The organism is Acidovorax radicis (genome assembly GCF_020510705.1).
GTDB lineage: Bacteria > Pseudomonadota > Gammaproteobacteria > Burkholderiales > Burkholderiaceae_C > Acidovorax > Acidovorax radicis_A.
Genome location: NZ_CP075184.1, coordinates 3,718,449 through 3,774,368, shown reverse-complemented (window position 1 = coordinate 3,774,368; position 55,920 = coordinate 3,718,449). Strand labels below are relative to the sequence as shown.

General features: G+C 64.0%; 53 protein-coding genes, 1 tRNA gene and 1 riboswitch (1 of these 55 cut by a window edge). Of the genes, 26 read left to right on the top strand and 28 right to left on the bottom strand.

The window, feature by feature from the left end; all coding sequences use genetic code 11:
• Together KI609_RS17305 and KI609_RS17300 are read right to left on the bottom strand one after the other, a co-directional pair.
• Positions 1-130: the 5' portion of a chemotaxis protein gene (locus tag KI609_RS17305; RefSeq protein ID WP_226444797.1), read on the bottom strand. 833 nt of this gene lie to the left of the window's left edge; only the first 130 of its 963 coding nucleotides appear in the window; the start codon lies at positions 128-130; its stop codon lies beyond the left edge, outside the window.
• A gap of 273 nt (positions 131-403) precedes the next feature.
• Positions 404-1,306 (bottom strand): LysR family transcriptional regulator, encoded by a 903-nt coding sequence (locus KI609_RS17300; protein WP_226444796.1) that lies wholly within the window; start codon positions 1,304-1,306, stop codon positions 404-406.
• A 142-nt stretch (positions 1,307-1,448) separates the two neighbouring features.
• On the opposite strand from KI609_RS17300, the gene KI609_RS17295 reads away from it, so the two are divergent.
• Positions 1,449-2,090, top strand: coding sequence for an NAD(P)-dependent oxidoreductase (locus KI609_RS17295; RefSeq protein WP_226444795.1), 642 nt, complete (start codon positions 1,449-1,451; stop codon positions 2,088-2,090).
• A gap of 127 nt (positions 2,091-2,217) precedes the next feature.
• On the opposite strand, the gene KI609_RS17290 is transcribed toward KI609_RS17295, so the two are convergent.
• The 7 genes from KI609_RS17290 to KI609_RS17260 form a co-directional block, all read right to left on the bottom strand.
• Positions 2,218-3,081, bottom strand: coding sequence for a fumarylacetoacetate hydrolase family protein (locus KI609_RS17290; RefSeq protein WP_226444794.1), 864 nt, complete (start codon positions 3,079-3,081; stop codon positions 2,218-2,220).
• A 19-nt stretch (positions 3,082-3,100) separates the two neighbouring features.
• Positions 3,101-3,859, bottom strand: a complete 759-nt coding sequence (locus KI609_RS17285) for an SDR family oxidoreductase (protein ID WP_226444793.1) — start codon at positions 3,857-3,859, stop codon at positions 3,101-3,103.
• A 55-nt stretch (positions 3,860-3,914) separates the two neighbouring features.
• Positions 3,915-5,195: a TRAP transporter large permease subunit gene (locus KI609_RS17280; RefSeq protein WP_226444792.1), complete on the bottom strand. Its 1,281-nt coding sequence runs from the start codon at positions 5,193-5,195 to the stop codon at positions 3,915-3,917.
• 22 nt (positions 5,196-5,217) lie between these two features.
• Positions 5,218-5,775, bottom strand: a complete 558-nt coding sequence (locus KI609_RS17275; protein WP_226444791.1) for a TRAP transporter small permease — start codon at positions 5,773-5,775, stop codon at positions 5,218-5,220.
• A gap of 88 nt (positions 5,776-5,863) precedes the next feature.
• Positions 5,864-7,078, bottom strand: coding sequence for a fumarylacetoacetate hydrolase family protein (locus KI609_RS17270; protein WP_226444790.1), 1,215 nt, complete (start codon positions 7,076-7,078; stop codon positions 5,864-5,866).
• Positions 7,079-7,145: 67 nt separating this feature from the next.
• A complete protein-coding gene (locus KI609_RS17265; protein ID WP_226444789.1) occupies positions 7,146-8,927 on the bottom strand; it encodes an IlvD/Edd family dehydratase in 1,782 nt (593 codons plus the stop codon).
• Between the two features lie 92 nt (positions 8,928-9,019).
• Positions 9,020-10,042, bottom strand: a complete 1,023-nt coding sequence (locus KI609_RS17260) for a TRAP transporter substrate-binding protein (protein WP_226444788.1) — start codon at positions 10,040-10,042, stop codon at positions 9,020-9,022.
• A 152-nt stretch (positions 10,043-10,194) separates the two neighbouring features.
• Between KI609_RS17260 and KI609_RS17255 the strand changes: the two genes are divergently transcribed.
• From KI609_RS17255 to KI609_RS17240, 4 genes are all read left to right on the top strand, one after another.
• Positions 10,195-11,163 (top strand): LysR substrate-binding domain-containing protein, encoded by a 969-nt coding sequence (locus KI609_RS17255; RefSeq protein WP_226444787.1) that lies wholly within the window; start codon positions 10,195-10,197, stop codon positions 11,161-11,163.
• A 153-nt stretch (positions 11,164-11,316) separates the two neighbouring features.
• Entirely contained in the window at positions 11,317-11,805 is a 489-nt protein-coding gene (locus KI609_RS17250) for a hypothetical protein (protein WP_226444786.1), read from the top strand.
• Between the two features lie 236 nt (positions 11,806-12,041).
• Positions 12,042-12,593 (top strand): acyloxyacyl hydrolase, encoded by a 552-nt coding sequence (locus KI609_RS17245; RefSeq protein WP_226444785.1) that lies wholly within the window; start codon positions 12,042-12,044, stop codon positions 12,591-12,593.
• 67 nt (positions 12,594-12,660) lie between these two features.
• A riboswitch (FMN riboswitch) is annotated at positions 12,661-12,826 on the top strand.
• Between the two features lie 215 nt (positions 12,827-13,041).
• The gene (locus tag KI609_RS17240; RefSeq protein WP_226444784.1) at positions 13,042-13,614 is read left to right on the top strand and encodes a 6,7-dimethyl-8-ribityllumazine synthase; all 573 of its coding nucleotides are present in this window, start codon (positions 13,042-13,044) and stop codon (positions 13,612-13,614) included.
• A 103-nt stretch (positions 13,615-13,717) separates the two neighbouring features.
• Here KI609_RS17240 and KI609_RS17235 read toward each other — a convergent pair whose 3' ends face one another.
• The 3 genes from KI609_RS17235 to KI609_RS17225 form a co-directional block, all read right to left on the bottom strand.
• On the bottom strand, positions 13,718-15,319 hold the full coding sequence (locus tag KI609_RS17235; protein WP_226444783.1) for a methyl-accepting chemotaxis protein: 1,602 nt from the start codon (positions 15,317-15,319) through the stop codon (positions 13,718-13,720).
• 389 nt (positions 15,320-15,708) lie between these two features.
• Positions 15,709-16,983, bottom strand: a complete 1,275-nt coding sequence (locus tag KI609_RS17230; protein ID WP_226444782.1) for a CaiB/BaiF CoA transferase family protein — start codon at positions 16,981-16,983, stop codon at positions 15,709-15,711.
• A gap of 280 nt (positions 16,984-17,263) precedes the next feature.
• On the bottom strand, positions 17,264-18,457 hold the full coding sequence (locus tag KI609_RS17225; RefSeq protein ID WP_226444781.1) for an acyl-CoA dehydrogenase: 1,194 nt from the start codon (positions 18,455-18,457) through the stop codon (positions 17,264-17,266).
• Between the two features lie 177 nt (positions 18,458-18,634).
• Between KI609_RS17225 and KI609_RS17220 the strand changes: the two genes are divergently transcribed.
• The 14 genes from KI609_RS17220 to KI609_RS17155 all read left to right on the top strand — a co-directional run bounded on the left by KI609_RS17220 (position 18,635) and on the right by KI609_RS17155 (position 29,712).
• Complete coding sequence (locus KI609_RS17220) at positions 18,635-19,579, top strand: LysR family transcriptional regulator (RefSeq protein ID WP_226444780.1); 945 nt, start codon at positions 18,635-18,637, stop codon at positions 19,577-19,579.
• 83 nt (positions 19,580-19,662) lie between these two features.
• A complete protein-coding gene (locus KI609_RS17215; protein ID WP_226444779.1) occupies positions 19,663-19,878 on the top strand; it encodes a hypothetical protein in 216 nt (71 codons plus the stop codon).
• A 222-nt stretch (positions 19,879-20,100) separates the two neighbouring features.
• Entirely contained in the window at positions 20,101-20,304 is a 204-nt protein-coding gene (locus tag KI609_RS17210; RefSeq protein WP_226444778.1) for a hypothetical protein, read from the top strand.
• 456 nt (positions 20,305-20,760) lie between these two features.
• Entirely contained in the window at positions 20,761-21,966 is a 1,206-nt protein-coding gene (locus KI609_RS17205) for a tyrosine-type recombinase/integrase (RefSeq protein ID WP_226444777.1), read from the top strand.
• 725 nt (positions 21,967-22,691) lie between these two features.
• On the top strand, positions 22,692-22,973 hold the full coding sequence (locus tag KI609_RS17200) for a hypothetical protein (RefSeq protein ID WP_226444776.1): 282 nt from the start codon (positions 22,692-22,694) through the stop codon (positions 22,971-22,973).
• Positions 22,974-23,011: 38 nt separating this feature from the next.
• Positions 23,012-23,293, top strand: a complete 282-nt coding sequence (locus KI609_RS17195; protein ID WP_226444775.1) for a hypothetical protein — start codon at positions 23,012-23,014, stop codon at positions 23,291-23,293.
• Complete coding sequence (locus KI609_RS23080) at positions 23,214-23,645, top strand: helix-turn-helix domain-containing protein (protein ID WP_413463336.1); 432 nt, start codon at positions 23,214-23,216, stop codon at positions 23,643-23,645. The genes KI609_RS17195 and KI609_RS23080 overlap by 80 nt, the downstream gene beginning before the upstream one ends.
• A gap of 236 nt (positions 23,646-23,881) precedes the next feature.
• Complete coding sequence (locus KI609_RS17185; protein ID WP_226444773.1) at positions 23,882-24,139, top strand: hypothetical protein; 258 nt, start codon at positions 23,882-23,884, stop codon at positions 24,137-24,139.
• Positions 24,136-24,378, top strand: coding sequence for a hypothetical protein (locus tag KI609_RS17180; protein WP_226444772.1), 243 nt, complete (start codon positions 24,136-24,138; stop codon positions 24,376-24,378). The genes KI609_RS17185 and KI609_RS17180 overlap by 4 nt, the downstream gene beginning before the upstream one ends.
• 353 nt (positions 24,379-24,731) lie before the next feature.
• Positions 24,732-25,283 (top strand): JAB domain-containing protein, encoded by a 552-nt coding sequence (locus tag KI609_RS17175; protein ID WP_226444771.1) that lies wholly within the window; start codon positions 24,732-24,734, stop codon positions 25,281-25,283.
• Between the two features lie 176 nt (positions 25,284-25,459).
• Positions 25,460-26,086, top strand: a complete 627-nt coding sequence (locus KI609_RS17170; RefSeq protein WP_226444770.1) for a hypothetical protein — start codon at positions 25,460-25,462, stop codon at positions 26,084-26,086.
• A 40-nt stretch (positions 26,087-26,126) separates the two neighbouring features.
• Complete coding sequence (locus tag KI609_RS23075) at positions 26,127-26,492, top strand: helix-turn-helix transcriptional regulator (protein ID WP_413463335.1); 366 nt, start codon at positions 26,127-26,129, stop codon at positions 26,490-26,492.
• A complete protein-coding gene (locus KI609_RS17160; RefSeq protein WP_226444769.1) occupies positions 26,489-26,791 on the top strand; it encodes a hypothetical protein in 303 nt (100 codons plus the stop codon). Before KI609_RS23075 ends, KI609_RS17160 begins: the two co-directional genes overlap by 4 nt.
• A complete protein-coding gene (locus tag KI609_RS17155; RefSeq protein WP_226444768.1) occupies positions 26,788-29,712 on the top strand; it encodes a DUF927 domain-containing protein in 2,925 nt (974 codons plus the stop codon). Before KI609_RS17160 ends, KI609_RS17155 begins: the two co-directional genes overlap by 4 nt.
• A gap of 900 nt (positions 29,713-30,612) precedes the next feature.
• On the opposite strand, the gene KI609_RS17150 is transcribed toward KI609_RS17155, so the two are convergent.
• Positions 30,613-30,697: transfer RNA gene (locus tag KI609_RS17150), tRNA-Leu, on the bottom strand.
• A 40-nt stretch (positions 30,698-30,737) separates the two neighbouring features.
• Here KI609_RS17150 and cysM point away from each other — a divergent pair.
• From cysM to KI609_RS17135, 3 genes are all read left to right on the top strand, one after another.
• On the top strand, positions 30,738-31,640 hold the full coding sequence (gene cysM, locus KI609_RS17145) for a cysteine synthase CysM (protein ID WP_226444767.1): 903 nt from the start codon (positions 30,738-30,740) through the stop codon (positions 31,638-31,640).
• A gap of 138 nt (positions 31,641-31,778) precedes the next feature.
• Complete coding sequence (locus KI609_RS17140) at positions 31,779-32,363, top strand: NUDIX domain-containing protein (protein ID WP_226444766.1); 585 nt, start codon at positions 31,779-31,781, stop codon at positions 32,361-32,363.
• A 5-nt stretch (positions 32,364-32,368) separates the two neighbouring features.
• Positions 32,369-32,596: a sulfurtransferase TusA family protein gene (locus tag KI609_RS17135; RefSeq protein WP_226444765.1), complete on the top strand. Its 228-nt coding sequence runs from the start codon at positions 32,369-32,371 to the stop codon at positions 32,594-32,596.
• A 76-nt stretch (positions 32,597-32,672) separates the two neighbouring features.
• Here the strand turns inward: KI609_RS17135 and galU are convergent, their stop codons facing one another.
• Together galU and KI609_RS17125 are read right to left on the bottom strand one after the other, a co-directional pair.
• Positions 32,673-33,560: a UTP--glucose-1-phosphate uridylyltransferase GalU gene (gene galU / locus KI609_RS17130; protein WP_226444764.1), complete on the bottom strand. Its 888-nt coding sequence runs from the start codon at positions 33,558-33,560 to the stop codon at positions 32,673-32,675.
• Positions 33,561-33,645: 85 nt separating this feature from the next.
• Entirely contained in the window at positions 33,646-36,543 is a 2,898-nt protein-coding gene (locus KI609_RS17125) for a valine--tRNA ligase (protein WP_226444763.1), read from the bottom strand.
• A gap of 357 nt (positions 36,544-36,900) precedes the next feature.
• Here KI609_RS17125 and KI609_RS17120 point away from each other — a divergent pair, with 357 nt between their 5' ends.
• Entirely contained in the window at positions 36,901-38,751 is a 1,851-nt protein-coding gene (locus KI609_RS17120; RefSeq protein ID WP_226444762.1) for a M48 family metallopeptidase, read from the top strand.
• 203 nt (positions 38,752-38,954) lie between these two features.
• Here KI609_RS17120 and KI609_RS17115 read toward each other — a convergent pair whose 3' ends face one another.
• From KI609_RS17115 to hemC, 8 genes are all read right to left on the bottom strand, one after another.
• Positions 38,955-39,575 (bottom strand): VOC family protein, encoded by a 621-nt coding sequence (locus KI609_RS17115; protein WP_226444761.1) that lies wholly within the window; start codon positions 39,573-39,575, stop codon positions 38,955-38,957.
• A gap of 195 nt (positions 39,576-39,770) precedes the next feature.
• The gene (locus KI609_RS17110) at positions 39,771-40,349 is read right to left on the bottom strand and encodes a YceI family protein (protein ID WP_226444760.1); all 579 of its coding nucleotides are present in this window, start codon (positions 40,347-40,349) and stop codon (positions 39,771-39,773) included.
• A gap of 86 nt (positions 40,350-40,435) precedes the next feature.
• Positions 40,436-41,011, bottom strand: a complete 576-nt coding sequence (locus KI609_RS17105) for a YceI family protein (RefSeq protein ID WP_226444759.1) — start codon at positions 41,009-41,011, stop codon at positions 40,436-40,438.
• 164 nt (positions 41,012-41,175) lie between these two features.
• Positions 41,176-41,748, bottom strand: coding sequence for a cytochrome b (locus KI609_RS17100; RefSeq protein ID WP_226444758.1), 573 nt, complete (start codon positions 41,746-41,748; stop codon positions 41,176-41,178).
• Positions 41,749-42,196: 448 nt separating this feature from the next.
• The gene (locus KI609_RS17095; RefSeq protein WP_226444757.1) at positions 42,197-43,474 is read right to left on the bottom strand and encodes a heme biosynthesis protein HemY; all 1,278 of its coding nucleotides are present in this window, start codon (positions 43,472-43,474) and stop codon (positions 42,197-42,199) included.
• Between the two features lie 51 nt (positions 43,475-43,525).
• On the bottom strand, positions 43,526-44,674 hold the full coding sequence (locus KI609_RS17090) for a uroporphyrinogen-III C-methyltransferase (protein WP_226444756.1): 1,149 nt from the start codon (positions 44,672-44,674) through the stop codon (positions 43,526-43,528).
• Positions 44,671-45,477: a uroporphyrinogen-III synthase gene (locus KI609_RS17085; protein WP_226444755.1), complete on the bottom strand. Its 807-nt coding sequence runs from the start codon at positions 45,475-45,477 to the stop codon at positions 44,671-44,673. The genes KI609_RS17090 and KI609_RS17085 overlap by 4 nt, the downstream gene beginning before the upstream one ends.
• Positions 45,478-45,491: 14 nt before the next feature.
• A complete protein-coding gene (gene hemC, locus KI609_RS17080; protein WP_226444754.1) occupies positions 45,492-46,430 on the bottom strand; it encodes a hydroxymethylbilane synthase in 939 nt (312 codons plus the stop codon).
• A 129-nt stretch (positions 46,431-46,559) separates the two neighbouring features.
• Between hemC and ppc the strand changes: the two genes are divergently transcribed.
• A complete protein-coding gene (ppc, locus tag KI609_RS17075) occupies positions 46,560-49,349 on the top strand; it encodes a phosphoenolpyruvate carboxylase (protein ID WP_226444753.1) in 2,790 nt (929 codons plus the stop codon).
• A gap of 53 nt (positions 49,350-49,402) precedes the next feature.
• Here the strand turns inward: ppc and KI609_RS17070 are convergent, their stop codons facing one another.
• Positions 49,403-50,677, bottom strand: coding sequence for an AI-2E family transporter (locus KI609_RS17070; protein WP_413463334.1), 1,275 nt, complete (start codon positions 50,675-50,677; stop codon positions 49,403-49,405).
• 178 nt (positions 50,678-50,855) lie between these two features.
• On the opposite strand from KI609_RS17070, the gene KI609_RS17065 reads away from it, so the two are divergent.
• Complete coding sequence (locus KI609_RS17065; RefSeq protein WP_226444752.1) at positions 50,856-51,584, top strand: hypothetical protein; 729 nt, start codon at positions 50,856-50,858, stop codon at positions 51,582-51,584.
• Between the two features lie 41 nt (positions 51,585-51,625).
• The gene (locus KI609_RS17060) at positions 51,626-52,168 is read left to right on the top strand and encodes a FlgO family outer membrane protein (protein WP_226450504.1); all 543 of its coding nucleotides are present in this window, start codon (positions 51,626-51,628) and stop codon (positions 52,166-52,168) included.
• 152 nt (positions 52,169-52,320) lie between these two features.
• On the opposite strand, the gene flhC is transcribed toward KI609_RS17060, so the two are convergent.
• From flhC to KI609_RS17040, 4 genes are all read right to left on the bottom strand, one after another.
• Positions 52,321-52,872 (bottom strand): flagellar transcriptional regulator FlhC, encoded by a 552-nt coding sequence (gene flhC / locus KI609_RS17055; RefSeq protein WP_226444751.1) that lies wholly within the window; start codon positions 52,870-52,872, stop codon positions 52,321-52,323.
• 45 nt (positions 52,873-52,917) lie between these two features.
• Positions 52,918-53,244 carry a flagellar transcriptional regulator FlhD gene (flhD, locus tag KI609_RS17050; protein WP_015015270.1) on the bottom strand — a complete coding sequence of 109 codons (327 nt, stop codon included), beginning with the start codon at positions 53,242-53,244 and terminating at the stop codon, positions 52,918-52,920.
• Positions 53,245-53,853: 609 nt separating this feature from the next.
• Positions 53,854-54,756, bottom strand: a complete 903-nt coding sequence (locus KI609_RS17045) for a sulfurtransferase (protein ID WP_226450502.1) — start codon at positions 54,754-54,756, stop codon at positions 53,854-53,856.
• Between the two features lie 109 nt (positions 54,757-54,865).
• On the bottom strand, positions 54,866-55,777 hold the full coding sequence (locus tag KI609_RS17040) for a DMT family transporter (protein WP_226444750.1): 912 nt from the start codon (positions 55,775-55,777) through the stop codon (positions 54,866-54,868).
• Positions 55,778-55,920 lie beyond the last annotated feature (143 nt).

Genomic DNA, 55,920 nt, shown 5'->3' with positions numbered 1-55,920 from the left:
CATTGATACCAAACAACTCGGATTTGCCCAAGGCACTGTCCGTGCCCAAGCGAAAAAGCAGCAGCTCGAACTTATTGGTGCTGGTGAGGTTGGTCCGCTCGTCGATATCCTGCTGCACTGCTTTCGTCATGGCGTTTTCCTTTGCGCAGATACGCGCGTTTACAAATTTTAGGAGGAGAACGTCACCTCGGTTCGCCTATTTTTTTTGCCCAAGGGGCGAAGACCCGATGTTGCACGGGTGTTGGACAGGGTTTGCACAGGGGCGGCACGCTGGGGGCACCCTCGCTTGTTTCACCAGCGTGCGCTTTGGCGGGGTATGACGTCACCGGCTCCCTCGGTGGCCGAACCAGTGGGCGCTTGACGCACAGCAGGCGCTGACCGACGCTGCCAGGGGCGGCCCGATTCAATCCGTGATACCCGGCAACTGCCGCAAGTAGCTGTGCAGTGCCGCAATCGCTTGCCGCACTTTGGCGGGCTGGGCATCGCGTTGGGGCGTCACCGCCCAGATGTCGAGCGTGCCAAAAGACCACTCAGGCAACAGCCGCACCAGTCGTCCCGCCTGCAGGGCTTCGTTGGCATCCATGCTCCCCACCAGTGCCAGGCCCAGCCCTGCCTCGCACATTTGCTGGATGGACAGCTGGTTGTTGCTTGCGATGCGGGGCTCTACCCGCAGTGCCCTGGGTTCACCCGCAGGGCTTCGAAGGTCCATCAGCAGCCCGCCACTTTCTCGTGCGAAGCCAAGCCAGCTGTGGGCGAGCAAGGCTTGGGGCTCTTGCGGCAGGCCATGTGCCGCAACCCATTCGGGCGAAGCGGCCAGCACCCACTGCATGCCACACAGGCGCCGCGCGGCCCAGCTTGAATCCTGCAGGCGCCCAAAGCGCACCGCCAGGTCAATGCGCGCGTTGATAAGGTCGATGGGAGAGTCGTCCACCAGCAACCGCAGCCGAAGTGCGGGATGGGCGGCCAGCAGCTCACCCAGGGCGGGTGCAATGTGGCGCGCAAAGCCCACGGTGGCTGACAGGCGCAACTCGCCACTGGGTGCGTCACGCGAAGCGGCCAGCTCGGCGCGCGCCTGTTCGGCTGCCGCCCACATGGCGGCGCAGCGCGCGTGGTAACGCTGGCCGGCCTCGGTCAGCGCAAGCTTGCGGGTGGAGCGGTGCAGCAGCGTGACGCCGCCATCGCTTTCGAGTTTGCGTACCTGCTGGCTCACGGCCGAGGTGCTCATGCCCAGGGCGCGCGCGGCGCCGCTCATCGAGCCGTGCTGCACCACGGCGGCAAACACCGCCATGCGTTTGAGGTCTTCCATGGAGAGGGAGGGCTATGGATGATGGCTGATTGTGAAGTGGTACTTCAAAGACAAGGTGATTTAAGCCCTCTACCGCTTGCTTTGACAAGCTCCTATTCTCACTGCATCGACCTTATGGTCCATCATCGAGAAGGAAACAGACATGAATATCGCCCTCATTGGCGCCACCGGCTTTGTCGGTTCGGCGGTGCTGAACGAACTCCTGCAACGCGGTCACCGTGTAACCGTGCTGGCGCGCAACCCGGCCAAGCTCGCTGCCCGCGAAGGCCTGAAAGTGGTTGCGGGGGACGCACAGGATGCCACCCAGGTCGCCAACGCGGTGGCAGGCCACGATGCGGTGGTCAGCGCCTACAACCCCGGCTGGGAGAACCCCAACATCCACGACGAGTTCCTCAAGGGCACATGTTCCATCCTGGATGGCACCAAGCAGGCTGGCGTGCGCCGCTTCCTGATGGTGGGTGGTGCGGGTAGCCTTTTTGTGGCACCCGGTGTGCAGTTGGTGGACACGCCCCAGTTCCCGGCCGAATGGAAGCAAGGCGCCCTGGCAGCGCGCGAAGCGCTGAACCTGATCCGCAACGAGACCGCGCTGGACTGGACTTTCCTGTCGCCTCCCATCCTGCTGGCCCCCGGCGAGCGCACCGGTCAGTACCGCCTGGGTGCGGACGCCCCCCTGATGAACGGCGAGGTACCGGGCGGCATCAGCGTGGCCGACCTGGCCGTGGCCATCGTGGACGAGCTGGAACACCCGCGCCACGTGCAAAAGCGGTTCACGGTGGCCAGCTGACGGCTTGGCTTCGGGCCCATCACCGCACGGAGCTTTCGGGGGTGCGAGGCCTCATGCCGTGATGGCCGTGTCGGGCGGGTGCAGGCAGGCTGCCGCGCTGTTCGTACCGCCCGCGCTGTGAGGCTCTTCAGCCGTCGATCAGGCTGGGGTCCCAGGCGAAGACTGTTTGTTTTTGATCGCCCAGCTTCTCGATGCCCAGCGTCATGACATCGCCAGGCTTGAGAAACTGCGGTGCAGGCTTTTTGCCCATGCCCACACCGGGCGGGGTGCCTGTGGTGATCAGGTCCCCCGGCTCCAGCGTCATGAAGCGGCTCAGGTAGCTGACCAACTGGGCCACGGTGAAGATCATGGTGCGGGTGCTGCCGGTCTGCTGGCGCTCGCCGTTCACGTCCAGCCACATCGACAGGTTTTGGGGGTCACCCACTTCGTCGGCGCTGACCAGCCAGGGACCGATGGGGCCGAAGGTGTCACAGCCCTTGCCCTTGTCCCAGGTGCCGCCGCGTTCGAGTTGGTACTCGCGCTCTGAAACGTCGTTGATGGTGCAGTAGCCCGCCACATGGCTGAGCGCATCCGCTTCGCTGACATAGCGCGCCCGCGTGCCGATGACCACGCCCAGCTCCACCTCCCAGTCGCTCTTGACCGAGCCCTGTGGCAACACCACCGGGTGGTTGCAGCCGACGGCGCAGTCCACGGTCTTGGTGAAGATGATGGGCTCTTTGGGAAGGGGCATGTTCGCCTCGGCCGCATGGTCGGCATAGTTCAGGCCGATGGCAATGAACTTGCGCATGCCTGTCCATGGCACTGCCAGTCGTCCCTGGGGCACAACGGGCAGGGCGGACGCGTTGATGCGGGCCAGCGCTGCCATGCCATCGGGTGACAGCGTGCCGGGTCCAATATCGGGCAGCACGGCGCTGAGGTCGCGCACCGTGCCATCGGTGTGCAGCAGGGCGGGTTTTTCCTGGCCCTTGGGGCCGTGGCGCAAAAGTCGCATGTCAGTGGTTCCTTGTGAACTAGTTAGACCAGCCACCGTCGATTATCTGGGCGGTCCCTGTGGTGAAGGCAGATTCATCGCTGGCCAGGTACACGGCCAGCGCGGCAATTTCTTCGGCGCGACCGAGCCGTCCCATGGGTTGGCGCTCCACAAAAGTTGACTCCACCTGGGCCAGGCTCTGCCCTGTGGCCTTGGCCTGTGCACTGATGCGCTCTTGCAGCGACGGCGACAGGACGGTGCCTGGGCAGATGGCATTGCAGCGAATACCCCGGCCCACAAAATCGGCCGCCACCGACTTGGTCAGGCCCACCACGGCGGCTTTGGTGGTGCCATAGACAAAGCGGTTGGGCGCACCTTTGATGCTGCCCGCGACCGAGGCCATATTGATGATGGAGCCTTTACCCTGGGCCAGCATGCCGGGCAGAAACGCCTGGATGGTGCGAAATTGCGATCGCACGTTCAGATCGAATGCAAAGGCCCATTCGTCCTCGGTGCAGTCGAGCACTGTACCCGCATGCACAAACCCTGCACCGTTGAAGAGCACGTCGATGGGGCCTGTGGCATCGGCCACGGCAGCGATGGCCTGCGGGTCGGTCACGTCCATGGGGTGCACGGTGCAGCCGATGGCATCTTGCAGCGACGCGAGCGCTGGGGCATTGATGTCGGTGGCGATCACGCGGGCGCCCTGGGCCGCAAACGCGATGGCGGTGGCGCGGCCAATGCCCTGGCCAGCGGCAGTGACAAAGGCTGTTTTGTTCGCAAGTCGAAGTGGGTTCATGGTTCGAGGATGAAGCGACGATGATGGGGTTGGGTGTGTGTATCCGGTGCGGGGCCTAACCGATGAACCAGCGCATGGGCACCAGCACGATGGACGGGAACAGCACCATCAGGAACATCACGATGAACTGGGCGGTCATGAACGGGATCACGCCCCGGGTCACTTCGTCCATGCGCATTTTTCCCACCCCCGCCACCACATTGAGCACGGTGCCCACGGGGGGGGTGATCAGGCCGATGGCGTTGTTGATGATGAACAGCACGCCGAAATACACGGGGTCGATGCCTGCCGCCTTGACGACAGGCATCAGCACCGGGGTCATGATCAGGATGGTGGGCGTCATGTCCATCGCCGTGCCGACGGCCATCACCAGCACCATGATGGCAATCATGAGCAGCGTGGGAGAGCCCATCAGGGGTTTGAGCATCTCGATCAGTTGCCGGGGAATATCGGCCACCGTGATCAGCCAGGCACTCACCATCGCTGCCGCGACCAGGAACATGATGATGGCTGTTGTCTTGGCAGCGCTCACAAACACCGCCGTGAGTTGGCGCCAGTGGAGCTCGCGGTACACCACGGTGGCCACGAAGAGTGCATAGACAGCGGCAACGGCAGCGGCTTCCGTGGGGGTGAACACGCCCATCTTCAGACCCACGATCACGATCACCGGCAGAAACAAGGCCCAGGTGGATTCCTTGAGCGCCTGCAGCTTTTCTGCGCCCGACGTCTTGGGCGGTGGGGTGATATTCTCGCGCTGCGACACCCAGTACCACGCCACGGCGATGGACAGCCCCATCAGCAGGCCCGGCACGATGCCCGCCAAAAACAGCTTGCTGATCGATACGTTGGCCGCCACGCCAAACACCACAAAACCGATGGAGGGCGGAATGACGGGGGCGATGATGCCGGCCGAGGCAATCAGCCCCCCGGCGCGGGCCTTGTCGTGGCCCGCTTTGACCATCATGGGCAATAGCAATGCGGCCAGGGCCGCAGTGTCGGCCACCGCAGAGCCAGACAGCGCCGCCAGCATGCACGCCGCCAGGATGGCCACAAAACCCAGGCCGCCACGCTTGTGTCCCACCAGCGTGAGCGCCAGCGTCACGATGCGCTGGGAAAGCCCACCCACATTCATGATCTCGCCCGCCAGCATGAAAAACGGCACGGCCAGCAGCGGGAACGAGTCCGCGCCGTTGATGACGTTCTGCGCCAGGATTTGCGCGTCAAACAGGTCCAGGTGCCACATCAGCGCCGTGCCAGACACCAGCAACGCATAGGCAATAGGAACGCCGATGGCCATGGCCGCCAGCAAAGAGCCCAGAAAGATGAAAACGGTCATGGGATATTGCTCCTGGGGCGAGTTATTTGGGGGTGTCGGTGCGATCGAGGTGCAGCGCTTCGATCGATGCGAGGTCTTCCGACTCGGTCACCTGAATCAGTTGGTCGTCGCGGATCTGCCCAGACAGCAGGCGCCAGAGGTCCATCAGCAGCAACAGGCCCGACGCCACTGCAAACACCACCCCCGACGCATAGAAGATGGCCATGGAAGCCCCCGTGACCGGTGCCTCCACATCCAGGTTGATGCGGGCCTGGGCCAGTGCGCCGCTGAACAGCAGCCAGGTGCAAAACAGCATCAATCCGTAGCTGACCACCAGGCACACGCGCCGGCCTATGGGGGGCAGCTTGGCAAGCACGATGTCGGTGCCCAGGTGGCCGTGCTCCCTCACTGCCACGATGGCCCCCAGGAAGGTGATCCACACAAACAGCCAGCGCGACAGCTCCTCGCTGACGGAAATGCCGGAGTTGAAGGCGTAGCGCAGCACCACGTTGCCAAACACCAGCAGCACCATCACGGCCAGGGCCAGCGCGATGAGCAGGTTGATCCATTGGCAAAACCGGTCGATGAGTGCATTGAGCATGGTGGTGTCTCCGTGATGGCTCAGGCCATTCAATTCTTGGTATCGGGGGACGGGCCGCCGGGGCGATGCCCGCAGTGGCCCAGGGGGGTCAAAGCGTTGTGCCGCGCAGCAGGCCGCGTTGCCAGAGGTTGCTGACAAGGGCTCGCAAGCCAAAACGCCATGGCGCCGCCGTTTCGCTGTGGGTCACGCGGTTGTGCAGGCCGCCCAGCCAGGCGCTCTGGATGGTGACCACGTCGCCCAGCTTGTGGGTGAAGCCGCTGCCAGGCTGGTCGCGGTCTTCAATGGGGGCGAACAATGTGCCCAGGAACAGCATGAAGCCATCGGGGTACTGGTGCGCCGCCAGCGTTTGTGCCACCAGGTCGGTCGGGTCGCGGCTGATGCTGGCCATGGTGTTGATGCCGCGCAGCTCATAGCCGTCCACCCCCGCCACCCGCAGGTGCACGGTTTCGCTCCGCACCTGCTCCATGCCGAAGCCCGCGTCGAACAGGCGGATGAAGGGGCCAATGGCACACGATGCGTTGTTGTCCTTGGCCTTGCCCAGCAGCAGCGCACTGCGGCCCTCGATGTCGCGCAGGTTCACGTCGTTGCCCAGCGTGGCGCCCACGATCTGGCCCCGGCTGTTGACGGCCAGCACCACCTCAGGCTCGGGGTTGTTCCAGGCGGAGTCCGCCCGGATACCGATGTCATCGCCACAGCCTACGGACGCCAGCACCGGCGCCTTCGTGAAGACCTCGGCATCGGGGCCAATGCCGACCTCCAGGTACTGGGACCACAGCCCTTTTTCTTGGAGCAGTGCTTTCAGGGCCATGGCCTCGGGCGATCCGGGGCGTATGTCGGCCAGGTTCTCGCCGATCAGCCCGATCACCTGGCTGCGCAACCCCTGCGCGCGGGTCGCGTCGCCCCGCGCTTGTTCCTCGATCACGCGTTCGATCAGGCTGGTCGCAAACGTGACGCCTGCCGCCTTCACCACTTGCAGGTCGCAAGGGGCGAGCAACCAGGGCAGCGTGGGCTGGCGTTCGCCCGGCAGGCTGTTCCGGATCAACGCGTCCACACCGCAGATACGACGCCCCAGTGTGTTGTGCACTGCCTGTGCGGGCAACTCCGTGTCGAGCAGGGTGCTCATGGTTGGATAGCTGTCGCTCAGGTCGAAGACGCCCTCGGGCCGAAGCGCCACCACGGCCGGGCCGGGGATGGCGCCGTGGGTCCACACGCGGCCCACCAGCGTGCCCTGTAGGCCATCGTTTGGCAAAACCTGGGCGTGCGTGTCCGCACCGGCCGCACGGGCCGTTGTCATGTTGTTCATTCGAAATCCTTAAGGGTTCAATGCGGGGCCCGCATGCTGCGCTGCGTGGTGGTCAGCATCGCCCGCTTCAGTGGTTGTGACGCGGGGTTTTTTCAGAGATGCGTTGGAACTGCAGCGCAAAGTCCAGCGTGGCGCCATCCACCAGCTGGCCCGTCTTCTCGCGGTACAGCGCTTCCCAGGGCGACTGGCTGGCGGGTACGGGCGGTGCGGGCAGCTCACGTTGGCGGCGTTTGATCTCATCAGCCGCCACCAGCGCGTCGCAGCGGCCTGTGTTCAAGTCGATGCGGATCGTGTCGCCGCTGTGCAGCCAGCACAGGCCACCGCCCACTGCGCTCTCGGGCGACGCGTTGAGGATGGAGGGGCTGTCTGCCGTGCCCGACTGGCGTCCGTCGCCCAGCGTGGGCAGGGTGTTGATGCCGCGCTTGATCAGCGCATCGGGCGGCTGCATGTTCACCACTTCGGCCGAGCCCGGCCAGCCGATGGGGCCTGCGCCGCGCATCACCAGGATGCAGCCTTCGTCGATGTTCAGTGCCGGGTCGTTGATGCGGGCGTGGTAGTCGTCCGCGCCCTCGAACACCATGGCGCGGGCTTCAAAGATGCCTTCCGCGCCCGGCTGGCTGAGGTAGCGCTGGCGAAAGGCTTCGGAGATCACCGAGGTCTTCATGATGCCGAAGTCAAACAGGTTGCCGCTAAGCACCATAAAGCCGGCCTTCTCCATCAGCGGCGCACTAAAGGGTTTGATCACCTCGCGGTCGCGCGTTTCGCGGCCTTGCAAGTTGTCGCCGATGGTCTTGCCCGTCACGCTGGCGCAGTCGCCGTGCAGGCGACCCGCCTGCTGCAGCTCCCACATCAGGGCGGGTACGCCACCTGCGCGAAAGAATCGCTCGCCCAGAAACTGGCCCGCCGGCTGCATGTTCAGCAGCAAGGGCAGGTCGTAGGCATGTTCGGTCCAGTCCTGGGCCTCCAGCACCACGCCCGCGTGGCGCGCCATGGCCATGATGTGCACCTGCGCATTGCTGGATCCCCCGGCCACGCTGACCACCGACAGGGCGTTCAGAAAACTCTCGCGCGTGAGGATGCGCGAGGGCCGCAGGTCTTCATAGGCCATCTCGACAATGCGCCGCCCGGTCTCGTAGGCCATTTGGCCGCGTTCCCGGTAGGGCGCCGGAATGGCGGCGCAGCCAGGCAGCGACAGGCCCAGCGCCTCGGCCACGGCGTTCATGGTCGATGCCGTGCCCATGGTGTTGCAGTGGCCTGCGGAGGGGGCGCTGCTGCAGGCGCGCTGCAAGAATTCTTCTTCATCGATCTCGCCTGCCGCCAGCTGGCGGCGGCTGCGCCAGATCACGGTCCCCGAGCCCACCAGCTCACCGTCGTGCCAGCCGTCGAGCATGGGCCCGCCCGAGAGCACGATGGCCGGGATGTCCACGGTGGAGGCGGCCATGATGCCTGCCGGTGTGGTCTTGTCGCAGCCCGTGGTCAGCACCACAGCGTCGATGGGGTAGCCATACAGGATTTCCACCAGCCCCAGGTAGGCCAGGTTGCGGTCCAGCGCGGCCGTGGGGCGACGGCAATTTTCAAAAATGGGGTGGACGGGGAACTCCATCGGAATGCCGCCCGCGTCGCGGATGCCGTCGCGCACGCGGCGCGCCAGGTCCAGGTGGATGCGGTTGCAGGGCGAGAGGTCACTGCCCGTTTGCGCGATGCCGATGATGGGCCGGCCCGAGCGCAGCTCTTCGGGCGTTAGCCCATAGTTCATGAAGCGTTCCAGATAGAGCGCGGTCATGTCGGAGCGCGCGGGGTCGGCAAACCAGTCGCGCGAGCGGAAAGGGCGGCGGGGTGTCTTGTCCATGGGATACCTGCGGCGAGAAATATCGACGAAATCACGAAATCACGAAATCACGAAAGGCACGCAGCAGTGCTGCGTGCCTGGGCCACGCAGGGCTACTTTGCAGCAGTGGCTGCAGTGCCGCGTGCCTTGGTCAGTTCGCCCATCAGCTCATTGGTGGTTGCTTCGCCAAATTCACGGCCGTACTTGGTCAGCACGGGTTGAAGCTTGGCGCGCAGCTTGGCCTGTTCGGCGGCGGGCAACTCGGTGATCTGCATGCCCGCCTTCTTCAGCTCGCCCAGCGCGGTTTCGCTGAATGCGCGAATCGTCTTGCGCTCGTACACGGTGGCTTCGCGCGCAGCCTCCTGAACGATCTTTTGCTCCTGGGGCGACAGGCCGTCCCAAGCCTTCTTGGACATGAGCAGCACCCAGGCGCTGTACATGTGGCGTGACAGCACCAGGTGCTTTTGCACCTCATAGAACTTGCTGGCCAGGATGGTGGCGGGCGGGTTCTCCTGCCCGTCCACGGCAGACTGCTCCATGGCGGTATACAGCTCGGTAAACGGCATGGGCGTGGCGTTGGTGCCCAGCGCGTTGAAGGTATCCAGGAACAGGGGGCTCTGGATCACGCGCAGCTTCAGGCCCGCCAGGTCGTCGGCCTTGTTGATGGCGCGGCGCGAGTTGGTTACGTGGCGAAAGCCGTTCTCCCAGAAGCCCAGGCCGATGAGGCCCTTGTCGGGCAGCATGGCCAGCAGCTTCTGGCCAAAGGGGCCGTCCAGCACGGCATCGGCTTCTTGCTCGTTGTTGAAGGTGAGCGGCAGGTTCAGCACGCCAAAGGGCTTGATCAGCGACATCAGCGTGGACGAGTCGGGAATCGTCATCTCCAGCGTGCCGCCGCGCAGGGCCGATGTCATGCTCACATCGTTGCCCAGCGAGCCGCTGGCAAACAGCTTGGCGGTCATCTTGCCGCCGCTCTTGGCTGCCAACTGCTCTGCAAAGTACTTGACTGCCAGAGCCTGGGGATGGTCTTCGCTCAGGCCGATGCCGACCTTGAACACATGTTCCTTGATTTGCGCAGACACCGGGGCGGCCAGGGCTACCAGCACCGTGGCGGCCAGGGCGAGGGTTTTGAACTTCATGTTTGTCTCCGTTGGAATGGCTGTATCGCGATGAGGCAACCCATCGGCGCCCGCGATCCCTTTGGCGGGGCCGTCTTGACGCAGGCCGAAGATTAGGTCTGGCATCTGCCTGGGTCCACTGAATCTTTTGCTACGATCCATTCCAAACACTTATGAGTTCAGACGTTTTTCCGGGGAAACCCTTGTCTTTGGCGCAGGCCTGTGCGCGGCTGCGGTTTCGGCATTTGCAGTTTCTCGACATCCTCGGGCGCACCCGTAATCTGCGGTTGACGGCCGAACAAATGCACGTCACCCAGCCCGCAGCCACCAAGATCCTGATGGACATCGAAGAGATCCTGGACGCGCGTTTGTTCGACCGTTTGTCGCGCGGCATGCGGCCCAACGAGCTGGGGCTCTTTACCCTGCGCTATGCCAACGCGGCACTCGACGGGCAGCGCCAGTTTGTGGACGAGTTCAATGCCCTCAAGCAGGGCGGACATGGTCACCTGACGATTGGTGCGATCACGGGGTCGGCGGCCCATCTGCTGGTCGCGTCGGTCGTTGAGATCCAGCGGCTTCGCCCCTTGCTGGTATTGAAAATACTGGAGCAAAGCAGCGACCAGTTGGTGGAGTGGCTGGCCGAACGCAAGATCGACCTGATGATCGGGCGCTTCACCGAAGAGGCCCAGCGCAGCCAGTTTCACTACGAGCGCCTGTCTGCGGAGCCTTTGCAGGTGGTGGCGGGCCTGCATCATCCCCTGCGCGGCGCCATGGACCTGGCGCTGACCGAGCTGGCCCACTGGCCGTGGATTCTGTATCCCGCCTCGACGGCGGTACGCAAGGTGTCGGACGATATCTTTGGTGGCGCCGGCTTGGCGCCGACGTCGGGGCTGGTGGAGACGCCCTCTTTTCTGTTTGCGCTGGAGCTGATGCACACCACCAACATGGTTTCGCTGCAGCCTGCCGCGCTGGTTGAAAGATACGTGAACAAGGGCCTGCTGGCACGCATCCAGGTCGAGCTGCCAGACCGCATGCCCGACTATGGCCTGATCACCCGCCTGGGCGAGCCGCCCACGCCAGCGGCGCAGGCTTTCATGGATGTGCTGCGCGAGACGGCAGGCCTTGGCTTTGACGCGCCGTAATGGCGGGAGACGGATGTGTTTATCAATAACCAACAGTTATTGAACAGGGGGCATTTTGGGGGGGTGATGGCGCCTGCTACGGCCGTTCATTCATGCCCCAGCCCCCGCGCCGTTATGCTCTGCGCCCTTTGACCGAAACCTGCCTGCTGCCCCATGACCGACTTTGCCGACGACACCCCCACCCCCATCCAGGAACCCCGCCTGTGGAGCGACGAGCGCTGGACGGCGCAGGTCATCAAGAACGAAGACGATGACGGTTGGGCCGTGTCCATGACGCTGCGCGGCGAGTCCGAGCCCGCACTGGTGGGGCCGTGGACCATGGGGCGCGACAAGAAAAACCCCAAGCCGCTGGATGTGTCGGCCTTCAATACCCTGGTCAAAACCGCCAGCGAGGTACTGCGCCGCCACGAGCAGCAGTTGCACGCACAGCTCAACAAGAACGTGACCATCACCACCGCCGACGGCCAACGCCTGCGCGTGGCCATGGCCATCGTGCCGGATGAAGAGGGCGCCACCGCCACGCTGAGCGCCATGGACGATTTGGGCGAAGAGCTGGCGCGTGTGCCCGTGCCGCCCACGTTCAAGCTCACCACCGACAGCGCCACGGCCTGGGCCCAGAGCGGGTTCGAAAAGCCGCGCTGACGCCCCGTTGCCTTCCTTTGCCGGCAGTGCATTGCGCTGCTGGTGGGCTTTAGCGTTTGCGGCGCTTGTGTAAATTGGATAGTGTTGCCCTGCCAGCCCCTTTTTATAGGAGTTTTGCCGTGCGTTCCATCTTCCTGTTTCTGCCTTTGTCCCTCCCAAGGCATGACCTTGGGCCCCTGGCTCCACAGCATCTGCGGGGGTCTTGTGGATGCACAGTGTTCGTTGGCTTGTGCGCCTTGGCGGTCCCTGTAGGTGCGCAGGAGAGTGCCACCGCTGCGTCGCTTTCCTCGATACAAACCGCTGCGCCGCAGCCCCGCCGTATCTTTATCGATGGTGCGCGGGCCGCCAGTGATGTTGGCCTGGTTTCGGTGGGGGTGCAGTGGCCCTGGGGGTGGCGCAGCAACGTACTGGGTGGCGAGCTGACGGGGCATTGGGACACGCATATCGCCCACTGGCGCGTGCCAGAAGGCGCGGCGGCGCAGGGGCGTCGGCACTGGACGCAACTGGCCGTGGTGCCCACTTTGCGCTTGCGCTTCGACGGCGGGCGCTCTGCCTGGTTCATGGAAGGCGGTATTGGCGTGTCGGTGCTGGACGGCCACTATGCAACGCGGCACAAGACCTTCAGTACGCGCTTCAATTTCTCCGACCACCAGGGTGTGGGCTTCAACTTTGGGGCGCGACGGCAGCACGAGCTGGCGCTGGTGCTGCGCCACGTCTCCAACGGCGGCATCCGTAAACCCAACCCGGGAGAAGACTTCGTGCAGGTGCGCTATAGCCGGGTTTTTTGATCGCTGACGCAGCGTTGCTGTGCCGCCTAGAATCCTGTGATCGGCCACGGAGTCTTTCCGGGGCCGATTGCGTTCTCAGGGCGGGGCGAAATTCCCCACCGGCGGTATCTGTGGCCTGAAAGGTTTGCAGGAGCCCGCGAGCGCCTGCCGGGCTGTTTTTGTGCCCTGCAGGGTCAGCAGATCTGGTGCGATGCCAGAGCCGACGGTCACAGTCCGGATGAAAGAGATCGCGAAGCCATGGGCCTCCCGCCGGGGTGGTTGCCTGTGTGCGCGTGTCGGGCGTGTGGTGCCGGGCCGTGTGGGCTGTCTGATCGTTGGGTCAGGCGTGTCTGCGGGTTTGGGGCGGCTCGCCGGCCCGCATGCGTATGAGCACCTGCCTTGCCGTGCGAGTGGCCCTGTTCGCGCGCGCCCTGATTCTGGTAACCCTTTTCTTTGTTCGAGAAAATCCATGAATCAGTCGTCCTTCCATTCCCACCATGCCGCTGCTGCCAACGCCGATCAGAGCGGCCGGACAGCGACAGCGCACCGCAGCGAACGGGTTGCGGTCGTCTGCGCCAGTTGGCACCGGGACATCGTTCACCAGGCCCGCGATGCCGCCATCGCAGAGTTCGCGCGCAGCGGGTTGCCTGCAGGGCAAATCGAGCAGTTCGAGGTGCCTGGTGCGTTCGAGATCCCGCTGCTGGCCAAGCGGCTGGCGCAAAGCGGGCGCTACGACGCCATCGTGGCCTGTGCGCTGGTGGTCAACGGCGGCATCTATCGGCACGAGTTTGTGACCACCGCCGTCATCGACGGCCTGATGCGGGTGCAGCTGGACACCGGCGTGCCCGTGATGTCCGCCGTGCTCACGCCGCGCGATTTTCATGAGCACGAAGACCATGTGCGCTTCTTCCGCGAGCATTTCGTGAAGAAGGGCACCGAGGTGGCCCAGGCCTGCCTGCAGACCATGGCCTACTTGCGCAAACTGGCATCGCCCACGCTGGCCACCGCGCAGCAGGCAGCCCCCATGCTGGTAGAAGACTGAGTTTCTGCCGTGCGCTGGTTGCTATCGTTTATGTAGCTGCTGCCGCTTTATTGACGAGCGCATCCGGCCCATTGGGCCTGAAAAATTCCGTGGCGCCTCAGCTTCAGCCAGCGGCCAACCGAGGCGGGCCATGCCTGGGGGCGGGCATGCGGGCCCGCGCTGGTGCATTGGCGTCGGAGTCCGCCAGTCGGAACACCGCCACCGCCTGCACCAGCTGCTGCGCCTGCACCTTGAGGCTGTCGGCCGCCGCCGCGCTCTGTTCGACCAGCGCTGCGTTCTGCTGCGTGGCCTGGTCCATTTCGGTGATGGCGTCCCCTACCTGGGCCACGCCTGCGCTCTGCTCGCTGCTGGCGGCGCTGATCTCGCCCACGATATCGGTCACGCGGCGGATGGCGCTGACCACCTCGTTCATCGTGGCGCCCGCCTTGTCCACCAGCGCGGTGCCTTGTTCCACGCGTTCGACGCTGGCGGTGATGAGGGCTTTGATTTCCTTGGCGGCTTCTGCGCTGCGTACTGCCAGGTTGCGTACTTCACCAGCCACCACGGCAAAGCCCCGGCCTTGTTCGCCTGCGCGGGCGGCTTCCACCGCGGCGTTCAGCGCCAGGATATTGGTCTGAAAGGCGATGCCGTCGATCACGCTGATGATGTCTGCAATCTTGTTGCTGCTGTCGTTGATGCCCTTCATGGTGGTCACCACCTCGGCCACCACATCGCCGCCATGCACGGCCACGGTGCTGGCGTTCACGGCCAGCTGGTTGGCGGTGCGGGCGTTTTCGGCATTGGCCTGCACGGTGGAACTCAGCTCTTCCATCGATGCCGAGGTTTCTTCCAGCGCGCTGGCCTGCTGCTCGGTGCGGGCGCTCAGGTCGTTATTGCCTTGCGCGATTTCGGTGCTGGCGGCGGCCACGCTGTCGGCGTTGTTGCGCACATTGCTCACCACCTGCGACAGGCTGATCTGCATGTCGTGCAGGGCATTGAGCAGCAGGGCGATTTCGTCCTTGCCCTGCACCTGCCGCGCCACCGTGAGGTCGCCGCTGGCCACCGCCTGTGACACGCGCACCGCGTTGTCCAGCGGGTTCACCACGGTGCGGCTGAAGGCAATGGCGCCCACAATGCCCAGGGCGCACACCACCAGCATCACCACCAGGCTGATGGTGGTGGCGCGCTGTGCGGAGGCAGCGGCACGTTCGGCCACCGCGCTGCTGGCCTTGGCGATCAGGTCGCCCGCCTGGTCCAGCAGTTGCGAGGGCTCGCGGTCCATGCCCTCCACGGCCTTGTCGCCGGCATGCGGGTCGTGGTCAGCCGCCTTGAAGGCCTCAAACCCCTTGCGGTAGGCGGCGCCCATGCGTTCGTGGGCCTGGGCAAACTGCTGCACGCGTTCACGGCCTTCGCCTGCGGGCAGGGCGGCGATGAGCTTTTGCGCCTCGTCCTTGATGGCCTGTTCCTGCTTTTCAAACGCGGCCCAGTAGCGCGTGAGCTGCGCCGGGTCCTTGCCGCGTAGCAGCACGTTCTTCCACTCCTGCACCTGCACCTTGAAGTTATTGAGCATGCTCGCCGCCATGCGCTCGTGCTCAAAGCTTTGGGCCACGGTGGTCTCGTAGGTGTCGAGCGCCTGGTTCAGGCGGCTGATGCCAAACAGCGCCGCCGCAAACAGCAAGAGCAGCGACACGGTAAAGGTCAGGGGGAGCTTGAGGCTGAGCTTCATGGAGAACTCCTGTGGGGTCCACGATTCGCCGCTGGGGCGGGGCAAGGTGCATGCGGCGCAGCCTGACATCCCCGTACGTTGCGGCGGTTGTCCCACTGTGCCTTTTGTCTCGGTCAACCGGCGCGTGCTGTGCGCCGCGCCGGAGAGATTCCCGCTCCCATTATGGAGAGCTATGTAATTTTTTGTATATGCCTTTTTTGCCAAGGGGCGAACACACGCGGGCGCCTCCATTCTCTTGTCTTGTTATCAAATTGATAGCTATTAGCGCTTGATAGATAAGCGCCAGGGCCTGATTTGATTCAAATGGCGCAAACAAAAACGGCCTTGCCGGTCAGGGCAAGGCCGTTGCATGGCGGGGCGCCGCGCAGGTCGGTGCCGGGTGGGTGTGGCTACAGCACCCCGCTGGCCCGCAGCGCTGCAATGCGCGCTGGGTCTAGTCCCATCTCGCGCAGCACCTCGTCGGTGTGCTGGCCCAGTGCGGGCGGGGCGTTGCGCAGCACGGGTGGCGTGGCCGACAGGCGCAGCGGGCTGGCCACGCCGGTGATGTGCTGCACGTTGTCGGTGGCGGCCTCGCCGTCCTTCCAGCGCGGCAGCGTCACGGCCAGGCCACGGGCCTTCACCTGCGCGTCGTCAAACGCCTGGGCAATGGTGTTGATGGGGCCGCAGGGCACGGCCTTGTCTTCCAGCAGCGTGATCCAGTCGGCCGTGGTGCGCGTGCGGGTCACGGCCTCCATGGCGGGGATCAGCGTGACGCGGTTTTGTACGCGCAGGGTGTTGGTGGCATAGCGCGGGTCGCTGGCCCACTGGGGCTGCTCGGCGGCGGCGCAAAAGCGCTGGAACTGCCCATCGTTGCCGATGGCCAGCAGCATGTTGCCGTCCTGCGTGGGGAAGTCCTGGTAGGGCGCGAGGCTGGGGTGGCTGTTGCCCATGCGGCCGGGCGCCTTGCCGGTGGCCAGAAAGCCCGAGGCCTGGTTGGCCAGCAAGGCCATGCCCACGTCGAGCAGGGCCATGTCGATGTGCTGGCCCTGGCCCGTGCCGTTCGTGGCGTTGTCGCGCACGTGCAGCGCCGCCAGGATGGCGTTGCTGGCGTACAGGCCGGTGAACAGGTCGATCACGGCCACGCCCACGCGCATGGGGCCGCCGCCGGGCTGGTGGTCGGCCTGGCCGGTGATGCTCATCAGGCCCGTCATGGCCTGCACCATCAGGTCGTAGCCCGCACGCTCGGCATAGGGGCCGTCTTGCCCGAAGCCGGTGACGGAGCAGTAGATGAGGCGCGGGTTGAGTGCGCGCAGGCTTTCATGGTCCAGGCCATATTGCTTCAGGCCGCCGACCTTGAAGTTCTCCACCACGATGTCGGCCTCTTGCGCCATCTGCCTGATGAGCGCCTGGCCTTCGGGCGAGGCCATGTCGATGGTGACTGAGCGCTTGTTGCGGTTGCAGGCGGTGTAGTAGCTGGCCTGGTTCGTGTCGTTGCCCTGGGCGTCCTTCAAAAAGGGCGGGCCCCACTGGCGCGTGTCGTCGCCCACGCCGGGGCGCTCTACCTTGACCACGTCCGCGCCCAGGTCCGCCAGGATCTGCGTGCACCACGGCCCGGCCAGCACGCGGGAGAGGTCGAGCACCTTGATGCCTGCGAGGGCGCCTGCGTTGGGGGTGGGTGTGGTCATGGGGTTAGTGAACTATTAAATTGATAGCTGCTAGCGCTTGTACATCAAGCGCTGGAGGCCAAAAACGTGTGAAATTGGCATGAGGGGTGAGGTGGGCGTGTCTCCAAGCCAGGGACGCCGAGCAAGGGCCGCCCCGCAGCGAGGGCGTCGTCCCCCTTCCCGGCGAAGCCGAGAGAAGGGGCTGAGGGCCTCGGCTCCAAGCCTGCCAGTGCAGGCTTGGACGGTCCGAAGGGCTGCGGCCTCTGGCGGAAGCACCGAGCGGTGGCGCCTCAGGGGGGTGTCATGCAAATGCTGCGATACCCGTCTGGGCGCGGCCCAGGATGAGGGCATGCACATCGTGCGTGCCTTCATAGGTGTTCACCACTTCCAGGTTCACCAGATGGCGGGCCACGCCGAACTCATCGCTGATGCCGTTGCCGCCCATCATGTCGCGCGCCAGGCGGGCAATGTCCAGCGCCTTGCCGCAGCTGTTGCGCTTGATGATGGAGGTGCCTTCCACGCTGGCCGTGCCCGCGTCCTTCATGCGGCCAAACTGTAGGCAGGCCTGCAGACCGATGGCGATCTCGGTCTGCATGTCGGCCAGCTTCTTCTGGATGAGCTGGTTGGCGGCGAGGGGGCGGCCAAACTGCTTGCGGTCCAGCGTGTACTGGCGGGCAGTGTGCCAGCAGAACTCGGCCGCACCCAGGGCGCCCCAGGCAATGCCGTAGCGGGCGCTGTTGAGGCAGGTGAAGGGGCCCTTGAGGCCCTGCACTTCAGGGAAGGCGTTTTCTTCGGGCACGAACACGTCGTCCATCACGATCTCGCCGGTAATCGACGCGCGCAGGCCCACCTTGCCGTGGATGGCGGGTGCCGTCAGGCCTTTCATGCCCTTTTCCAGCACAAAGCCGCGAATCGGACCCACGGCGCCGCCTTCGGACACTTCCTTGGCCCAGACCACGAACACGTCGGCCACGGGGCTGTTGGTGATCCACATCTTGCTGCCCTTGAGCTTGTAGCCGCCATCGACCTTGTAGGCGCGCGTGGCCATGCTGCCGGGGTCGGAGCCGTGGTCGGGCTCGGTCAGACCAAAGCAGCCAATCCACTCGCCGGTGGCGAGCTTGGGCAGGTACTTCTGCTTTTGCGCTTCGGTGCCGAACTCATGGATAGGCACCATCACCAGCGACGACTGCACGCTGGCCATGGAGCGGTAGCCCGAATCCACACGCTCCACCTCGCGGGCGATCAGGCCATAGGCCACGTAGCTCAGGCCGGGGCCGCCGTACTGCTCGGGGATGGTGGGGCCCAAGAGGCCCACTTCGCCCATCTCGCGGAAGATGCTCACGTCCATCTTTTCGTGGCGGAAGGCGTCGAGCACGCGGGGCGCCAGCTTGTCCTGGCAGTAGGCGGCGGCAGCGGCCTGGATGGCGCGCTCGTCGTCGGTCAGTTGCTGGCTCAGGAGGAAAGGGTCATCCCATTGAAAAGCGGCGTGGGCCATGTGTGTCTCCAAGTCGAAAGAAGCGTGAAAAGAAACGGGTCTGGGGTGCATCGTAGGTTGTGGCGTGGTGCCCCGCAAGCGAGTTCTTTTCATCCAGACATGCGTTTATGGAATGTATGGAATACTTGCGGGCCACCGCTCCATGGTGGAAAGGTCAACTACAAGTTCCTATTCATCATGCGCCGCAACATTCCATCGACCCAGGCACTGGCCTGTTTTGAAGTCGCCGCCCGCCACGAGAGCTACACCCGCGCCGCGCAGGAGCTGTCGCTGACCCAGAGCGCCGTGTCCCGCCAGATCCAGGCGCTGGAGGAGTTTTTGGGCGTGCAGCTCTTTCGCCGCACACGCCACGGCGTGGTGCTGACGCCTGCGGGTGCGCACTATGGTCGCCAGGTGGCGCGCTGGCTGCAGGGGCTGGAGCGCGATACGCTGGACGTGATGGCCCACCAGGGTGAGGGCGGCACCCTTACGCTGGCCGCGGTGCCCACCTTTGCCACTCGGTGGCTCATCCCCCGCCTGCCGCAACTGGCGCAGGCGCATCCCGACATCGTGGTGCACATCGATACGCAGACGCGGCCTTTTCTGTTTGCTGACACGACCTTTGATGCTGCGCTGTACGCGGGCACACCCGAGCAGGTCGCCAACTGGCCCGGCGTGCAGGCGCAGTTGCTGATGCACGAAGACGTGGTGCCCGTGTGCAGCCCGCGCCTGCTTGAATCCGCCGCGCCCCGGGGCCGGGGCCGTGCCCACCAGCCCGTGGCGGCCGAGGCGCTGGCCGGCTTGCCCTTGCTGCAGCAAAGCACGCGCCCGTATGGCTGGCGCCAGTGGTTTGATGCGATGGGGGTCGATGCCCCGCACGCGCTCGATGGCCCACGCTATGAGCTGTTCTCCATGCTGGCCGTGGCCGCCACGCATGGCATGGGCGTGGCGCTGATGCCTCCGCTGCTCATCGAGGCCGAGCTGGCCAGCGGCGAGCTGGTGGTTGCCTGCAACCGCCCCCTGCGCGGCGAGCGCGCTTATTACCTCGTCAGCCCGGCGCAGGCGCAGCCCCCGGTGCTGACCACCTTCGCCAGGTGGCTGCAGGGCATGGCCGAAGCAGGAGCGCCTTCGCCTGCGGGATGACGCGCTTGCGCGCACCCCGGCGCTGAACTAATCTGATGGCGCGGAAGTCTGTCTTTCACCAACCTTGTTCGAGAGCGACCACCATGACCACTTACCATGCTCCGCATTTCGATCCCACCGTGGATGAGATCGAGACCCTCAAGCAACTCGAAATGGGCGAAGTCATTACCTTGCCCCACGCACTCAAGGACCATGTCTCGGGGCGTCTGCTGGAATGGGGCTTCATCACCAAGGGTGCGGGTGGCGAGCTTGCCATCACGGCCAGCGGCCGCCAACTGATACGCCGAGAGAACAACTGAGGCAGACCCGCGCACCTGGGCGCCGGCTTTCCCACAGGCCTGTGGCAGCGGGCGTCTGGCGGCAGTCAATCCTGTTGCCTGGGCCGGGTCTTGGCCCTGGCAGGCGGTGGTTGCGGGGCGTCCCTGGCCTGCAACACTGATACGCCTCTCGACCCGCCGCAAATCCAGGCAGAGCGCCTGCATGGTGCGTTGGGCGAATTGCACCAATGGCACTGTGACGCCATGCTGCCCCAGCACGACGAGCTGCTGCAATCTGTGCAGCAGCGATCGCTGTCTTCCATCGTCCCCGATCGCGCTTGCTGTATCTATGGCGCTGTGCGTACCCAGCTCGACAAAGTGCTGACCCAGGCCAAGCCCCAGGTTGTGTGGCTGGCCCCAGTCACTCAAGGGCTACGAGCAGGATTTTTGATGCTGGTGGTGCGCTAATGGGTGCGAACGCCAGGGCCGCGTTCTGAACGCGCTGCACCAACCCACATTGACTGGGGGCCGCAAGGCATTCACCGCACTCAACAGAACATCAGCGCCAGCAAGGCGGCGTCTTCCGCCATGTTCTGCAGCGCGTACCCCGCCAGCCGGTAGGCGAGTACCGTGGCATGTGCGATCAGGTCTTGTGTGGTCATGGCGGGAATGTCGCTGTGCCGCCGCCGTGCCCGCGACAAAAAATCAGGTCTTGGCTATTGCGGCCGCGGTAGCTTGCCGGCTCTTTAGACGTCTCACACGGGCAACGAAAAGGCCGGTAGCTCGTGGAAGCTACCGGCCTTATCTGTGGCGAGGCCGCACCCGCACTTTGCCTTGAAACGCGCATGAATGCTGGGTGTGGTTTGACTTTTCGCAGAATGTACCCCCAAATGTACCCCCAGACTGCGAAGGATACCCCCCACCATGAAGCTGACAGACGCCAAACTGCGCAACCTGACCGAGCCCGGCAAATACTTTGACGGTGGCGGGTTGTTCCTGGACCTGACCAAAGCGGGCGGGCGTTACTGGCGTTTGAAATATCGACATGGGGGGAAAGAGAAGCTGCTTGCGCTGGGAGTGTATCCAGCCGTGGGGCTCAAGGATGCACGCGACCAGGCTGCAGACGCCCGCACGATGCTCGCCAGCGGCGGCGACCCTAGCGAGCGGCGCAAGGCAACCAAGGCACAGGCCGTCCACGAATCGATCAACACCTTTGAGGCCGTGGCGCGTGCCTGGCACCAGCACCAGGCGGCCCGGTGGGAGCCCGAAACGGCGGGGCGCGTGTTGGGGTCTTTGGCCGCCGACATTTTCCCCACGCTGGGCGCCCGGCCCATGGCCAGCATCAAGCCGGGCGAGGTGCGGAACGCCATCGTGAAGATCGAAACGCGCGGCGCATCCGACCAGGCAGGCCGGGTGCTGCAGCGGGTTAAGGCGGTGTACCGCTGGGCGGTGATCCATGAGCGCATCGCCACAAACCCCATGTTGGATCTGGTGCTGTCTGAAATCCTCAAGCCCCGCGAGGTGCAACACCGGGCCGCCATGGCTGACAAGGAGCTGCCCGAGTTCCTGCGCAAGCTGGACGCCTACGAAGGTGACCCCCACACCGTGCACGCCCTGCGCATGGTGATCCTCACGGCCACGCGGCCGGGCGAGGTGCGCGGGGCACGGTGGGCAGAGTTCGACCTTGATGCGGCGCTGTGGGTGATCCCTGCCGAGCGCATGAAGATGCGGGCAGAGCACCGCGTGCCCCTGTCACACCAGGCCGTGGAGGTGCTGCGCAGCATGCAGGCCCTGAGCGGTGGGCGTGAGCTGACCTTCCCCAGCCCCGTTTACCCAAGCAAGTCCCTGAGCGAAAACACCTTTAATTCGGCCCTGGCCCGCATGGGCTACAAGAACACGGCCACGGCCCACGGGTTTCGGGCGTTGTTCTCCACGGTGGCCAATGAGTGCGGCTGGAACCCCGATGTGATCGAGCGCCAGCTCGCCCACAAGGAGCAAAACGAAATCCGCGCCGCCTATCACCGCAGCACCTACATGAAGGACCGCGAGCGCCTGATGCAGTGGTGGGCCGACTACCTAGACGGCCGCAAGGCGGGCAACGTGGTGAAGATGCCCCAGCGTGCCGCCTGAGTGCCCGCTCCAGCACCACTCCACAAGGGTTGCGAGGCCCTTTTTTCATGGGCGCGGGGATGGTCTATTGCATTTCCTTCGGAACCATTCCACTGAAAACCGTGGGAACAGTGGGAACAAGCGCACGGAATGTAGGCATTGCGCGGCTTACTGGATAGTCGCCAATGGGAACAACGTGGGAACACTCTGGGAACAGAGTGGGAACACTTTTACATAGTGAGAAAATTCACTCATACATACCCTTGTTTTCCCTGCTCTTGCCCCTTCGCTGCCCTGTCTCCAGCGCCTTCGCTCGCCGCCGTCCGCTGCGCACGTGCATGCACATTTGTGGAAATGAGCGCGTGAGGGCCTTCCCCTGGAACCACCTACCGGGACGGGCGGGCATGCACACGTGTGCACCTGCATTTACTAGCCGATGACGTGGCAAATTTACTTATTGAGAATCATTCCCAAATGTTGCCGCATGCGCAGATGCGGGCGACCCTAGGGGTGGTGGCGTCGTATCGCTGTGGATAACTTTTCCATCTATCGTGCGCAAAAAATAGGCAAATGGGCACCGGCCGCAAACCCGCATGGATGCTATGTTTCCCGATAATGTGCGAAAGTTATCCACAATGCACAGTAGATACGACGGGCGTTATGTTAAATAGTGTGCGCTATGCATATATTTTGCACACTATCGGGAGTTCATGCCACAATTGCAATTTTAGGAAGGGCACTAACGTATGACGCTTGATGAATTCGATGCTGCGCTTGAGGCGCTGGGCTGGAAGGTAAGCGAGTTTTGCCGGGCTACTGGGTTGCATCGCAACACCCCCAGCCGCTGGCGCAATGAGGGAGTGGAGATACCCGGATGGGTGCCGCAGCACTTGGGGCTGCTGTTGGACTTGCACCGTCTCCAAGCCGCCCACCAGGCGCCACCCAGCCCCCGTGCGGGGCACTGGTATCTGCAGGACTTGCAGCGCCTGCAGGCCGCGTATCTGGTGCCGCCTGCTGGGGATGATTGAAAACCCGTGACTTTGAAACCTATGCTGAAAGGCGATAGATGAAGCCTGAATTGGAAAAGCGTTTAATCGCTTTGAGCAACACAAGTAAGGGGCTGCCACTCATCACTCAGATGTTGGCGCGTGGCGATTTTTCAGACCCGCAAGAGCATGCAGAAGTGGTGCGCTGGGTCAGGCGCGAGGCAAAGCGGCGGCACAAAGCCTACATGCGAACGCCGGAAGGGTCTGCCATAAGACAGGCAGATGCTGCAGCGCGTGCCGTTTGGGTGTCGTGGCTGGCGCTGGCAGTCTCTGCGCTTGCGCTGTGGAAGTCCTGGACGTGAGCACGCCATGGCCGAGATATTGACCATTGAACAGGTTGCAGAGTTGCTCCAATGTGACCCGGATACCGCAGCCGTGCAATTCAACGCGGGGCAGCTTCCCGGCGTGAAGTTCGGTAGGCGCTGGGTGATCCCTGCACAAGCGTTTCACGAGCGCTTGCATGTCCTGGCGCTTGAGCAAGCCGCAGAGCGGCGCGCAGCTTTAGAGCGTGAGCGTGAGCGTGCTGCGGCAGCAGTCAAAGGCGCTGCCTTACTGGTGCAGGGTACCCAGCCCGCAGCGCGTGGGCGAAAGAGGCGCCCCCTGCCGCAGTTGCCAACGTTGCCAACTGCCATGCATAATCAGGGTAGCCCCTAACGGGGTCGGTGCTTGAAAACACCTTTTCGAATAGCGGCGCAACCTCCCCGATAGTGAGGTTTTGTCACGTCTGCATTCTGCAAACACGGCCCTGTGCCGCGTTCAAAGTTTCGGGCGGGATGGTCAGAGTGGCAACACCTGGCGCACGTCTATTCGCGTGTTTTCAACATCCCGCCCACCTGTCGCGCTTGAAAACGCGGCCGGTGGTTTCAAGTCTCGAATAGGAGCAAGAAGCCATGACAACCGTCATCACCCTGGCCAGCCGCAGCGCTGCGCCCACCAGCCTCCAAGGCGCCCGCCTTGGAGCCCCCGACCCGATCCAGTTGTATGCAGACGCACACAACGCCTTGGCCATGGCGTTGCACTACCTGCGCCAGCCACAAGCCAATGTGCCAGGCGCAGCCCGCAAGGCAGTGCAGGCCCTGGCAGCACTGCGAAGCCTGGGCAGTGCAGACGTGTGCACAAGCCCCAGCACGCAAGGGGGTGCAGCATGAGCGGCATTACCTTCACCACGCGCGAACATCAGGCCGGATCGCTCCGGGTGCGCGAGTCGTCTGCAAACCTGCCTGGCGCTGGGCATTTGAGCATCGCCGCCACACGATCAACGCGCCTTGTCGATTTGTCCATGCTGCGCGACTGCATGAGCGTGTACCTGGAGTTTTCGCCCGAGCAAGCGCGGGCCGTGGCTGTTGAGCTGCTTGCCTGTGCGGATGCTCTGCAAGGGAGGGCCTGAGCCATGGCGACCACAACCAAAGCCCCAGCCTCTGGCCTTGCCATTGCGCAGGCAGTTACAGCGCATCAGCCCTTTTGCATGGGCGGCCTTCCTGAGCTGTTTGCAGTGCAGTCGGGCATACCGCTGTCGGATGCATTGCAAACGTTGTCCCTTCTCATTGGAGCCGCTGGCGCGAGCGTTGCAGACGTTGCTATTTCCATCGGGGAGGGAGACAAGCCAGATGCACCGTGGGCTATTGCCCATGTGTTGGACGCGGCGAGCGCCCTGGCGGCATCCATTCAAACGGGGTTCGACCTGGCATGTGATGCAAGTGGCACCGCGTCGATTGGCTCCACAAAAGGAAGGGGCTAGTAATGGCTGCAACCCCTACAGCAAAGCCCCGCACCGCACGTTTGCGTGCGCGTGAGACTGTTCCCGCCTACGGTGTTGCAGATGGCGTTCAAAGCTGGCGCTATGGCCTGCAGGCCCGAGAGCGTTCCACCGTGGAGCGTGCCCTCGCAATTCTGGGTAGCCGGTTGCGTGAGCCTGGCCACATGCTTGCATCTCCTGATGCTGCAAGGGATTACATAGCGCTGCACATTGGTGCTGACCCATGCGAGCGCTTCGCTGTGTTGTACCTCGACAGCCAGAACGGGGTGATTGCTTTTGAATGCCACTTCACGGGCACGCTTACGCAAACCAGCGTTTACCCCCGTGAGGTTGTTCAAACAGCGATGCACCACAACGCTGCGGCCGTAGTTCTGGCACATAACCACCCCAGCGGATCACTAACCCCCAGCGCAGCAGACAAGGCCTTAACGCAGGCATTCAAACAAACACTAGCGCTTGTTGATGTGCGGGTGCTGGATCACATCATTGTTGGCGGCCGGGGCTCTTTCAGCTTTGCAGAGAACCGGCTGATGTAGGGCGCCCCGGCAAAGCGAACTCAGAAAAGGAAAACCATGACAGATAGCACCAGCAAGCTCGCGCCGGGCGAGGTCATCCCCATGGATGGACATTGAAGGGCAAGCATGGACACATGGCGTTTGACCGGTCCAAAGCTGGGCGGCTGGTGGGCCTGGCCGATCTTGTGCAGTGGCTCATGGACACCGAACAGGTGCCGTGCAGTATGGCGGTCGATGATGTTTGTGAGAAGCTGCAGGCGCCCGATGCTGCAGGATGGCTTTACATGGTGTCGGATGGCAAATTGGCGCGCTTGCTGACCAGTAGTGATGACTTTGCCTGGCACCCGATCATCATTGGGCGCGAGTCCAATCCCGACCCGAAGGACTGCGGCCTTGCTGGTGCGCTGTCGCACATGCGCGATCTTTGGGGCGATTCTGCGTCCCCGAGTGAGTGCAATTACTTCGCGGCCAACTGTCTTGATCCACTGGCCATACGCATGGACAAGGCGCACGAGCTGTGGGGTTGGGGCTCAGTGGCTGCGCCTGCTGCGGTGGTGCTGTCGCTAGTGCAAGACCCCACCCTTACGCCCGTGCTCAGCGCTGCGCCCGCCAAGCGTCTTGCTCAAAAGGACATAGCCCCCGAATGGGATGGGCAACGCCTGGCAGAACTGCGCACGAAATTTAACGGCGAGATAGCACCCATGCAATTGATGGCTGAGAAAACGGGGTTGCCGGATCGGGAAATTAGGCGGCGAGTAAAGCAATGGCGCGATAGCCAAGGCAATCCCATTTCGGCCAATGCCTTTGCGGTGGTGAAACGTTAAGTCCCTTTTGCCGGGCCTTTGCCGGGCACAGCAAGCATTCATGCGGGTTTGCAGCCCGGCAAACACTCTACTTTGCCCGGCAAGTTTTGCCGGTTTGCAATCCATCCAAGCCCGCCGTGCCGTCCTGGCCATGCGGGGACTTCGATGGAAAGAAACCACCGCAATGCAAGTAGTTCACCAATCTCGCCCAGTCGTTCCCCGTGATCGTCTGATCCGCCTGCCCGATGTTGAAAGCACAACTGGCTGCAAAAAGTCAACCGTCTATCAAATGATCGCAAACGGCAGTTTCCCAAAACCTGTGCGCCTGTCTGCCCGGCATGTAGCGTGGTCCGAGGCGGCCGTGTTGCAGTGGGTGCAAGACCGCATTGCAGCCGCAAGCGCCACGGGTGCAGAGGTGCAGCAATGAACGCCCGCACCGTGGAGGGCCGCGCCATGAATGCGGATGAACTGGACTTTACGCCCCACAAGTGGGAAGCCTTGACCGCCTCAGACGTGGAGCGCTGCTTTCGAGCTTCGGACTTTGCAGACCGTGCGCTTTCGGATGCCATTGATTCGGTCATGAACCTGGCGCATGAGGTTGCAGATGAGGCACGCCCCGCCCTCATTGCTGCGCACATGCATGCCAGTGCGCTTGCCTATCTTGCCGAGCGCTTTGCCGGGGCTCGTGTGCCCGCCAGCGCACCAGCAAACACAACTGACGCATGACAACCCATATCACCCCCGACCTGATCCGCGCAGCCCTGGCGCACATCCCCGCCAGCCTGGCACGTGAGGATTGGGCGCGGGTGGGTATGGCCATCAAAAGCGAGTTTCCAGACGCCACCGGTCAAGACCTGTTTGAAGCGTGGAGCGCCACCGCAGAAGGACACGACCCACGCGCCACACGCAGCACCTGGCGCAGCATCAAGGCGGGCGGCGGGGTGGGCATTGGCACGCTGTTGCACCTGGCCAAAGAACACGGCTTTGTGCTGCCCAAAGCCAGCGAAGCCCCGGCCGCACCGAGCCCCGAGGTGCTGGCGCAGCGTGAGCGCGAGAGGGTAGAGCGCCACCAGGCAGAACAGGCCCGCCAGCAGGCCGCACACGCGGCCGCAGCGCTTGACGCGGCGGCGCAGTGGGATGCAGCCAGTGACACCGGCGCCAGCCCCTACCTGGCCCGCAAAGGAGTGCAGGCCCATGGCGTGCGCTTTGCGCCCGATGGCTGTTTGCTGGTGCCGCTGCGCGATGCGGCCGGGGATCTGTGGAACCTGCAACGCATAGCCCCCGAGCGCCCGGCCGATGGCACCGACAAACTGTTTTTGAAGGGCGGGCGCAAGTCGGGGCTTTGGCACTGGTGCGGTGATCCGGCCGGGGCTTCGGTGTTGCTGATTGCAGAGGGCTACGCCACGGCCGCCAGCCTGCACCAGGCCACCGGCCGCCCCGTTGCTGTGGCCTTTGATGCGGGCAACCTGGCGCACGTTGCCAAGGCCCTGCGCCAGCAACACCGGGCCGCTCTGCTGGTCCTGTGTGGCGACGACGATGCAGCCACCGAGGCCCGCACCGGCACCAACACCGGCCGCGTGAAAGCCGAAGCCGCAGCCCGTGCAGTGCGCGGCCTGGCGGTGTTCCCCGAGGGCCTGCCCGATGGCGGCAGCGACTTCAACGATATGCAACAAGCGCAGGAGCTGCAGGCCGTGGGCGCCTGCGTAGACGCCGCCATTGCGGGCCACCAGGCAGAGCAGGCCGAACGCGCCCAGCAAGCTGCGCAAAACACCAAGGCAGGCAAAGCCACCACACGCACACCACGCGAGCCCCACGGGGCCGGTGGTGGGCACGGTGGCCACGCTGGCGGCCATGAGCCCCAAGACGACGCCCGGCCCTTCGATCCCTTCAGCGTCAGTGATGCGGGCGTGTTCCATGCCGGAGTCGACAAAGACGGGCAACCCAAGGCCCCGCAGTGGGTGTGCAGTCGCTTGGATGTGCAGGCCCTGACACGCGACCAGGACGGCGCAGGCTGGGGCTACCTGCTGGCCTTTGCCGACCCGCTGGGCAAGCCCAAGCAATGGGCCATGCCCGCCCGCATGCTGTCGGGTGATGGGGGTGAATACCGCGCCGCGCTGCTGAACATGGGGCTGCGCATCGCCCCATCGCCTGCGGCCCGCAACCTGCTGACTCAGTACATCCAGACCCGCCAGCCGGGCGAGTTTGCAAGCTGCACCGACCGCATCGGCTGGCACGGCCGCGCCTTCGTGCTGCCCCATGAAACCATCGGCGACGATGCCGAGCGCATCGTGTTCCAGAGTGAAAGCCAGATGGAGAACACCTTCCGCGTGAAGCACGACGCAGCCGCCTGGCGTGATCGCATTGGCGCTCTGTGCGTGGGCAATTCCCGGCTGGTGTTTGCGGTAGCCAGCGCCTTTGCCGGGCCGCTGTTGCGCCCTGCAGGCATGGAGAGCGGGGGCTTTCATATCCGGGGCGACAGCAGCAGCGGCAAGACCACGGCCCTGCGCCTGGCTGCCAGCGTGTACGGTGGCGCCAGCTACATGCAGCGCTGGCGCACCACAGACAACGCGCTCGAAGCCATCGCCGCGCAGCACTGTGATTCGTTGTTGATCCTCGATGAGCTGGCGCAGGTGGAAGGCAAGGTCGCCGGGGAATGCGCCTACATGCTGGCCAATGAACAGAGCAAGGCCCGCGCCACCCGCAACGGTGCGCCACGTGCCCGGCTGTCTTGGCGCCTGCTGTTCCTCAGCGCTGGTGAGCTGGGGCTTGCTGACCACATGGCCGAAGGCATGAAGCGCACGCGCACAGGGCAAGAGGTGCGCATGGCGGACATTCCGGCCGATGCAGGCGCAGGGCTGGGGGCTTTCGAGAACCTGCACGACTTCGCGGGCGGGGCTGCGTTCTCCAGCTATCTGACCCGTGAGGCGCAAGCGTGCCACGGCGCACCAGGCCGCGCATTTATCGAATGGGCATGCTCGAATGCCGAGGGATTGGGCAAGCGCCTGCGCACGGCTGTGCAGGCTCTTACGCGTGAGTGGGTGCCTGATGGTGCATCGGGTCAGGTGGAGCGCGTGGGCGCCCGCTTTGCGCTGGTGGGTGTAGCTGGTGAGCTGGCCACAGAAGCGGGGCTTACGGGCTGGCCAGCGGGCGAGAGCGCACGCGGTGCACGCGCGTGCTTTGACGCCTGGCTGGCTGCGCGTGGTGGGGCTGGCAACGGTGAGGTAACAGCCATGCTGCGAGCCGTGCGCCGGTTCCTGGAGGCGCACGGTGAAGGCCGCTTCACGTGGTGGCACCGTGCATCTGATGACCACAATGCTAAGACGCTGCAGCGTGCGGGCTTTCGTCGCATGGTTGACCAGGACGGCAAGCCCATCAAGAGCGATGCAGAGCACCAGCGGGAGTATGGGGAGCGCATGGCCCCGGTCGACGGTGAGGCGGTCAGCGTTGAATACTTCTTGCTGCCCGAGGTGTTCCGCGCCGAGGTGTGCCAGGGCTTTGACTATCAGGCCGTGGCCAGCGTCCTTCTGGCGCATGGGGCTCTAATGCCAGGCGCAGGCCGGTCGTTCGACACTAGGCAGCGCCTGCCCGGCCTGGGGCTCTCACGCTGCTATCACATACCCCCGGCGCTGTTCGCCTTGGACGTGTAGGGCGCCACCTCCACCAACTGGCCAGGCCCGTGCATGCATACGTGTGCACGGGCCATTGTGCGTGCGTGCCAGGAAATGGCCAGTCGGGCCGCCCGCGTGGGGGCGGGGCATGAATCCCTTCCGCGCTGCAAATTGCAAACATGCACCAAAAGGTGCATCGGCGTTTTTACCGTGTTGAACGTTCGGGGCTCTGAGTTTTTCCCTGATCGTGGGCTTTGATGCCCGGAAATGTGCAGAAAACGGCCATTTCCACGGCTTTTGTTCCCACTGTTCCCACCGGTAAAAAGCTGAGTGGGAACGCGGGAAGCCCCTGTTTATGCGGTGTTCCCACTGTTCCCACTGTTCCCACGCAAAAATGCAAGAGGGCGAAGGAATGGTGGCGAACGCGCGAGGGTCGATGCACATTTGCGGGCGAAAAATGGCGCGGCTGGGACTCGCTGACAAGGGGGAGGGAGGGCCTAGAAGTTCCTGATGCGACAGGTGGAAACCGATTGCTTAATCACGCGCGCGCAGTCGGGAAATCCGGGGGAGGGGGGGTAACCGGCCGTCCTTGGTGGGTAGGGGGGCTAAAAAGTCTGAGACGCACAAGCCGGAAACCGACCGTCTAGACAAATTTTTGTGCGCGCAGGTTTTGGGGGGAGGGGGTACCTCCTGGCGGCGTGGCGGTGTTGATGCGTGGCGAGCCTGCGAGCTGGCGCCGGTCGGGCAGCGCCAGGCCGCTTTTTGTACCCCCCGGCTGGGGCATGTACCCCCACTTTTTGGAAATACACCCCCAAATGTACCCCCGCATACCCCCGGATTCCGGCACACTTCGGCGCACGTCTGTGCACTAGTCAAAGCCACTTCTCATAGGGGAAAAGAAAAAGGCCGCACGTTCTAGGAACTGTGCGGCCTTATCTGTGGTGCCCGAGGCCGGAATCGAACCGGCACGCCTTGCGGCGGGGGATTTTGAGTCCCCTGCGTCTACCAATTTCACCACCCGGGCGGGAATTCGTGAAGACCCAAATTATGGCACAGTAGGGAGCATGAAATATCCGACGATTGAAGATGCAGTGGGCAACACGCCACTGGTGGTGTTGCAGCGCATTGGGGCTGAGGGCAACGGGGCGCGTGGCAATGTGGTACTTGGCAAGCTGGAGGGCAACAACCCTGCGGGGTCTGTGAAAGACCGGCCCGCGCTGTCAATGATTCGCCGTGCTGAAGAGCGTGGCGATATCCGCCCTGGCGACACGCTGATCGAGGCCACGTCGGGCAACACGGGGATTGCGCTGGCCATGGCGGCGGCCATCAAGGGCTACCGCATGGTGCTGGTGATGCCGGAGGATTTGTCCATCGAGCGGGCGCAGACCATGAAGGCCTTTGGGGCCGAGCTGGTGCTCACGCCCAAAAGTGGTGGCATGGAGCATGCGCGCGATCTGGCCGAGGCCATGCAAAAGCGCGGCGAAGGCAAGGTGCTCGATCAGTTCGCCAACCAGGACAACCCCCGCATCCACTACGAAACCACGGGGCCTGAGATCTGGGAGCAGACCGGCGGGCAGATCACCCATTTCGTGAGCGCCATGGGGACCACCGGCACCATCACGGGCGTGTCCCGGTTCTTGAAAGAAAAGAACCCGGCTATCCGGATCATTGGCGCAGAGCCGGAGGCGGGCTCGCGTATCCCGGGTATTCGCAAATGGCCGCAAGAGTATTTGCCCAAGATCTACGATGCGAGCATGGTCGACGAGATGGTGTCGGTGAGCCAGGATAACGCTGAAGAGATGTGCCGCCGCCTGGCGCGTGAAGAGGGCATTTTTGCCGGCATCTCGGCCGCTGGGGCTTGCTGGGTGGCACAGCAGATTGCCGCGCGCGACAGCAACGCCACCATCGTGTTCATCGTGTGTGACCGGGGCGACCGGTATCTCTCTACGGGCGTGTTCCCCGCGTGATGCGGTGAGCGCCACGCGATGGGACGCGATGGGATGGGAAACGTTGTGACGCCTTGAGCGCATGCGGCGCCCATTTTTGATAAAAATGGCCGCTAGCGCTTGATACATAAGCGCTAGCAGCTATCAAAATAATAGTTTATGCATTACGAAGCCCGACATTGCACCCACTGTGGAACCGTGCTGCAACCCATCACGTTGGCAGAGGACGGGGGCGATAAAGAGCGGCTGCGCTGCCCCGCCTGCGGCTGGACCCACTGGAACAACCCCACGCCGGTATTGGCTGCGATTGTGGAGATCAATGGCCAGGTGCTGCTGGCACGCAATGCGGCCTGGCCGGGCAAGATGTTCGCGCTGATCACCGGCTTCATGGAGGCCGGGGAATCGCCCCAGGAAGGCATTGCACGCGAGGTGAAGGAAGAGACCAACCTCGATGTGCAATCGACCACCCTGGTGGGCGCGTATGAGTTTCTGCGCATGAACCAGGTCATCATTGCCTACCATGTGGTGGCCTCGGGGCAGGTGCGTTTGTCGCCCGAGCTGGTGGACTACCGGCTCTACGATCTGCCCGACCTCAAATGCTGGCCCGCAGGTACGGGTTATGCGCTGGCCGACTGGCTGCGCACGCGGGGCCACGAACCCGTGTTTTTCACCGCTGAAGAAAATGCAGAACGGCGGCGCGGGCTGGACGAACAAGCTCCGGCCGCGACGCCGCCAAAGGATTGACGACCATGGACATTCACAAAGAAATCGACACCCGGGGTTTGAACTGCCCCTTGCCCATCCTCAAGGCCAAAAAGGCGCTGTCCGACATGGCCAGCGGTCAGCTGCTCAAGGTGGTGGCTACCGACAGTGGCTCACTGCGCGACTTTCAGGCGTTTGCCAAGCAGACGGGCAATGAGCTGGTAGAGCAGCAGACGGTGGGCGAAGAGTTCATTCACGTTCTGCGCCGTAGATAGTCATAAAAATAGCTGCTAGCGCTTACTGAGTAAGCGCTAGCAGCTATTAAAAACGTAGCGATTGAAGGGCAGTGAATTACAGCGCCAATGCCTTCAGGTACGCGCGAAAGTGCGCCCCCACCTGCGGGTGCTGCAAGGCCAGTTCCACCGTCGCTTCCAGAAAGCCTTCCTTGCTGCCGCAGTCGTAGCGTTTTCCTTCGTACTGGAACGCGTACACGGCTTCGTGGTTCATCAGGCGGGCGATGCCGTCGGTGAGCTGGATTTCGCCGCCCACGCCACGCGGCTGGTTGCGGATCTCGTCGAACACGCCCGGCGTGAGGATGTAGCGGCCGGCCACGCCCATGCGCGAGGGCGCCACGTCGGCCTTGGGTTTTTCAACAATGCGTTCAATGCGGATCAGCGGGCCACCGGCAGGCTCGCCGGCCACGATGCCGTACTTGTGCACCTGGTCTTCCGGTACCTCCTGCACGGCAATCACCGAGCGGCCTTGTTGGCGGAAGGCGGTCACCATCTGCGCCAGCACGGGTTGCCCGCCTGGGGGGCCCACCATCAGATCGTCGGCCAGCAGCACGGCAAAGGGCTCGCGGCCCACCAGGGGTTCGGCGCACAGCACCGCGTGGCCCAGGCCCAGCGAACGCGGCTGGCGCACAAAGGCGCAGTCCATGTCGTCGGGCTGGATGGAGCGCACCAGCGCCAGCAGCTCCTGTTTGCCTGCGGCCTCCAGCTCGGCCTCCAGTTCGTAGGCGGTGTCGAAATGGTCTTCGATGGCGCGTTTGCTGCGGCCCGTCACAAAAATCATGTGGCGGATGCCGGCGGCATAGGCTTCTTCCACGGCGTACTGGATCAGTGGTTTGTCCACCACGGGCAACATCTCTTTGGGTGACGCCTTGGTGGCGGGCAGAAAACGTGTGCCCAGGCCGGCGACGGGGAAAACGGCTTTGCGGACGGTGGTGGCAACAGTCATGGGTTTCCTTCAGGCGTATCGGATGAAATGGGACCCGCGGCGGGCGGGCCCCATGCTTCGTGCGTAGGCCAGTATTGCGTGGTTATCAGCCCAGGCGTGTCAGCTGATCGCGCAATCTGCCCAGCGTCACGCCGAAATCGGCGATGCGTTTTTTCTCCTGATCGATCACGGCGGCAGGTGCCTTGGCCACAAAGGCTTCGTTGGAGAGCTTGTTGTTGGCCTTGGTGATCTCGCCGTCGATGCGGGCGATTTCTTTGGACAGGCGGGCCTTTTCGGCCGCCACGTCAATCTCCATGTACAGGCACATGCGGGCGTCACCCACCACGGCCACGGGGGCGGCCTGCGCGGCGGCAGCCCAGGCAGCCTCGTCGTCAAACACCTTGACCTCGCTGAGCTTGGCCAGGGCCTGCAGCACGGGGGCCACGCCGCGCATGAAGTCGGTGTCGCCCACCACGTACATGGGCAGGCGGGTAGAGGGCGAGACATTCATCTCGCCACGCAGTGCCCGGCAGGCGTCCACGATGCCCTTCACACGGCCCATGTGGGCGATCGCGGCGTCGTCGATCTTCTCGGGCTGTGCCTCGGGGTAGCGGGCGATGCTGACCGACGCACCCTTCAAGCCTGCCACGGGCGCCACCGTTTGCCACAGGGCTTCGGTGATGAACGGGATGATGGGGTGCGCCAGGCGCAGGATGGCTTCCAAAGTGCGGATGAGCGTGCGGCGTGTGGCGCGCTGCTCGGCCTCGGTGCCGTTCTGGATCTGCACCTTGGCGATCTCCAGGTACCAGTCGCAGTACTCGTTCCAGACAAAGTCGTAGATCGTGTTGGCCACGTTGTCCAGGCGATATTCCTCAAAGCCCTTGGCGACTTCGGCCTCGGTCTTTTGCAGCAGCGAGCTGATCCAGCGGTCCGCCTGGCTGAACTCCATGTAGCCGTGGGAGCTGCCGCCGGGCTGGCAGTCGGCCTTGGTGTGCTCTTTCAAGCCGCAGTCCTGGCCTTCGCAGTTCATCAGCACAAAGCGACTGGCGTTCCAGAGCTTGTTGCAGAAGTTGCGGTAGCCCTCGCAGCGCTTGCTATCGAAGTTGATGCTGCGGCCCAGCGATGCCAGTGCTGCGAACGTGAAGCGCAGCGCATCGGCGCCATAGGCAGGAATGCCCTCCGGGAATTCCTTTTGCGTGTTCTTGCGCACGGTGGGCGCGGTCTCGGGCTTGCGCAGGCCGGTGGTGCGCTTGTCGAGCAGCGGCTCCAGCGCAATGCCGTCTATCAGGTCCACGGGGTCAAGAACATTGCCTTCGGACTTGGACATCTTCTTGCCCTGCGCGTCGCGCACCAGGCCGTGGATGTACACATGCTTGAACGGCACGCGGCCCGTGAAGTGCGTGGTCATCATGATCATCCGGGCGACCCAGAAGAAGATGATGTCGTAGCCCGTGACCAGCACGCTGCTGGGCAGGTACAGGTTGAAGTCGTCGGTTTCGGCGGTGCCTTGTTCGGGCCAGCCCATGGTGCTGAAGGGCACGAGGGCGGACGAGTACCAGGTGTCCAGCACGTCCTCGTCGCGGCGCAGCGTTTTGCCTGGGGCTTTGGCCTGCGCCTCGGCTTCAGTGCGAGCCACGATCACGTTGCCGTCTTCGTCGTACCACGCGGGAATCTGGTGGCCCCACCACAGCTGGCGGCTGATGCACCAGTCCTGGATGTTGTTCATCCACTGGTTGTAGGTGTTCACCCAGTTCTCGGGCACAAAGGTCACCTCGCCGCTTGCCACGGCATCGATGGCTTTTTGCGCAATGCTCTTGCCGGTGGCGTCGCCTTCGCCGACCTTGCTCATCGCCACGAACCATTGGTCGGTCAGCATGGGCTCGATTACCTGGCCGGTGCGGGTGCAGATCGGCACCATCAGCTTGTGCTTCTTTACCTCGACCAGCGCGCCGATGGCTTCGAGGTCGGCCACAACGGCCTTGCGGGCCACGAAGCGGTCCATGCCCTGGTACTTGGGCGGCGCGTTCTCGTTGATGGTGGCTTGCAGCGTCAGCACCACGATCATGGGCAGCTTGTGGCGCTGGCCTACGGCGTAGTCGTTCTGGTCGTGCGCGGGAGTGACCTTGACCACGCCCGTGCCGAATTCCTTGTCCACGTACTCGTCGGCGATCACCGGGATCTGGCGGTCGCACAGGGGCAGGTTCACCATTTTGCCGATCAGGTGCGTGTAGCGTGCGTCTTCAGGGTGCACCATCAGCGCCACGTCGCCCAGCATGGTCTCAGGCCGGGTGGTAGCCACCGTCAGGCTGCCCGATCCATCGGCCAGCGGGTAAGCGATGTGCCACAGCGAGCCGTCTTTCTCTTCGCTCTCGACTTCCAGGTCCGACACGGCGGACTGCAGCTTCGGGTCCCAGTTCACCAGGCGCTTGCCGCGGTAGATCAGGCCCTGCTCGTACAGCTTCACGAAGGTGTCGGTGACCACCTTGGAGAGCTTGTCGTCCATGGTGAAGTATTCACGGCTCCAGTCCACGCTGTCGCCCATGCGGCGCATTTGTGTGGTGATGGTGTTGCCGGACTTTTCCTTCCACTCCCACACCTTGCTCACAAAGTTCTTGCGCGCTTCGGGCGGGGTGGGGCCCATGTCGTAGCGGCTGATGCCAAGTTCCTGCAACTGGCGCTCCACCACGATCTGCGTGGCGATGCCCGCGTGGTCGGTGCCGGGCACCCAGACGGTGTTGAAACCCTTCATGCGGTGGTAGCGCGTAAGGCTGTCCATGATCGTCTGGTTGAACGCATGGCCCATGTGCAGCGTGCCCGTCACGTTGGGGGGCGGCAACTGGATGGAAAACGCGGGCTCGCCCGCCTGGGGTGCGCCCGTGCCGCGATGCCCGGCTGCTCCATATCCCCGCTTTTCCCATTCGGGGCCCCAGTGGGCTTCCAGCGCAGCGGGTTCAAAGGACTTGGACAGGCTTTCGAGGCCGGGTTGTTGCAGGGGCGTGCTCATGGATGGTGTGGTGGTGCAGGAGGCAGCCGCTAGGGCGCCTCGACAGACAAGAGGGTGAGCCGAGCATTTTAAGGGAGTGCCACGCTGGTGCGGCCTGACGGGGCAATGGCCTGCGCGCAACGTCTTGTGACCGCCTGTCGGTCGTTTCTATCCAATTGTTACCTTGTGCCTCGGCGAGGCCGTCTGTGCGCCCCAATAATCGCGCCCCATGGAGCGAGGAGGGCGCGGCAACGCGAACTGAGCTCCATGTGTGTTTGCCGGATCACCACCTACAACAACGGTCTTCGCCAAGACGGACACGAAAGGGCTTCGCGCCCTGCGTACCGCTGGCTGGGCCATAACAACCATCCGAATCCCATGACGTTTCAATCCGCCTTGCGAGTGGGCCTGGCCAAGGTCTTTGTGTATGCGCTGCTCGCGCTGTTTGTGCTTCCTGCGGTGACCTACGTGTTCGCCGGGTATGCGCAGCGCGACCAGGACGCCCGCTTTGTCGAGGGCATCGGCCAGCGCATCGACCTGGGGCAGGGCATGCAGCCCGCCGAGAAACAGGCGCGCAAGGACTATTACCGCCGCAATCCGCCGTCCACCATCTGCGGCAGCACCGACCCCGAGGCGCAGGACTACCGAGAGGCCTTGTGCGCACGGTTCTCTGATGTGTGGCAGTTCAACATGGCCCGCAAGGTGTCTTTGTGGACCCTGATGGCCGGGGCCGCGCTGCTGCTGGCCGTGCTGGGGTTGGGCGCCCTGGCCTTCGTCGATCGCAAGCTGCAATACAAGAGCTTCGTCACGGGCTGGCGCCTGACGACGGTTGCCAGCGCGGTGGCCCTGGTGCTGCAGGGCGCCATGGCGGTGTGGTTGTCGTTCTGGGTGACCGCCTTTTTCTTCCACAAGTATTCACCCAAGCTCATCATCGTGGTCGGTCTGGCCGTGGCGGCCGGGGTGTTCGTTGCAGTGGCGGGCATTTTCAGGCGCGTGCAGCCCGAGAGCCGCGCCGTGGGCGAGCTGGTGTCAGAGGCCGATGCACCGCTGCTGTGGAAGCGCATTCGCCACATGGCCCAGCGCCTCAAGACCGAGCCGCCGCAGCACATCGTGGCGGGCATTGATGCCAACTTCTTCGTCACCGAAGCCCCGCTGGCCGTGGGCAACCAGACGCTCACGGGGCGCACGCTGTTTGTGAGCCTGCCGCTGCTGCGCATCCTTGACCAGTCGGAGGCCGATGCCGTGTTTGGCCACGAACTGGCCCATTTGCGCGGGGGCGACACCCAAAGCAGCGCCCAGCTAGGCCCCAAGCTGGTGCAGTTTGACCATTACCGCCACGCCATGCGCACCGGCGGGCTGACGGCCGTGGTGTCGCCGCTGCTCGATCTGTACCGCACCATCTTCGAGATCGCCTTGGCCAGCGACAGCCGCGCGCGCGAGTTCAAGGCCGATCGCATCGCCGCCAAGCTGGTGTCTCCCGCAGCCATTGCCCAGTCGCTGGTCAAGATTGCCGCCTATGCGCAGTACCGCACCAAGATCGAAGACGAGCTGTTTGGCCGCAGCGAGCGGCACGACAACACGACACTGGGCATCGCGCACTTTGTGGCCAAGGGGTTGGCGCCGTATGCGGCATCCGACGATTTTCTGGGGGCGATGAAGACGGCCAATGTGCCCCACCCGTTCGACTCGCACCCTGCCATGCCCGAGCGTTTGCGCAACGTGGGCATGGCGCTCAAGGCGCAGGATTACAGCGCCATCGCCGTGCGTGCCCCTGCTGCCACCTGGGTGCAGGAGATCGTTACGGCCGACGCGATCGAGCAGCGGCTGTGGAGCGAGTACGAGCAGCAGTTTGCCCAGGACCACGAGCGCAGCCTGGCCTATCGCTATGAGCCTGCCAACGACGAGGAGCGAGCGCTGGTGCTGCAGTACTTCCCACCCGTGGTCTTTGCGCTCAAGGGGGCTGATACGGTGGAGATCAGCATCGACGGCATCCGTACTTCTGCCGACGAAACCACGGTGTTCTGGGACGCCATCAAGTCGCTGCAGTTCAAGGAAAGCAGCTTTGGAAACGCCCTGGTGGTGGTTCACCCAGAAAAAGGCATGCTGGGGGCCAAAACCAGCAAGATCAAGTTGTCCGGGCTGAAGAAGGAAAAAGACGCCTTCAACGCAGCGGTGGCGCACTACTGGCAGCGCCACCAGATCATGCGGGCCCATCAGCAGGCCCAGTAACAGGCCCAGTAACAGGCGCTGGCGGCCAACCCCGCCGAGGTCGCCAGGGTGGCGAGCCATCAACCGTCAGTTGGTAGTCATCAGCTGTAAGCTATATTTTTGATAGCTGTTGGCGCTTGTCAATAAAGCGCTAGAGCCTGTTTTCCCCATATTTCTGGAGCCTGACAAGGCGCTCCCTCCCCTGGGCGGGCGGCGCTTTGCACTTATTTGCGCACGAACTCGGGCCTGTCGTTCTGCTGGGGTTTGAGCGGGTCGGCGGTGTTGCCCGCAGTACGTTCCTTGCGCCACTGCTCTTTGCGCGCCGTCCACTCGTTGAGCCGCGCGTGGGCCACGGTGCTGTCCTTGGCCATCGCCTGGGCATCGGCCAGCTGTGCCGTCAACTCCAGGCGGATGCCGTTGGGGTCAAAGAAATAAATGCTCTTGAAGATGTGGTGGTCGGTGACGCCCAGCACCTCCACGCCAAAGGCCTGCAGGCGGGTTTTGGTGTTCTCCAGCTCCTGCACCGTGTCCACGCGAAACGAGATGTGGTTGACCCACAGCGGCGTATTGGGCGAGGGCTCGGCCTTCACGTCGTCACCCAGGTCGAAGAAGGCGATGAACGAACCGTCTTGCAGGCGAAAGAAAAAGTGCGTGTAAGGGCAGTATTCGCCGGTGCTGGGCACGTAGTCGCTCTGGATGATGTGGTACAGCGGCAGGCCCAGGATGTCTTCGTAGAAGTGGCGTGTTTCCTCGGCGTCGCGGGCCTTGTAGGCGTAGTGGTGCAGTTGCTGGACTGCCGCAGGGGCAGGCAAAGTGGCCAGATCGGGCTTGAGAGCGTCGTTCATGCGGGGGCTCCTTCATGGGGTATTTCTAATTCTACTATTCGTAATTGATTTACGTTAAGTGAATTGTTGATTCCCGCATGACACATCTCGCAGCGCCAAAAAAAAAACCACCCAGGGCATCGCTGCCGTGGGTGGTTGGTGAGGCAGGGCGTTCGCAACGCCCCCGCAGACAGTCGCGTCGTGCTGAATGCCGGTTTATTGCTGCTTCACGGCTTCGATCTGCACCACCAGGCGCACGTTCTTGGCAAAACCCCATTCCACGCCGTAGTTCATGCCCCACTGGGTGCGGTCGATGGTGGCTTCGAAGTCGCCGCCACACACTTCGCGCTTGAGCATGGGGCTGTCGTAGCAGTTGAACTGGTTGGCCTTGAGTGTGATGGGGGCTGTTTTGCCCAGCAAAGTGAGATTGCCTTCCACGCTGGCCACCTTGTCGCCGTTGAAGACGAACTTGCTGGAGACGAACTTCATCGTGGGGTGCTTGGCGGCATCGAACAGGTCGGCGCTTTGCAGGTGCTTGTCAAACGCGGGCGTGCCGGTATTGATCGAGGTCACGTCAAACGTGACCTCGGCCTTGCCCGACTTGCCAGCCTTGTCGAATTGAACCGTGCCTTCCTTCTTGTCGAAGCGCCCCCGGTTCACCGTGGCACCAAAGTGATTGATCTCAAACGTGGCAAACGTGTGGGTCGGGTCAATGGCGTAGTTGGCCGACTGGGCCTGGGCCATGCCGGTGAACAAGCAGGCGGCTGCGGCCAGGGCGAAGAGGGATTTGCGCATGAAAAAACTCCTGATGAAAAAAACGAAAACGGTATGCGTCGGGGCGTGCGACTTGCGTGAATGGATGGCGGTCGCAGGGGGCCTTGTCAGAGCTTGCCCACGCCCGTCAGCGCCAGCTTGAACTTGACCTGCACGTCATCGGCCACCATCGACGTGTCGGCCCATTCGTTTTCGCCGATCTTGAAGGCCAGGCGCTTGATGGGCAGGGTGCCTGTGGCGGTGGTGGTGGCGCCGCTCTGGGTCAGCGTCACGGGGATCGCGACGTTTTGGGCGTTGCCCTTGATCGTGAGCTTGCCGGCCACTTCAAACTTGCCCGCGCCCAATGCCTTGATGGCGGACGACTCGAACTGCGCCTGCGGAAACTTGGGCACGTTGAACCAGACGGGTTTGGGCAGTTCGGCATCGGTCTCGCGCGAGCCAAGCGTGGCGCTGCCGGTGTCGACTGTGAAAGTGATCTTGCTGGTAGCCAGCTTGGTGGGGTCAAACGCCACCTGGGCGCTGAACTTCTTGAAATGCCCGTCCAGCGGCACACCCATCTGGCGCGCGGTGAATTGCACTTCGCTTTGGGCGGGCACCAGTTGTTGCTGCGCCCATGCGGCGTGGGCACCAGCGGCCAGGGCGGCACCCAGCACGATGCGGGACAGGGAAGAGGGCAAATACATGCGGAAACTCCGTTCAAAACACAGAAAGTGAAAGCCGTATCAGTGATCTATGGCACTGCGCGAAGCGCCTGAAACTGGCGCGGCCCAGACCAGGGGTGCAAGCCAAGGGCCGCCCCGCAGCGAAGGCGTCGCCTCCATGAGGGGAAGGCGTCGCATGGGGTGTTTCATTTGCCGGGCAGCATGCGGGCCAGCAGGCCGTCGCGGTCGATGAATTGGTGCTTGAGCGCTGCCGCCACATGCGCCACCACCAGGGCTGCCATGGCGAAGGCCGAGTACTGGTGCCAGGGCTTGATGGCTTCGGCGAGATCCTTGCTCACGGGCACAAAGTCGGGCAATTGCCACAGGCCCAGGAACACGATGGGGAAACCAGCGGCAGAGCTATAGGCCCAGCCAATCAGCGGCACTGCCAGAAACAACACATAAAGCAGGTGGTGGGTGCCTTGGTGTGCCAATTTTTGCCAAGTGGGCATGGCCTTGACCAGTGCTGCGGGAAGGCGTGGCGGCCGGTGGGTGGCCCGCCACGCGAGCCGCAGTGCAGACAACACCAGAAGGCTCACGCCGGCCCATTTGTGCCAGTTGTACAGCTTCAGCCGCTGGGGCGAAAACGGCAGGTCGGCCATGTAGATGCCCATACCAAACAGCCCGATCAGTGCAAGCCCCAATACCCAGTGCAAAAGCATGGCGGTGCGGGTGTAGCGGCGGGGGGAGTCCGCTGTGGCGGGGGACGGAGTGTTCATCAAGCAGGCAATGAGGTGGGGCCAGTCGGCTGCCGTGTGGCGGGCGCGGTGGCCGTAGTTCAGGGGTAGGCCAGTGTAGGAAACCAGGGCGCTGCCAGGCTTCAGGCAGATTGACGGTTCAATTCAAAAAAAATGAATTGATGAGGTTCAATCAATCAAAGTTCCCCAATGTTGTGCCCACACACGGCGGTAACGCTTGTGAGACGCGCCAGGGCATTGCCCTGTCAGGTCGGCAGGTAGGTAGGCAGGCAGGCACGGTGGCAGTTTCGACAATGAGGCGGCGTTGATCGGTGTTGGCGCCGCTTTCGCGGTGCATAGACGGGGGCCGATGAAGGCGCGCTGCCCGCCGCTGGCGCCAGAGCCAGTGGGTGGTGCGGCTTTGCGATGGCTCTTCATGGCGCCACGCCGCCACGCCATGACGCGGCGGTGCCGTGGCCCCGTGCGCTCGTCAGTGCGCCAGCGCGGCCTGTTTCCAGGCACTGGCTGCGGCGCTGTCGTCGCCGCGTTGCTCGGCGAGTTCCGCCAGGTGGCGCCAGGCACTGGCGCGCAGCGGGGTGTCGCCCATCTGTTGAGCCGCCTGCGTCAGCAACTGCTGGGCTTTGCCCCACAGCTGGCGTTTGAGGCAGGCCATGCCCGCCAGGTATTGCAGGCGGGCGTCGCGGGGGTTGGCCTGTTGTGCCGATTCGATACGGGCCAGCCAGGGGGCATCCAGGGCGTCGAGGCTCGCCTCCAGGGTTCGCACGAGCTTGAGCGCATGTTGGTCGGAAAGCGCGTCGGGCCGCTCCACCATGCGTTCCCAGACGGGCAGCAGCCAAGCGCGGACCTGTGTGGCGTCGCCACCCAGCGCCTCCAGCCGCTGGGCGGCGTGGATGGCCAACTCGGGCATGTTGCGTTCCGACGTTTCCAGCGACAGCCAGATCTGCTGCAGCTGCGCCGTGTCATGGGCGCTGTTGATGAGTTCGGTGGCCAGGCCGCGCACGATGCTCTGCGCCGCGCTGGGTGAAAAGGCCCGGTGTTTGCACAGCAGGCGGGCGGTGTCGAGTGCCTCTTGCGTTTGGCGCGCCAGGCGAGTGGCCTTGAGCTTGATGCGCAGGGCCAGCGTGCGCCGCGCGGCGCCTTGGGGCAAGGCGGCCAGGCGGTCGAGTGCGGCCCCTGCGTCACGGTCGTCGAGCGACCAGCGCGCTGCACGCATCTGGGTGCCTTCGTGCATTTCCTGTTCGTTGACGGTGCCGCGCATGGGCGCCTCTTGCAGGGCGCCGCCCAGATGGCTGTCTCGCGTGGGGCGGTCTTGCAGCGCGTGTGATGCTTCGGCCGCAATCATGTGTGCCAGCGCGCGCAGTTGGGCACCGTGGGGAACGGCATCGCCGCCAGCGGCCAGGGCGCTTTCTTGCGAGAGCGCGGCCACAGCGGCTTTGCGCGAGCGAATGAAACGGCCGCCAAGCATGTGCGTGAGGGCATCCAGCAGGGCGCCGTGCATCGAGCGCTCTTTTTGCTGCACGCGCCAGCGGCGGGCCTGGTGAGGCAGCTCCAGCAGCGCCGCCAGCGCACGCAGTGCGGCGTAGAGCGTGGCGAAGCCGCCCACCAGCAGCAGAATCACCAGGTTCAGCGACAAGTCGATCCGGTACGGCGGCCAGTAGAGGGTGACCGTGCCTTGGTTGTTGCCCGCAAACAGGGCCGTGGCCACAGCCACGCCAAACAGTGCAAGAAGCCAAAGAGCTGCGCGCATGTCAGTGATCCATCGGGCTGTGCGCCACAGAGGGGTGTTGCTGCGCCATCTTCAGCGCCCCGCTGCGGCCGTGGCCAGCGCAGAAAGGGTTTCGTCCAGACGCGGCAGCTCGGCGGCCTTGATGCTCATCTGGGCCTGTTGCAGCGCGGTGGCCGCGTTTTGTGTGCGGCGCGACGCCGGGTCGAAATACTTGTTGAGGGCCGCTGTGGCCGCAGCCAGGTCTGCGCGTGCCGAGTCAAACTGGCGGGCCAGTACACCCAGGCGTGCGTTGAGCAGTTTGAGCTTGAGGTTTTCGCGCAGGAAAAAGGTTTGTTCCGGCGCCAGCAAGATCGCTTCGGGCTGGTCGATGCGGCTGACGCGCATCAGACCACGCGCTTCGTCACGCACCACGCTCCAGCTGCGCTGCAACGCGGACTGCCACCAGGCCACATTGCCCTCGCCAGCGGGTTTGGGAGGCGGTGTGCTGGGGGTGGCCAGCAGCCGCTTGGTGGCTGCCGCCTGCGCCACGGCGTTTTGCACGGGCAGTTCATCCACCTGGCGTACCAGGTCGTCGAGCCGGCCGAGCAGTCCGGCCGTGTCGGTCACGCTGGCGCGGGTCAGCCGGTCAAGATCGTGGGCAATGGCGCGTTGCACCGGTGCCAGGCGGGGCTGGGCGGCGCGTTCAATGCGCTGGGCCGCGGTTTTGAGCGTGGCCACCAGCGGCTCGAGGCTGCCTGTGAGTTGCGCCTGTTGTTGGGCAAGCCGCACGGCCGATTCGATATCTACCACCAGGTTTTCATCGCGCGAGCGCGAGAGGCTCTGCATGAGCTCTTCGAGCTGGCTGCGCTGCAGAGCCACTTCGCTCACGCGGGCTTCGGTCACGGACAGGCGGGCGGCGGTGTCGCGCACCAGTTCTTGCGCCTGCCGGGCCATGGCGCGGGCCTCGACGGCCAGCGCACCCGAATCGGCCGACTGGCGGGCAAGCTGCTCTTGAATGGCACTGAGCTTTTGCCACAGCATGACGCTGCTGGCGAGCGCCGCCGCCGCCATGGCCCCCAGCAGCAGGGTGACCGCATTGCTGCGCCCGGGGGCGACTGCGGGGGCCGGCGCAAGGCTGGCCGTGTGCGTGGCGGCAGAGCGCCCATTCGGTGCGGCTGCTGGCGCAACGCCGGGCGCCTCACCGGACACGGGGGGCAGATCGTTGGAAGGCGCGGAGCTCATGCCCCCGATTCTATCGATGCCACCACGTCTTCCAGCGCCGGGCGGCATTCCCGCACGGTGCCAAAGCCCGCTGCCCGCGCGGCATCGGCGATGCGGGGGTGGGTGGCCAGCGCGCAGGCGGTCTCCCACCGCAGGGCGGGCAGGGCCTGGGCCAGGTGGCCCACGGCTTCAGAGCTGCTCAGTAACCAGATGGAGCCGTCTTGTGTGGCCTGTTGCGCCAGCGCCACCTCGGCGGCCGTGAGCCGGGGCGCACCCCGTTCATAGGCCACCACGAAGTCCACCTGTCCACCCGCAGCGTCGATCTGGCGCGCCAGCCAGTCACGGCCTGTGCCCTGGGCGTTGTCATGGACGCCGCCGGAGCAGCCGCGCACGATGAGCACGCGGTCCCCCGGCTGAATCTGCGGGGCCACCTGTTGCCACAGCGACTCGGAATCAAACTGCGGCGCATCCGGGGCCGGGCCGTCGATGCGATCGGGTGCAAACCCCGCCTGTACCAGCGCACGCGTGGTGCCGGGGCCTGGTGCCCATGCTCTTGTTTTGATAGCTTTTAACGCTTTATCTATCAGCGCTAAAGGCTCTTTTTGTTCAAAAAAATGAACCACGGCATTGCCACTGACAAACATGAGGGCCCGGTAGTAGCCGAGCTGCTGTTGGGCCTGCATCAAGGCGTGCCGCGCGGCGGCATCGGTGCACGGGCCAATGGCAATCAGTGGCAGTGCGATGGCGTCGATGCCCTGCGCCTGCAGCTGATCGACCCAGTGCGCGGCTTCGCGCGCGGGCCGTGTGACGATCACCCGGGGCATGGCGCGGGGGCGGGTCAACCGGGGTGGGGGGTCACGCCCCGGGCGCCACCGGCCCGCAGGCTTTGGGCGATGGCATCACCCAGGGCTTCGGCCTGTGCGAGGGTGGTGACGGCGGCGCTGGACTGTGCGCGCACCAGCGGCGTGTTGCCATCGGGGTCGCCCCAGGCAGCGTCGAGTTGCAGCACGCCGTGGGTCAGTGTGCCGTGGGCGGCCAGTGGCATCGAGCAGCTGCCGCCCATGGCGCGGCTCACGGCGCGCTCTGCGGCCACAGTGAGCCAGGTGGCTTGGTGGGCCAGGGGCGCCAGGGCGTCGATCAGGTCCTGGCGGTCGCTGCGCACCTCGATACCCAGGGCGCCCTGGCCAGCGGCGGGCAGCATGGCGGCAGGCTCGAACGTGGCGCGGATGCGCGATGCAAGCCCCAGGCGCTTGAGCCCGGCTGCGGCGAGCACGATGGCGTCGTATTGGCCTTCATCGAGTTTGCGCAGGCGCGTGTCCAGGTTGCCGCGCAGGGGTTCTATCTTCAGGTCGGGCCGCAGGGCCTGCAGCAACACCTGGCGGCGCAGGCTGGAGGTGCCCACCACGGCGCCCTGGGGCAGGGCGTCCAGGTTGTCATAGCGGGGGGACACAAAGGCGTCGCGCGGGTCTTCGCGCTCCATCACGCAGGCCAGGGCAAAGCCTTCGGGCAGCTCCATTGGCACATCTTTGAGCGAATGCACGGCGATGTGGGCACGGCCTTCTTCCAGCGCTGTTTCAAGCTCTTTCACAAACAGGCCCTTGCCGCCCACCTTGCTGAGCGAGCGGTCCAGGATCTGGTCGCCTTTGGTGGTCATGCCCAGCAATTGCACGCTGTGCCCACGGGCTGTGAGCAGGGCCTTCACATGTTCTGCCTGCCAAAGTGCCAGGCGGCTTTCGCGTGTGGCGATGACGATGGGGGGTGTTTGCAAGGCGCTCAAGTTCGTAACCTGTTTGTAATTATTCAGCGGCTCAGGATGCTAGCATGCGCCCGCACCGGGGCTGGTGCGGCCTGTGGTCATGCAGGCATGCGGCGCCGGATCGCTCCATTCATTTCCGGAGACTCCCGCATGAAAAGACCTGACAAGGACCAGCCCCTGATTGATGACATCCGTCTGCTGGGCCGTATTTTGGGCGATGTGATCCGCGAGCAGGAAGGGGTGGACGCCTACGAACTCGTCGAGCAGGTGCGCAAGCTCTCCGTCGCCTTCCGGCGCGATGCCGACCAGGAGGCCGACCGCGCGCTCAAGAAGCTGCTCAAGTCGCTGTCGGGCGACCAGACAGTGAGCGTGATCCGCGCCTTCACCTACTTCAGTCACCTGGCCAACCTGGCCGAAGACCGCCACCACATCCGCCGCCGCGCCGTGCACGAGCGCGCGGGCGACACGCAAGAGGGCAGCATCGAGGTCGCCCTGTCGCGCCTGCGCTGGGCCGGCATTGCGCCCAAGACCATTGCACAGACGCTGGCCAACAGTTATGTGGCGCCAGTGCTCACGGCACACCCCACTGAAGTGCAGCGCAAGAGCATCCTGGACGCCGAGCGTGACATCGCACAACTGTTGGCGGTGCGCGATGGCATCCAGGTGCGTGCCCAGCTCTACAACAGCGCCAAGGACGCGCTCACCCCGCGCGAGCTGGCCGCCAATGAAGCCCTGCTGCGCGCCCGCGTGGCCCAACTGTGGCAAACGCGCCTGCTGCGCTACAGCAAGCTCACAGTGGCCGACGAGATCGAGAACGCGCTGAGCTATTACGAATCCACGTTTTTGCGCGAGATTCCCAAGATCTATGCGGACCTCGAAAACGAGCTGGGCCAGTACCCTGTGCACAGCTTTTTGCGCATGGGCCAATGGATTGGCGGCGATCGCGACGGCAATCCCAATGTCACCGCGCAGACCCTGCAATACGCGCTGGGCCGCCAGGCCGAGGTGGCGCTGCGCCACTATCTGACGGAAGTGCATTTTCTGGGCGGCGAGCTGTCGCTGTCGGCCCGCCTGGTGCAGGTGTCCGCCGAGATGGACGCACTGGCACAACGCTCGCCCGACACCAGCGAGCACCGCGTGGACGAGCCCTACCGACGCGCACTGACCGGCGTTTACGCGCGTCTGGCCGCCTCGCTCAAGGACCTGACCGGCGGTGAGGCCGCGCGCCATGCGGTGGCACCGCAAAACGCCTATACCAGCGCCGAAGAATTTCTGGCGGACCTGCGCGTGATCGAGGCGTCGCTCCAGTCCCACCAAGGGGCCGCGTTGGCGGCAGAGCGACTGCACCCCTTAATTCGTGCGGTGCAGGTGTTCGGCTTTCACCTGGCCACCGTGGATCTGCGCCAAAGCTCCGACAAACATGAAGAGGTGGTGGCCGAGCTGCTGGCCACGGCCCGCATCGAACCGCATTACCAGGACCTGCAGGAGGCTGCCAAACGTGCACTGCTGGTCAAGTTGCTCAATGACGCCCGCCCGCTGCGCGTGGTGGGTGCACAGTATTCGGCCCACACCCAGGGCGAGCTGGCCATCTTTGAAACCGCCCGCGTGATGCGCGAGCGGTTTGGCCACGAGGCCATCCGCCACTACATCATCAGCCACACCGAAACGGTGAGCGATTTGCTGGAGGTGTTGCTGCTGCAAAAGGAGGTGGGCCTGATGGATGGAACCTTGGACGCCGAGTCCAAGAACCACCTCATCGTGGTGCCGCTGTTCGAAACCATCGAAGACCTGCGCAATGCCGCCCCCATCATGCGCGAGTTCTATGCCTTGCCTGGCGTGGCCGCACTCGTGCAGCGCAGCGGGGGCGAGCAGGACATCATGCTCGGCTACAGCGACAGCAACAAGGACGGCGGCATCTTCACCAGCAACTGGGAGCTGTACCGCGCCGAGATTGCGCTGGTGGAATTGTTTGACGAGCTGGCCACCAGCCACGGCATCCAGCTGCGCATGTTCCACGGCCGGGGCGGCACCGTGGGCCGGGGCGGCGGCCCAAGCTACCAAGCTATCCTGGCGCAGCCCCCTGGCACAGTGCGCGGGCAGATCCGCCTGACGGAGCAGGGCGAGGTCATCGCCTCCAAATACGCCAACCCCGAGATCGGCCGCCGCAACCTCGAAACCCTGGTGGCCGCCACGCTCGAAGCCACGTTGCTGCAGCCCACCAAGTCGGCCACCAAGGCCTTTCTGGACGCCGCTGCGCAGCTCTCGCTGGCCAGCATGGGCAGCTACCGCGCGTTGGTGTACGAAACCCCAGGCTTCACCGAGTATTTTTTCAACTCCACCCCCATCCGCGAGATCGCCGAGCTGAACATCGGCTCGCGCCCCGCATCACGCAAGGCCAGCCAGAAGATCGAAGACCTGCGCGCCATTCCCTGGGGCTTCAGCTGGGGGCAGTGCCGCCTCACGCTGCCGGGCTGGTATGGTTTTGGATCTGCAGTGGACGCCTTTGTGAACACGCAGGGCAAAGAGCCCAAGAGCCAGCTGGCACTGTTGCAAAAGATGTACCGCCAGTGGCCGTTCTTCCGCACGCTGCTGTCCAACATGGACATGGTGCTGGCCAAAAGCGACCTGGCCCTGGCGTCGCGCTACAGCGAGCTGGTGACGGACGCGCGCCTGCGCAAGAAGGTGTTCACCGCCATCGAAGCCGAATGGCACCGCACGGCCGATGCGCTCACCCGCATCACCGGCGACAAACAGCGGCTGATGCACAACGCCGCGCTGGCGCGCTCCATCAAACACCGCTTCCCCTACATCGACCCACTGCACCATTTGCAGGTGGAGCTGGTGCGCCGCTGGCGCGCGGGGCAGGGCGACGAGCGGGTGCAGACCGGGATTCACATCTCTATCAACGGGATTGCGGCGGGGTTGCGCAATACGGGGTGATCGACCCCCGCCTGGGGCAGGGGCGCGGGCCGTCACGGCCACGGGCCAGGCGCTCAGTCCCCCAGCAACTCGCCCACCGCCTTTAAATCCTCCACCCGGTCACACACCGCCTTCACGGCCATCATCACCGGGATGCCCAGCAGCAGGCCCCACAGGCCCCACAGCCAGCCCCAGGCCAGCACGCTCACGAACACGGCCACGGGGCTCATGCTGCTGGTGCGGCTGGTGAGCCAGGGGGTGAGCAGGTTGCCGACCAGGGTATGGATGACCAGCGATGCGCCACCAATCGCCAGCGCCATGTCGACGGTGCCGAATTGCAAAAACGCGACCAGGGCCGATCCCCCTGTGACCAGGGCGGAGCCAATGTAGGGTGCCAGATTGAGCACCCCCGCCACCACACCCCACACGGCGGCGTTTTCGAGGCCCAGCGCCCAGTAGGCAAGGCCCGTGGCCACCCCCACCAGCAAACTGGTGAACACCTGCACCAGCAGATAGCGCTGGATCTGGTGGGTGATGTCTTCCAGCACGTGGATGGTGACCTTGCGCCGTTCCAGGCTGGTGCCCGCAATGCGCAGCAATTTGTTGCGAAACAGGTTGCCCGAGGCCAGCGCAAAAAAGGTCAGAAAAATAACCACCGTCAGTTGCCCCAGCGCCGACATCAGGCCCATGGTGCTGCTCCACAGGTAGTCGCGCACGTTGAACGGCGTGCGCTCCACCACCACGCGTTGCACACCTCTGCGGGTGGGCGCGGCGTTGCTGTCATTCGCGGCTTGTTCGATTTGGGCTGCGGCTTTTTGCACCGTGTCCAGCGGGCTGGCGGTGGAAGAGCTCGCCTTGATGCGGTCGCGCACTTTTTTGGCCGCTACGGGCAGTGACTCCACCAACTGCGACGCGCCATCGCTCAGCGACCATGCGGTGCTGGCCAGACTCGACACGATGGCGATGAGCAACACCCCCGCGCCGAGCCAACGCGGTATATGCCAACGCTTCATGGCCTCCACTGCCGGGCGCAGCGCAGTGGTGAGCAGCAGGCTCAGCATGATGGGGATGAACACTGCACTGGCCCAGTGCAGCAGCGCCAGGCTGGCAAACAGGGCCAGCAATGCCAACGACAGGTTGCGCACATCCACGGGCATGTGGAGCATGAGTGGGGCTTGCAGGGGCGGCGGCATGGTGGAGGCGGCCGTCGGGGACGCGGCTTCGGGCGGTGCCGCGTCGTTGCTTTGTGTGGATGGTGATGCTGCGGCCACCGCGCTGGCGGATTCGGAGTGCTCGGCCGCTGTGGTGGCTGGGGCGGGTGTCGGCGTGGGGGTGGAAGGCGCGGTCATGGCCGGATTGTGGGGGAGCGCGGTCGGCTGGTTTGTAGGCGGCTATCTCTCTTGGGCGGCGGCGTGGTGGAAGTGCTACGCAAAACCCGCTTTATTCTCGCGATGGTGTTTATGGCCGGGCCGTACGATGGCGCGATGCAATTCGATGGCATCTCAACATGACAAGGGGCGTGTGCGCATGAAACCTCAACGCTCCGCAGGTGTGCGGCGGCTCGCGATGGCGGGGCTGCTGGCGCTGGTTGGCGGCTGCTCGTCGCTGAACGTGCCGCGCGCCGACAACTATCCCGCCACCGACCAGAAAAAGGCCCGCGCCGTGCACCACTGGGACGTGTTGGCCGACGACGTGGCCAGCCGCATCGAGGGCAAGCTTGCAGCATGGCCTGCGGGAGAGTATCCGATCTATGTGGCGGTGAACCCTGGCGATACGAGTTTTAACAACGGCTTTCGCAAGCTGCTGATCACCCGGTTGCTGGACCGCGGCGTAACGCTATCCACCGAGCCGACCGCTGTCACGCTCACGTTCGAGACCCAGGTGGTGCAACACCAAGCGCGCGTACACAACGTGGCGCCCATGCCCTGGACACGCCTGGCGCTGGGGGTTGGCGTGGCACGCGATTGGTATCTGTTCCAGCAAAGTGCGGGCGCGATGCTGGCGGGTGTTACTGCGCTGGGAGTGGTGACAGATTTGACGCAATACACCATGGATGGTACTGCTGCCGGAGGACCCACGCGCACCGAGGTGCTCATCACGACGTCGCTGGAAAGCGGGAACCGCTATCTGGCAAGCACGGCCGACGTGTATTACATCGAGCCGGACGATTCCAGTTTGTACAAAGCCCGGGAGCCTGTCTCTGTGCCGCCGCCTGCGCCCACTGCGATCAAGACCTGGCGGGTGGTGGCGCCATGACGCGGACACAACGCAATCCACGCCATGCAGCCTTGTGGCGCATGGCCCTGTTCCTGGCGGCGGCCATACCCACCCTTGGCCTGCAAGGCTGCGCCAGCGCGATCAACGGCTATTACTACGGTGACCGTGCCACGGGTACTTCGCGGGTGGATCTCATTGAGGTCAATGAGCGCGCCACGGATGCCTTGTTGCTCAATGCGCCGCTGGACGCGAGCCAGCCCGTGCTGGCGGCCACGCTGGTCAATGTGGACCGGCTCGCCGAGTCGTCGCGCCTGGGGCGCATTTTTGCCGAGCAGATTGCCGGGCGCATGGTGCAGCGCGGCCTGCGGGTGACAGAGGTGAAGCTGCGCGAAAACCTCGTGCTGCACCGCGAGCAGGGGGAACTGCTGCTGTCGCGTGAAGTGCGTGAGGTGAGCCAGGCCCAGAATGCCCAGGCTGTGGTAGTGGGCACGTATGCGGTGTCGGCGTCGGCGCTGTATATCACCCTCAAGCTGGTGAACCCGGTGGGCAACACCGTGGTGGCGGCATACAACTATGCGGTGCCCGTGGATGAGAACGTGCGCACCTTGCTGAACGGGCGCTGAGCGAATCCAGACGCAAGACAAAAAGCTAAAAGCCCCTTGTGGGGCTTTGGGTTGGCGCGCTGTCTAGCGCTGCTAATGGTGAAATAAATATCAAATTGATAGCTGCTAGCGCTTATCCACTAAGCGCTAGAGGCACTTTTGATTGATATTTTTCAATGCAACATCAGTGCGCCTGCGGTTTTGCTCTTGCCGGCGCGTGCGGGTGGGTTGCACAGGCCGCAGGTGAAGTGGCGGTTTTCATACAGCTCGGTCACAAACTGGCCGCTGCACTGCGAGCACTTGGTGCGCGTGAGCATGCCGGCGTCCACGAACTTCACCAGGCGCCAGGCGCGGGTGAAAGACAGCAGCGGGTCGATCTCGGCGGTGGCTACCTGTTCGTTGTACAGGCGATAGGCCTTGGTCAGCAGTTCGACTGCGTCCAGGTCGACGCCTTTGGACAGGTATTCGTAGATATTGAGGAACAGCGAACTGTGGATGTTTTCCTGCCAGGTCAGGAACCAGTCGGTCGAGAAGGGCAGTTGCCCTTTGGACGGCGACTTGCCCGCGATCTCCTTGTACAGGCGGATCAGGCGTTCATAGGACAGCGTGGTTTCTGACTCCAGCACCTGCATGCGGGCCCCCATCTTGATCAGCATGGCGGCGCGCTCGATCTGCTTGGACTCGTTGAGGACGCTCTTGGCAGGGGCTTTGGCAGGTGTGGACATGGTGGGCTTTCGGTGGCGGCAGGAGGGCGAAGGGGCGCGGGTGCTTCAGAGCACTTCCGACACGCGGCTGGCCATCAGGATATTGGCGTGCAGCGTGTTGGTGGCATCGTTGCCCACCTTTTTGGCCGAATGGTTGGTCAGCAAGCTCCACACCAGGTTGTCATCCACGCGGAAGCTGCAAAGAAGCGTGTTGCGGGAGGCCAGTTTCATCACTTGCGCCGCCGACAGCGATGCGAGAATATCGGCAGACTCTTCGTTCATGCCCAGGCGAAAGACGGCCTCGGCCTTGTCCTGGCGAATCAGGGTCTGGGCCAACATCAGGTAGGTGAGGTTGGCTTCGCGGATTTCAGCGAGGATTTGTTCGTTGGTCATGGCAGCTTCCTTTTTCCAGTTCGGTTCTTGCGTTGTCTGCTGACTGCAGGTTTTGCGTGATCCGTTGAAATGGATTGTGAAACCGCCCCAATCAGAAATTAAGTCGGGGTTTGGCTGTGCCGCGTGTCTGGTTTCGCGGTGGGCTGTGTAGGAGTTTGCCTTACACGCAGATCAGGCGCCGGCTGGCTTTTCAGGGGGGCGCGCCTGCTGCGCTGGCAGGCATCAGGCCCTGAATTCTGCTCATGGTTTTGATAGCGCCTGCAAAACCATCTTTTTTGCGCTTTTGCAACTTGCAGCGTTCGTTAGAACCTGTTCAAAATCTTTTCGGGGTCGCACAAGTACCTTGCCGGGATGGGCTGCAAGGCGCGGGGTGCAGTGGATAGCTCGGCTATCCACAAGCGCCGCAACGCAGCAGACCGTCCGGCAAGGCACTTGCCCGAAGGGTTGGAGTGAAATCGGGCCGATGAACTCGGAAATTTGGCGCCCCGGCTGCTTGCATGGGCACGAGCCCATGCTGCGCATCCGAAGCATCCACTCATCCCGATTGCACTCCAATGCGATCCCCTAAAAGATTTTGAACAGGTTCTTAGGCGCCGCAGTCAGCGCTGTTCAACCCTTTTCGACCGGGCGCGTGGGGTCTGAGCACCATTCGCTCCAGCTGCCTGCAAACAGGGCGGATTCTCCAAGACCTGCGACTTCCATGGCCAACAGGTTGGGCACTGCGCTCACGCCGCTGCCGCATTGGTGCACCACCGAGGCAGGGTTGCGCCCCGCCAGCAGGGCCTCAAACTCGACACGCAGCACGGCTGCGGGCTTGAAGCGGCCGTCGGCGCCGGTGTTTTCGACAAATGGGCGGTTGAGGGCGCCGGGAATATGGCCCGCTACGGGGTCGAGCGGCTCCACTTCGCCCCGGTAGCGGGCGCCTGCGCGGGCGTCGATCACGGTCTGGCCGGGTTGCTGCAGGTCTGCAAGCACGTCGCTTGCCGTGGCAAGTCGGCGCAGGGGGGCGTTCAGCTGAAAGTTGGACTGGAAGTGCGCGGGCTCTTCGCCGCTGTTCACGGCCCCCCCGGCGGCCTGCCAGGCTTGTAGCCCGCCGTCGAGCACGGCCACGGCATCGTGCCCGGCCCATTTGAGCATCCACCACAGGCGGCCACAGTAATTGGCACCCTGGCGGTCATACACCACAGCCTGCATGTTGTTGGCAAATCCCACACTGGACAGCCAGATCGCGAAGCGCTCGCGGCTGGGCAGCGGGTGGCGGCCGCCCGATGCAGGCATGTCGGCTTCTTGTGCCGTGAGGGTGCCGGTGGCGCCGGGCACGCCGTGTTTGGCGCTCAAGGCGTTGTCCAAATCCGCATACACAGCGCCGGGGACATGGGCCTCGGCATATTGACCGGCGCCCGCCGCTGGGTGGGCCAGGTCAAAGCTGCAGTCAAACACCATCAGCGGCACGCCGCAGGCGATGAGCGATTGAAGATCGGGTGCGGAGATGAGCGTGGTGTAAGGGGTCATCGGCGTAGGCTGTGCAAAAGTGGGTGCCATGGCATGGGGCAACGCATGGGCATGGGGGTTAAGGCACCATTGTGTCTGTCTCGGTGCGCCGTGTCGTTGCCGATTCGTATCAATGTTCTTCTGCTGGGGTGCCGGGTGCAGCGCGTGCGCGCAGCACGGTGGCCACGATGCCGCTGCCCACGATAAGTGTCATGCCGACCCAGCCGATGGTGGGGATCTTGTCGCCGAACAGCAGCACGCTGTAGATGGCGGCGAACACGATGCCTGAATACTGCAGGTTGGCAACCACCAGAGTGCCCCGCTGTGTCTTGGCACTTGAATATGCCTTGGTCATGCACAGCTGGCCTCCAGCGGCCAGTACGCCAATGGGCAACAGCCACAGCGCCTGCCACCCCGGCCAGGCCGAGGTGCCCGTGAACAGCAGCGCAGCGCCACCGGCCACCGCCGAGCCCACCGCGAAGTAAAACACCGTGCGTGATTCGGGTTCGCCCAGGCGCGACAGCGCCACCACCTGCATGTAGGCAAACGCGGCCGACATGCCCGACAGGAGTCCGATCAGGCCTGCAAACGCCTGGTTCTGGTCAAGGCTGGGGCGCAGCATCATCACCACCCCCACGAATCCCGCCAGCACGGTCACCACCAAGGTGCCCTGCAGCGCGGGGCGGGGTGTGGCGGGCGAGGGGCGCCATGCCAGCAGCGTGCCTCCGACCAGAAAGGCGGCAATCCACACGCTGCTCATGTAATTGAGCGTCATGGCGGTGGCCAGTGGCAGGTGGGCAATGGCAAAGAACCAGGCCCCCAGCGACGCCACCCCCACCAGGCTGCGCCAGGCATGCATGCCCGGATACTGGGTGGCGAGCGTCACCTTTTGTGAGCGCGCCAGCAGCGACAAAATGACAATGCCGATCAGCCCGCGGTAGCACACCAGCTCGGCGGAGTTGAAGAAGTCCGATGCAATCTTGACGCACACGCCCATGCTGGCAAACAGGAACGCGGCCAACACCATCCAGAGGGCTTGCATGGTCTGCGAATTCTCTAAAAACACCCGGTGGCGCTGAAGGCGCAGGGGCACAAGGTTTGAAATAAAAATAGCTGCGAGCGCCTGTTGTTCAAGCGCTGGCAGCTATTGTAATGAGAGCAAGCAGGCGCTTGCTTGTGGATTGG

Bases quoted from the DNA above. Each gene is read 5' to 3' on its own strand.
- KI609_RS17300 (WP_226444796.1), bottom strand. From the start codon at position 1,306: ATGGAAGACCTCAAACGCATGGCGGTGTTTGCCGCCGTGGTGCAGCAC.
- KI609_RS17295 (WP_226444795.1), top strand. From the start codon at position 1,449: ATGAATATCGCCCTCATTGGCGCCACCGGCTTTGTCGGTTCGGCGGTG.
- KI609_RS17290 (WP_226444794.1), bottom strand. From the start codon at position 3,081: ATGCGACTTTTGCGCCACGGCCCCAAGGGCCAGGAAAAACCCGCCCTG.
- KI609_RS17285 (WP_226444793.1), bottom strand. From the start codon at position 3,859: ATGAACCCACTTCGACTTGCGAACAAAACAGCCTTTGTCACTGCCGCT.
- KI609_RS17280 (WP_226444792.1), bottom strand. From the start codon at position 5,195: ATGACCGTTTTCATCTTTCTGGGCTCTTTGCTGGCGGCCATGGCCATC.
- KI609_RS17275 (WP_226444791.1), bottom strand. From the start codon at position 5,775: ATGCTCAATGCACTCATCGACCGGTTTTGCCAATGGATCAACCTGCTC.
- KI609_RS17270 (WP_226444790.1), bottom strand. From the start codon at position 7,078: ATGAACAACATGACAACGGCCCGTGCGGCCGGTGCGGACACGCACGCC.
- KI609_RS17265 (WP_226444789.1), bottom strand. From the start codon at position 8,927: ATGGACAAGACACCCCGCCGCCCTTTCCGCTCGCGCGACTGGTTTGCC.
- KI609_RS17260 (WP_226444788.1), bottom strand. From the start codon at position 10,042: ATGAAGTTCAAAACCCTCGCCCTGGCCGCCACGGTGCTGGTAGCCCTG.
- KI609_RS17255 (WP_226444787.1), top strand. From the start codon at position 10,195: ATGAGTTCAGACGTTTTTCCGGGGAAACCCTTGTCTTTGGCGCAGGCC.
- KI609_RS17250 (WP_226444786.1), top strand. From the start codon at position 11,317: ATGACCGACTTTGCCGACGACACCCCCACCCCCATCCAGGAACCCCGC.
- KI609_RS17240 (WP_226444784.1), top strand. From the start codon at position 13,042: ATGAATCAGTCGTCCTTCCATTCCCACCATGCCGCTGCTGCCAACGCC.
- KI609_RS17235 (WP_226444783.1), bottom strand. From the start codon at position 15,319: ATGAAGCTCAGCCTCAAGCTCCCCCTGACCTTTACCGTGTCGCTGCTC.
- KI609_RS17230 (WP_226444782.1), bottom strand. From the start codon at position 16,983: ATGACCACACCCACCCCCAACGCAGGCGCCCTCGCAGGCATCAAGGTG.
- KI609_RS17225 (WP_226444781.1), bottom strand. From the start codon at position 18,457: ATGGCCCACGCCGCTTTTCAATGGGATGACCCTTTCCTCCTGAGCCAG.
- KI609_RS17220 (WP_226444780.1), top strand. From the start codon at position 18,635: ATGCGCCGCAACATTCCATCGACCCAGGCACTGGCCTGTTTTGAAGTC.
- KI609_RS17215 (WP_226444779.1), top strand. From the start codon at position 19,663: ATGACCACTTACCATGCTCCGCATTTCGATCCCACCGTGGATGAGATC.
- KI609_RS17210 (WP_226444778.1), top strand. From the start codon at position 20,101: ATGCTGCCCCAGCACGACGAGCTGCTGCAATCTGTGCAGCAGCGATCG.
- KI609_RS17205 (WP_226444777.1), top strand. From the start codon at position 20,761: ATGAAGCTGACAGACGCCAAACTGCGCAACCTGACCGAGCCCGGCAAA.
- KI609_RS17200 (WP_226444776.1), top strand. From the start codon at position 22,692: ATGACGCTTGATGAATTCGATGCTGCGCTTGAGGCGCTGGGCTGGAAG.
- KI609_RS17195 (WP_226444775.1), top strand. From the start codon at position 23,012: ATGAAGCCTGAATTGGAAAAGCGTTTAATCGCTTTGAGCAACACAAGT.
- KI609_RS23080 (WP_413463336.1), top strand. From the start codon at position 23,214: ATGCTGCAGCGCGTGCCGTTTGGGTGTCGTGGCTGGCGCTGGCAGTCT.
- KI609_RS17185 (WP_226444773.1), top strand. From the start codon at position 23,882: ATGACAACCGTCATCACCCTGGCCAGCCGCAGCGCTGCGCCCACCAGC.
- KI609_RS17180 (WP_226444772.1), top strand. From the start codon at position 24,136: ATGAGCGGCATTACCTTCACCACGCGCGAACATCAGGCCGGATCGCTC.
- KI609_RS17175 (WP_226444771.1), top strand. From the start codon at position 24,732: ATGGCTGCAACCCCTACAGCAAAGCCCCGCACCGCACGTTTGCGTGCG.
- KI609_RS17170 (WP_226444770.1), top strand. From the start codon at position 25,460: ATGGACACCGAACAGGTGCCGTGCAGTATGGCGGTCGATGATGTTTGT.
- KI609_RS23075 (WP_413463335.1), top strand. From the start codon at position 26,127: ATGCGGGTTTGCAGCCCGGCAAACACTCTACTTTGCCCGGCAAGTTTT.
- KI609_RS17160 (WP_226444769.1), top strand. From the start codon at position 26,489: ATGAACGCCCGCACCGTGGAGGGCCGCGCCATGAATGCGGATGAACTG.
- KI609_RS17155 (WP_226444768.1), top strand. From the start codon at position 26,788: ATGACAACCCATATCACCCCCGACCTGATCCGCGCAGCCCTGGCGCAC.
- cysM (WP_226444767.1), top strand. From the start codon at position 30,738: ATGAAATATCCGACGATTGAAGATGCAGTGGGCAACACGCCACTGGTG.
- KI609_RS17140 (WP_226444766.1), top strand. From the start codon at position 31,779: ATGCATTACGAAGCCCGACATTGCACCCACTGTGGAACCGTGCTGCAA.
- KI609_RS17135 (WP_226444765.1), top strand. From the start codon at position 32,369: ATGGACATTCACAAAGAAATCGACACCCGGGGTTTGAACTGCCCCTTG.
- galU (WP_226444764.1), bottom strand. From the start codon at position 33,560: ATGACTGTTGCCACCACCGTCCGCAAAGCCGTTTTCCCCGTCGCCGGC.
- KI609_RS17125 (WP_226444763.1), bottom strand. From the start codon at position 36,543: ATGAGCACGCCCCTGCAACAACCCGGCCTCGAAAGCCTGTCCAAGTCC.
- KI609_RS17120 (WP_226444762.1), top strand. From the start codon at position 36,901: ATGACGTTTCAATCCGCCTTGCGAGTGGGCCTGGCCAAGGTCTTTGTG.
- KI609_RS17115 (WP_226444761.1), bottom strand. From the start codon at position 39,575: ATGAACGACGCTCTCAAGCCCGATCTGGCCACTTTGCCTGCCCCTGCG.
- KI609_RS17110 (WP_226444760.1), bottom strand. From the start codon at position 40,349: ATGCGCAAATCCCTCTTCGCCCTGGCCGCAGCCGCCTGCTTGTTCACC.
- KI609_RS17105 (WP_226444759.1), bottom strand. From the start codon at position 41,011: ATGTATTTGCCCTCTTCCCTGTCCCGCATCGTGCTGGGTGCCGCCCTG.
- KI609_RS17100 (WP_226444758.1), bottom strand. From the start codon at position 41,748: ATGAACACTCCGTCCCCCGCCACAGCGGACTCCCCCCGCCGCTACACC.
- KI609_RS17095 (WP_226444757.1), bottom strand. From the start codon at position 43,474: ATGCGCGCAGCTCTTTGGCTTCTTGCACTGTTTGGCGTGGCTGTGGCC.
- KI609_RS17090 (WP_226444756.1), bottom strand. From the start codon at position 44,674: ATGAGCTCCGCGCCTTCCAACGATCTGCCCCCCGTGTCCGGTGAGGCG.
- KI609_RS17085 (WP_226444755.1), bottom strand. From the start codon at position 45,477: ATGCCCCGGGTGATCGTCACACGGCCCGCGCGCGAAGCCGCGCACTGG.
- ppc (WP_226444753.1), top strand. From the start codon at position 46,560: ATGAAAAGACCTGACAAGGACCAGCCCCTGATTGATGACATCCGTCTG.
- KI609_RS17070 (WP_413463334.1), bottom strand. From the start codon at position 50,677: ATGACCGCGCCTTCCACCCCCACGCCGACACCCGCCCCAGCCACCACA.
- KI609_RS17065 (WP_226444752.1), top strand. From the start codon at position 50,856: ATGAAACCTCAACGCTCCGCAGGTGTGCGGCGGCTCGCGATGGCGGGG.
- KI609_RS17060 (WP_226450504.1), top strand. From the start codon at position 51,626: ATGGCCCTGTTCCTGGCGGCGGCCATACCCACCCTTGGCCTGCAAGGC.
- flhC (WP_226444751.1), bottom strand. From the start codon at position 52,872: ATGTCCACACCTGCCAAAGCCCCTGCCAAGAGCGTCCTCAACGAGTCC.
- flhD (WP_015015270.1), bottom strand. From the start codon at position 53,244: ATGACCAACGAACAAATCCTCGCTGAAATCCGCGAAGCCAACCTCACC.
- KI609_RS17045 (WP_226450502.1), bottom strand. From the start codon at position 54,756: ATGACCCCTTACACCACGCTCATCTCCGCACCCGATCTTCAATCGCTC.
- KI609_RS17040 (WP_226444750.1), bottom strand. From the start codon at position 55,777: ATGCAAGCCCTCTGGATGGTGTTGGCCGCGTTCCTGTTTGCCAGCATG.